The sequence below is a fragment of the Nocardia sp. NBC_01377 genome (genome assembly GCF_045040005.1).
GTDB classification, from domain to species: Bacteria; Actinomycetota; Actinomycetes; order Mycobacteriales; family Mycobacteriaceae; genus Nocardia; species Nocardia noduli.
This window is the reverse complement of record NZ_CP109566.1, coordinates 4434081-4491751: the sequence shown is the minus strand read 5'-3', so window position 1 is coordinate 4491751 and position 57671 is coordinate 4434081. Positions and strand designations below refer to the sequence as shown.

52 protein-coding genes (2 of these 52 cut by a window edge) are annotated in these 57671 nt (G+C 68.5%); 36 read left to right on the top strand and 16 right to left on the bottom strand.

Annotated features, from left to right (window positions below):
• The 3 genes in view from OG225_RS20780 to OG225_RS20770 are tightly spaced (at most 38 nt apart) and all read left to right on the top strand, a layout consistent with a single transcriptional unit that may run on beyond the window.
• Positions 1–4182, top strand: the 3' portion of a protein-coding gene (locus OG225_RS20780; protein WP_405176872.1) for an SDR family NAD(P)-dependent oxidoreductase. The gene continues 2214 nt to the left of window position 1, outside the view; the window shows 4182 of its 6396 coding nt (coding positions 2215–6396); its start codon lies off the left edge, out of view; it ends in the stop codon at positions 4180–4182.
• Positions 4183–4220: 38 nt separating this feature from the next.
• Complete coding sequence (locus tag OG225_RS20775; protein WP_405176871.1) at positions 4221–5243, top strand: NADP-dependent oxidoreductase; 1023 nt, start codon at positions 4221–4223, stop codon at positions 5241–5243.
• 1 nt (position 5244) lies between these two features.
• Positions 5245–6123 (top strand): SDR family NAD(P)-dependent oxidoreductase, encoded by an 879-nt coding sequence (locus OG225_RS20770; protein ID WP_405176870.1) that lies wholly within the window; start codon positions 5245–5247, stop codon positions 6121–6123.
• 71 nt (positions 6124–6194) lie between these two features.
• Here the strand turns inward: OG225_RS20770 and OG225_RS20765 are convergent, their stop codons facing one another.
• The 4 genes from OG225_RS20765 to OG225_RS20750 are packed head-to-tail and all read right to left on the bottom strand — an operon-like array spanning position 6195 to position 16034.
• A complete protein-coding gene (locus OG225_RS20765) occupies positions 6195–7457 on the bottom strand; it encodes an FAD-dependent oxidoreductase (RefSeq protein ID WP_405176869.1) in 1263 nt (420 codons plus the stop codon).
• The gene (locus OG225_RS20760; RefSeq protein ID WP_405176868.1) at positions 7454–12907 is read right to left on the bottom strand and encodes a type I polyketide synthase; all 5454 of its coding nucleotides are present in this window, start codon (positions 12905–12907) and stop codon (positions 7454–7456) included. The genes OG225_RS20765 and OG225_RS20760 overlap by 4 nt, the downstream gene beginning before the upstream one ends.
• Positions 12908–12940: 33 nt before the next feature.
• A complete protein-coding gene (locus OG225_RS20755; protein ID WP_405176867.1) occupies positions 12941–15103 on the bottom strand; it encodes an AMP-binding protein in 2163 nt (720 codons plus the stop codon).
• 25 nt (positions 15104–15128) lie between these two features.
• Complete coding sequence (locus OG225_RS20750; RefSeq protein WP_405176866.1) at positions 15129–16034, bottom strand: menaquinone biosynthetic enzyme MqnA/MqnD family protein; 906 nt, start codon at positions 16032–16034, stop codon at positions 15129–15131.
• A 370-nt stretch (positions 16035–16404) separates the two neighbouring features.
• Here OG225_RS20750 and OG225_RS20745 point away from each other — a divergent pair, with 370 nt between their 5' ends.
• From OG225_RS20745 to OG225_RS20735, 3 genes are all read left to right on the top strand, one after another.
• Positions 16405–17073, top strand: coding sequence for a class I SAM-dependent methyltransferase (locus OG225_RS20745; protein ID WP_405176865.1), 669 nt, complete (start codon positions 16405–16407; stop codon positions 17071–17073).
• A gap of 57 nt (positions 17074–17130) precedes the next feature.
• The gene (locus OG225_RS20740; protein WP_405176863.1) at positions 17131–17871 is read left to right on the top strand and encodes a YeiH family protein; all 741 of its coding nucleotides are present in this window, start codon (positions 17131–17133) and stop codon (positions 17869–17871) included.
• Between the two features lie 85 nt (positions 17872–17956).
• Positions 17957–18448: a hypothetical protein gene (locus OG225_RS20735; protein WP_405176862.1), complete on the top strand. Its 492-nt coding sequence runs from the start codon at positions 17957–17959 to the stop codon at positions 18446–18448.
• Between the two features lie 13 nt (positions 18449–18461).
• Here the strand turns inward: OG225_RS20735 and OG225_RS20730 are convergent, their stop codons facing one another.
• Positions 18462–19373, bottom strand: coding sequence for a RecB family exonuclease (locus OG225_RS20730; protein WP_405176861.1), 912 nt, complete (start codon positions 19371–19373; stop codon positions 18462–18464).
• A 113-nt stretch (positions 19374–19486) separates the two neighbouring features.
• Between OG225_RS20730 and OG225_RS20725 the strand changes: the two genes are divergently transcribed.
• Positions 19487–20320, top strand: coding sequence for a tRNA (adenine-N1)-methyltransferase (locus OG225_RS20725; RefSeq protein WP_216913913.1), 834 nt, complete (start codon positions 19487–19489; stop codon positions 20318–20320).
• A 45-nt stretch (positions 20321–20365) separates the two neighbouring features.
• Here OG225_RS20725 and OG225_RS20720 read toward each other — a convergent pair whose 3' ends face one another.
• On the bottom strand, positions 20366–20890 hold the full coding sequence (locus tag OG225_RS20720) for a hypothetical protein (RefSeq protein ID WP_405176860.1): 525 nt from the start codon (positions 20888–20890) through the stop codon (positions 20366–20368).
• A 179-nt stretch (positions 20891–21069) separates the two neighbouring features.
• Here OG225_RS20720 and arc point away from each other — a divergent pair, with 179 nt between their 5' ends.
• Positions 21070–22830 carry a proteasome ATPase gene (arc, locus tag OG225_RS20715; RefSeq protein ID WP_405176859.1) on the top strand — a complete coding sequence of 587 codons (1761 nt, stop codon included), beginning with the start codon at positions 21070–21072 and terminating at the stop codon, positions 22828–22830.
• A 96-nt stretch (positions 22831–22926) separates the two neighbouring features.
• Positions 22927–23505, top strand: coding sequence for a GNAT family N-acetyltransferase (locus OG225_RS20710; protein ID WP_405176858.1), 579 nt, complete (start codon positions 22927–22929; stop codon positions 23503–23505).
• A 16-nt stretch (positions 23506–23521) separates the two neighbouring features.
• Here the strand turns inward: OG225_RS20710 and OG225_RS20705 are convergent, their stop codons facing one another.
• Complete coding sequence (locus OG225_RS20705) at positions 23522–24256, bottom strand: PP2C family protein-serine/threonine phosphatase (RefSeq protein WP_405176857.1); 735 nt, start codon at positions 24254–24256, stop codon at positions 23522–23524.
• Between the two features lie 451 nt (positions 24257–24707).
• On the opposite strand from OG225_RS20705, the gene OG225_RS20700 reads away from it, so the two are divergent.
• The 5 genes from OG225_RS20700 (at position 24708) to OG225_RS20680 (ending at position 29014) form a co-directional block, all read left to right on the top strand.
• Positions 24708–25907 (top strand): molybdopterin-binding protein, encoded by a 1200-nt coding sequence (locus OG225_RS20700; protein WP_405176856.1) that lies wholly within the window; start codon positions 24708–24710, stop codon positions 25905–25907.
• A 62-nt stretch (positions 25908–25969) separates the two neighbouring features.
• Positions 25970–26368, top strand: a complete 399-nt coding sequence (locus OG225_RS20695; protein WP_216913905.1) for a molybdopterin-binding protein — start codon at positions 25970–25972, stop codon at positions 26366–26368.
• A 14-nt stretch (positions 26369–26382) separates the two neighbouring features.
• Positions 26383–27159, top strand: coding sequence for a molybdate ABC transporter substrate-binding protein (gene modA / locus OG225_RS20690; RefSeq protein ID WP_405176855.1), 777 nt, complete (start codon positions 26383–26385; stop codon positions 27157–27159).
• Complete coding sequence (gene modB / locus OG225_RS20685; RefSeq protein WP_405176854.1) at positions 27156–27968, top strand: molybdate ABC transporter permease subunit; 813 nt, start codon at positions 27156–27158, stop codon at positions 27966–27968. Before modA ends, modB begins: the two co-directional genes overlap by 4 nt.
• Entirely contained in the window at positions 27965–29014 is a 1050-nt protein-coding gene (locus OG225_RS20680) for an ABC transporter ATP-binding protein (protein WP_405176853.1), read from the top strand. The genes modB and OG225_RS20680 overlap by 4 nt, the downstream gene beginning before the upstream one ends.
• An 87-nt stretch (positions 29015–29101) precedes the next feature.
• Here OG225_RS20680 and OG225_RS20675 read toward each other — a convergent pair whose 3' ends face one another.
• Positions 29102–29821, bottom strand: coding sequence for a peptidylprolyl isomerase (locus OG225_RS20675; protein ID WP_405176852.1), 720 nt, complete (start codon positions 29819–29821; stop codon positions 29102–29104).
• A 505-nt stretch (positions 29822–30326) separates the two neighbouring features.
• Between OG225_RS20675 and OG225_RS20670 the strand changes: the two genes are divergently transcribed.
• Positions 30327–30944 carry a vancomycin high temperature exclusion protein gene (locus tag OG225_RS20670; protein WP_405176851.1) on the top strand — a complete coding sequence of 206 codons (618 nt, stop codon included), beginning with the start codon at positions 30327–30329 and terminating at the stop codon, positions 30942–30944.
• 23 nt (positions 30945–30967) lie between these two features.
• Here OG225_RS20670 and OG225_RS20665 read toward each other — a convergent pair whose 3' ends face one another.
• Positions 30968–32428 carry a PLP-dependent aminotransferase family protein gene (locus tag OG225_RS20665; RefSeq protein WP_405176850.1) on the bottom strand — a complete coding sequence of 487 codons (1461 nt, stop codon included), beginning with the start codon at positions 32426–32428 and terminating at the stop codon, positions 30968–30970.
• Positions 32429–32550: 122 nt separating this feature from the next.
• On the opposite strand from OG225_RS20665, the gene OG225_RS20660 reads away from it, so the two are divergent.
• The 10 genes from OG225_RS20660 (at position 32551) to OG225_RS20615 (ending at position 42241) form a co-directional block, all read left to right on the top strand.
• The gene (locus tag OG225_RS20660; protein WP_405176849.1) at positions 32551–33390 is read left to right on the top strand and encodes a nitrilase-related carbon-nitrogen hydrolase; all 840 of its coding nucleotides are present in this window, start codon (positions 32551–32553) and stop codon (positions 33388–33390) included.
• Positions 33387–34805 (top strand): dihydropyrimidinase, encoded by a 1419-nt coding sequence (gene hydA / locus OG225_RS20655; RefSeq protein WP_405176848.1) that lies wholly within the window; start codon positions 33387–33389, stop codon positions 34803–34805. The genes OG225_RS20660 and hydA overlap by 4 nt, the downstream gene beginning before the upstream one ends.
• Before the next feature lie 31 nt (positions 34806–34836).
• Positions 34837–35874: a TIGR03842 family LLM class F420-dependent oxidoreductase gene (locus OG225_RS20650; protein ID WP_216917590.1), complete on the top strand. Its 1038-nt coding sequence runs from the start codon at positions 34837–34839 to the stop codon at positions 35872–35874.
• Positions 35871–36767 (top strand): ABC transporter permease, encoded by an 897-nt coding sequence (locus tag OG225_RS20645; protein WP_405176847.1) that lies wholly within the window; start codon positions 35871–35873, stop codon positions 36765–36767. Before OG225_RS20650 ends, OG225_RS20645 begins: the two co-directional genes overlap by 4 nt.
• Before the next feature lie 94 nt (positions 36768–36861).
• Positions 36862–37782 carry an ABC transporter ATP-binding protein gene (locus OG225_RS20640; protein ID WP_405176846.1) on the top strand — a complete coding sequence of 307 codons (921 nt, stop codon included), beginning with the start codon at positions 36862–36864 and terminating at the stop codon, positions 37780–37782.
• Positions 37779–38567, top strand: coding sequence for an ABC transporter permease (locus OG225_RS20635; RefSeq protein ID WP_405176845.1), 789 nt, complete (start codon positions 37779–37781; stop codon positions 38565–38567). The genes OG225_RS20640 and OG225_RS20635 overlap by 4 nt, the downstream gene beginning before the upstream one ends.
• The gene (locus OG225_RS20630) at positions 38564–39706 is read left to right on the top strand and encodes an ABC transporter substrate-binding protein (protein ID WP_405176844.1); all 1143 of its coding nucleotides are present in this window, start codon (positions 38564–38566) and stop codon (positions 39704–39706) included. The genes OG225_RS20635 and OG225_RS20630 overlap by 4 nt, the downstream gene beginning before the upstream one ends.
• Positions 39707–41026: an aspartate aminotransferase family protein gene (locus tag OG225_RS20625; RefSeq protein ID WP_405176843.1), complete on the top strand. Its 1320-nt coding sequence runs from the start codon at positions 39707–39709 to the stop codon at positions 41024–41026. It abuts the gene before it with no gap.
• A gap of 44 nt (positions 41027–41070) precedes the next feature.
• The gene (locus OG225_RS20620; RefSeq protein WP_109527148.1) at positions 41071–41439 is read left to right on the top strand and encodes an arsenate reductase family protein; all 369 of its coding nucleotides are present in this window, start codon (positions 41071–41073) and stop codon (positions 41437–41439) included.
• A gap of 121 nt (positions 41440–41560) precedes the next feature.
• Positions 41561–42241, top strand: a complete 681-nt coding sequence (locus tag OG225_RS20615; RefSeq protein WP_405176842.1) for a TIGR00266 family protein — start codon at positions 41561–41563, stop codon at positions 42239–42241.
• A gap of 291 nt (positions 42242–42532) precedes the next feature.
• Here OG225_RS20615 and OG225_RS20610 read toward each other — a convergent pair whose 3' ends face one another.
• Positions 42533–43033: an NUDIX domain-containing protein gene (locus OG225_RS20610; RefSeq protein ID WP_405183313.1), complete on the bottom strand. Its 501-nt coding sequence runs from the start codon at positions 43031–43033 to the stop codon at positions 42533–42535.
• A 200-nt stretch (positions 43034–43233) separates the two neighbouring features.
• Here OG225_RS20610 and OG225_RS20605 point away from each other — a divergent pair, with 200 nt between their 5' ends.
• Positions 43234–43653, top strand: coding sequence for a group 1 truncated hemoglobin (locus OG225_RS20605; protein WP_216917584.1), 420 nt, complete (start codon positions 43234–43236; stop codon positions 43651–43653).
• 103 nt (positions 43654–43756) lie between these two features.
• Here OG225_RS20605 and yidC read toward each other — a convergent pair whose 3' ends face one another.
• The 5 genes from yidC to OG225_RS20580 form a co-directional block, all read right to left on the bottom strand.
• The gene (yidC, locus tag OG225_RS20600; protein WP_405176841.1) at positions 43757–44653 is read right to left on the bottom strand and encodes a membrane protein insertase YidC; all 897 of its coding nucleotides are present in this window, start codon (positions 44651–44653) and stop codon (positions 43757–43759) included.
• Positions 44654–44740: 87 nt separating this feature from the next.
• A complete protein-coding gene (locus OG225_RS20595) occupies positions 44741–45040 on the bottom strand; it encodes a DUF6412 domain-containing protein (RefSeq protein ID WP_405176840.1) in 300 nt (99 codons plus the stop codon).
• Between the two features lie 56 nt (positions 45041–45096).
• A complete protein-coding gene (locus OG225_RS20590) occupies positions 45097–45933 on the bottom strand; it encodes a helix-turn-helix domain-containing protein (RefSeq protein WP_405176839.1) in 837 nt (278 codons plus the stop codon).
• Positions 45934–46093: 160 nt separating this feature from the next.
• Positions 46094–46621 carry an NUDIX hydrolase gene (locus OG225_RS20585; RefSeq protein ID WP_405176838.1) on the bottom strand — a complete coding sequence of 176 codons (528 nt, stop codon included), beginning with the start codon at positions 46619–46621 and terminating at the stop codon, positions 46094–46096.
• A 33-nt stretch (positions 46622–46654) separates the two neighbouring features.
• Positions 46655–47353 (bottom strand): hypothetical protein, encoded by a 699-nt coding sequence (locus OG225_RS20580; RefSeq protein ID WP_405176837.1) that lies wholly within the window; start codon positions 47351–47353, stop codon positions 46655–46657.
• A gap of 258 nt (positions 47354–47611) precedes the next feature.
• Here OG225_RS20580 and dop point away from each other — a divergent pair, with 258 nt between their 5' ends.
• From dop to OG225_RS20550, 6 genes are all read left to right on the top strand, one after another.
• The gene (dop, locus tag OG225_RS20575) at positions 47612–49111 is read left to right on the top strand and encodes a depupylase/deamidase Dop (RefSeq protein ID WP_405176836.1); all 1500 of its coding nucleotides are present in this window, start codon (positions 47612–47614) and stop codon (positions 49109–49111) included.
• An 887-nt stretch (positions 49112–49998) separates the two neighbouring features.
• The gene (locus tag OG225_RS20570; RefSeq protein ID WP_109527300.1) at positions 49999–50193 is read left to right on the top strand and encodes a ubiquitin-like protein Pup; all 195 of its coding nucleotides are present in this window, start codon (positions 49999–50001) and stop codon (positions 50191–50193) included.
• A gap of 14 nt (positions 50194–50207) precedes the next feature.
• Positions 50208–51053, top strand: a complete 846-nt coding sequence (prcB, locus tag OG225_RS20565; RefSeq protein ID WP_109527407.1) for a proteasome subunit beta — start codon at positions 50208–50210, stop codon at positions 51051–51053.
• Entirely contained in the window at positions 51050–51844 is a 795-nt protein-coding gene (gene prcA, locus OG225_RS20560) for a proteasome subunit alpha (protein ID WP_405176835.1), read from the top strand. The genes prcB and prcA overlap by 4 nt, the downstream gene beginning before the upstream one ends.
• Before the next feature lie 261 nt (positions 51845–52105).
• Complete coding sequence (gene pafA / locus OG225_RS20555; RefSeq protein WP_405176834.1) at positions 52106–53464, top strand: Pup--protein ligase; 1359 nt, start codon at positions 52106–52108, stop codon at positions 53462–53464.
• Between the two features lie 88 nt (positions 53465–53552).
• Positions 53553–53930, top strand: a complete 378-nt coding sequence (locus OG225_RS20550; protein WP_405176833.1) for a nuclear transport factor 2 family protein — start codon at positions 53553–53555, stop codon at positions 53928–53930.
• A gap of 111 nt (positions 53931–54041) precedes the next feature.
• Here the strand turns inward: OG225_RS20550 and OG225_RS20545 are convergent, their stop codons facing one another.
• Positions 54042–54338 carry an MTH1187 family thiamine-binding protein gene (locus OG225_RS20545; protein ID WP_405176832.1) on the bottom strand — a complete coding sequence of 99 codons (297 nt, stop codon included), beginning with the start codon at positions 54336–54338 and terminating at the stop codon, positions 54042–54044.
• 93 nt (positions 54339–54431) lie between these two features.
• On the opposite strand from OG225_RS20545, the gene OG225_RS20540 reads away from it, so the two are divergent.
• The 4 genes from OG225_RS20540 to tatA form a co-directional block, all read left to right on the top strand.
• Entirely contained in the window at positions 54432–55427 is a 996-nt protein-coding gene (locus tag OG225_RS20540; RefSeq protein WP_405176831.1) for a helix-turn-helix transcriptional regulator, read from the top strand.
• A complete protein-coding gene (locus OG225_RS20535) occupies positions 55424–56404 on the top strand; it encodes a helix-turn-helix transcriptional regulator (protein ID WP_405176830.1) in 981 nt (326 codons plus the stop codon). Before OG225_RS20540 ends, OG225_RS20535 begins: the two co-directional genes overlap by 4 nt.
• Positions 56401–57444, top strand: coding sequence for a 2-dehydropantoate 2-reductase (locus OG225_RS20530; RefSeq protein ID WP_405183137.1), 1044 nt, complete (start codon positions 56401–56403; stop codon positions 57442–57444). Before OG225_RS20535 ends, OG225_RS20530 begins: the two co-directional genes overlap by 4 nt.
• Positions 57445–57507: 63 nt before the next feature.
• Positions 57508–57671, top strand: the 5' portion of a protein-coding gene (tatA, locus tag OG225_RS20525; RefSeq protein ID WP_109527308.1) for a Sec-independent protein translocase subunit TatA. The gene runs 91 nt beyond the window's last position; the window shows 164 of its 255 coding nt (coding positions 1–164); its start codon is at positions 57508–57510; its stop codon lies beyond the right edge, outside the window.

The following is a 57671-nucleotide window of genomic DNA, read 5'->3' as shown; positions in this document are numbered from 1 at the left end:
GCGTCGGTGAAACGCCTGCGGGTGAGCCACGCGTTCCATTCGCCGTTGATGGCGCCGATGCTCGACGAGTTCGCCGCCGTGTGCGCCGATCTCACCTATCACGCGCCGCAGATTCCGGTGGTGTCCAACCGCACCGGCGAACGTGCCACCGCGGCGGAGCTGTGCTCGCCCGAGTACTGGGTGGGCCATGTCAGCGGCCCGGTGCGCTTCGCCGATGGGCTGAGCTGGTTGCGTGGATCCGGTCGGGTGGGCGTTTTCCTCGAGGTCGGGCCGGGTGCGGCGCTGTCGTCGCTGGTTCTCGCCGACGACGACGGTTCGTCGAACGCGGTCGTCGTGCCGTTGCTGCGCCCCGCGCAGGATGAGGAGTTGTCGGTGTACACCGCGCTGGCCCGTGCCTATACGGCCGGCGTCGCGGTGGATTGGGCCGGATTGCCCGCGCTGGCGGGCGGACGCCGGATCTCGTTGCCTACCTACGCGTTCGAGCACCAGCGCTACTGGTTGCCGATAGAGGCCGGTGCCGGTGATGTGACCGCGTCGGGTCTGGACGCCGCGGCGCATCCGCTACTCGGGGCGGAGATCTCGGTCGCCGACAGTGGCCGCGTCGTGCTGACCGGCGTGCTGTCGACCCGGACGCACCCGTGGCTGGCCGATCACCGGATCGGCGGGCAGGTCGTGGTGGCGGGCGCGGTGTTCGTCGAGTTGTTGCTGCGGGCGGCCGACAGCGTCGGCTGTGACCGCGTCGACGACCTGATCGTCGTCGCCCCGCTGACGCTGACCGGCGCCGATGACGTGCGCGTCCAACTGATCATCGACGAACCGCAGGACGGCCGCTACCCGGTGACGGTGCACTCCGGCGCCGGTGCGGGCTGGCGGCGCCATGCCGAAGCGACCCTCAGCGCGGGCGGCGACCTCGGCGAGCGGGCCGCGACCGACACCGGTTCGGCGGCGTGGCCGCCCGAAGGCGCGGTGCCGGTCGAGACCGCCGACTTCTATCAGCGACTCGAGCGACTCGGCTATCAGTACGGCCCGTTGTTCCGGGGTGTCCGTCAGCTGTGGCGCCGTGGGGACGACGTGTTCGCCACCGTCACCGCGCCCGACGACCTCGACACCACCCGGTTCCACCTGCACCCCGCGCTGCTCGACGCCGCGTTGCACGGCATGGTCGACACCGAACCCGCTGCGCCCCTGCGGTTGCCGTTCAGTTGGGAGGGCGTGCGGTTGCACGCGGTGGGCGCGTCGGTGCTGCACGTCTCACTCACGGCGACGGCACCCGATCGTCTCCGGGTCACCGCCGACGACACCGCGGGCCGACCGGTGCTGTCGGTGGACGCCCTGCTGCTGCGCGAGTCGGCGGGATCCGACGAGCGGACCCGCTCGAGCGCGCATCCGCTCTACGCGGTGGAGTGGATTCCACTGCCCGCCGCCGCGCTGCCGAGTACGCCCGCGACGCCCGTGCCGAGCTTCGCCGACCTCGAGGGCGCGCGGAGCGCACCCGAGCACGCGGTCCTGGTCATCGCATCACACGGCACCGACGAGCCCTCGGACGTGCGCGCCGCCACGGCGTTGGTCATGGACCAGGTCCAACGGTTCCTCGCGACCGAACGCCTGACCGACACCACGCTGGTCGTGGTGACGCGCGGTGCGGTGGCGGTCGAGGTGACCGACACCGTCGATCTGCGCGGTGCGGCGATCTGGGGACTGTTGCGGTCGGCCCAGACCGAGAACCCGGATCGGCTGGTGCTGCTCGACCTCGGCCCGGACACCGTGCTCGATGACGCCGTCGCCGCGACCGTCGCGGCGGCCGAGCCACAGGTGGCCTGGCGCGGGGCGAGTGCGTCGGTGCCGAGGATGATCCGTCATGACGTGATCGACATGGCCGACGTGGCCGACCCGATCCGGGATCCGCACTGGCGGTTGACGATCGGGGAGAAGGGCACGCTGACCACGATCGGTCTGAGCCGCCTCGCCGATGATCCCGTTCCCGTGCTGGCCGCTGGGCAGGTGCGGGTGCGGATGCGGGCGGCGGGCATCAACTTCCGCGATGTGCTGATCAGCATCGGCATGTACCCGTATCCGGACGCCGTGTTGGGGGGCGAGGGCGCCGGTGTGGTCATCGACGTGGCGCCCGACGTCACCGACTTCGCGCCCGGCGATCGGGTGATGGGTCTGTTCGACGGTGTGGGGTCGACGGTGGTCACCGACTACCGCACGATCGTGCGGATCCCGGAGGGTTGGTCGTTCCATCAGGCCGCCTCGGTGCCGGTGGTGTACCTGACCGCGTACTACGGTCTGCTCGACCTGGCGAACCTGCGCGCGGGCCAATCCCTGCTGATCCACGCCGCGACCGGTGGCGTCGGCACCGCCGCTCGGCAATTGGCGAAGCACTGGGGTGTGCGGGTCTACGCGACCGCGAGTCCGGGCAAGCAGAACGTGCTGGTCGCGGACGGGTTGGCGCCGGAGCGGATCGCCAATTCGCGGACCCTGGACTTCGAGGAACAGTTCCGCGTCGCGACCGACGGGAACGGTGTCGACGTCGTCCTCGATTCGCTGGCGGGCGAATTCGTCGACGCGTCGCTGCGGCTGCTGCCGCGCGGCGGGCAGTTCGTCGAGATGGGCATGACCGATCGCCGCGATCCCGCTGCGATCGCCGCCGAGTACCCGGGTGTCGGCTACCACTCGTTCCTCATCACCGAGGTCGCGCCGGACCGCATCGCGCAGATGCTGGCCGAGATCGTGGCACTGTTCGACGCGGGCGCGCTCACCCCGCCGCCGGTCACCACCTGGGACGTGCGACAGGCAACGAGCGCGCTGCGGTTCGTGAGCCAGGCCCGCCAGGTCGGCAAGGTGGTACTCACCGTGCCGCCGCCGCTGGATCCCGGCCGCACGGTCATGATCACCGGCGGTGTCGGCACGATCGGCGCCGCGCTGGCACGACATGTCGTGGCCGAGTACGGAGTTCGACGGATCCTGCTGACCTCCCGGCGCGGTGCCGAGACACCCGGCGCGGCCGAACTCGTCGCCGAGCTGCGCGAAGGCGGCGCCGAAGCCACGGTCGCCGCGTGCGATGTCGCCGATCGGGCCGCGCTGGCGGCCCTGCTCGACGGCATCGATCCCGAGCATCCGCTCGGTGCTGTCATCCACTGCGCGGGCACCGTGAGCGACGCGGCGTTCGAGAAGTTGACCATCGACGATCTGGACCGGGTGCTGCCCGCGAAGGTCGACGCCGCGTGGAACCTGTACGAGCTGACCCGTGACCTCGATCTGTCGGCGCTGGTCCTGTTCTCCTCGGCGGCGGGCGTTCTCGGCAACGCGGGCCAGGCCAACTACGCGGCGGGCAACGCCTATCTGGACGGGCTCGCGGTGCGCGCCGCCCGTTCCGCGGTGCCTGCGACGTCGTTGGCGTGGGGGCTGTGGTCCCAGAGCAGCGGCGTGAGTGGGCATCTGGCGCAGCGAGATCTGGACCGGATGGCTCGCGGTGGGTTCACGCCACTGTCCACCGCGGAGGCGTTGGGGATGTTCGACGCGGCGCTGTCGTCGGGCATGGCGGCGTCGGTGCCGTTGCGCATCGATGTCGCGGCGGCGAGGGCGTCGGCCACGGCCGGGTCGCCGTTGCCCGCGATGTTGAGTACGATCGTTCGTATGCGTCGCGATGCGCAGTCGGCGCCGGTGCTGGAGAACACCGCGCTGCTGCTCCTGGGGCGCAGCGGCGCCGACCGGCGTCGGGTCGTGTCGGAACTCCTGGCACGACATGTGGCCACCGTGCTCGGTCGGGTGGCCGATGAAGCACTCGATCCACAACAGAGATTCGTAGACATGGGGTTCGACTCGTTGACCACGGTCGAGCTCCGTAACCACCTGAAGAAATCGATGGGTGTCATGTTGTCGACCACCGTGATGTTCGACTATCCGACACCGTATGCGCTCACCGAACACCTGTGTGGCCTGCTGGCATCCGATGCCGACCCGGTCGCGCCGCTGCTCGGCGAATTGACCGCCCTGCTCGACAGATTGGGCGGGGCCGATCCGTCGGACGCCGAACGCGATCGTGCCGTCGCCGGACTGCTCGACGCCGCGCAACGCCTGCGTGGCCCGCAACAACCCGACGTCGTCGGTGAACGGATCGATCTGGCCGACGACACCGCGATATTCGAGTTCATCGACAGCAACCCCGCGTCGGCATGATCCCGGCGCGCCGTCCACACTGAGCGAAGGAGCTTGCCTTGCCTGTTACCAGCCGTGAATGGCGTTTGATCGCCCGTCCCGCCGGAACCCCCACGCTCGCCGATGTCGAACTGGCCACGGTGACCCTGGCCGATCCCGCCCCCGGCCAGGCGCTGATCCGCAACGACTGGATGTCGGTCGACCCGTACATGCGCAGCCGGATGAACGCGGGCGACGGCTATCTGCCGCCGTTCGATCTCGATGTGCCGCTGACCGGTGCCGCCGTCGGTACGGTGATCGCCTCGGCCAACGACGCGCTGCCGGTCGGTGCGGTCGTCAGCCACTTCGACGGCTGGCGCGAGTACACCCTGGCAGCCTGGGCGCAGCCGGTCGACGTGACTTCCGTTGCGCCACAGGCGTATCTGGGCGTGCTCGGCACCACCGGGCTCACCGCCTACGTCGGCCTCACCGAGGTGGCGAAGGTGAGCGAGGGTGACGTCGTGTTCATCTCGGCGGCGGCGGGCGCTGTCGGTTCGGTGGCCGGTCAGCTGGCGCGCAAACTCGGGGCCAAGCTGGTGATCGGTTCGGCGGGCGGACCGGAGAAGACCCGAAAGCTGGTGGAGGAATTCGGGTTCGACGCAGCGATCGACTACCGCGCCGGCGATGTGGCGGCCCGGTTGGCCGCTGCCGCACCGGGCGGTATCGACGTCTACTTCGACAATGTCGGCGGCGAGCAGCTCGATGCCGCGCTCGGCGCGATCAAACCCCATGGCCGCGTGATCCTGTCCGGCTCGCTCGCCACCATCGACACCGACACCGACTCGCTGCCCCCCGGCCCGAAGAACCTGCCGTTGATCATCGGCAAGCGGGTATCGCTGTTCAGTATGAACGCCGCCGACTACTTCGCGGTCCTGCCCGACTACCTCGCGCAGGCGAAGGGCTGGCTGGCAGACGGCTCGTTGAAGGCCGAGGAGACGGTGTTCGACGGGATCGAGAACGCGTTCGAGGCGTACTCGGCGATGATCCGCGGCGAGAACGTCGGCAAGACCGTCGTGTCGCTGTCCGAGTCGAACGCGAGCTGAGATGACCGACCCGGCACCCGGATCGATGTCGGGGCGCACTGCCGTCATCACCGGTTCGACCAGCGGTATCGGCTATGCCGCCGCGGCGGCCTTGGGCGCCGCGGGCGCGACAGTGGTCGTGCACGGGCGTGATTCGCGACGGACAGCGGCCGCGGCGCAGCAGTTGGGCGCCGCGGGCGCGGGCCGTTTCGTTCCGGTCGCCGCGGACCTCGGCTCGTTGAGCGGGGTGCGTGCGTTCGCCGAACAGGTCGGGGCGGCCGCGCCCGGCGGTCTGCACGTGTTGCTCAATAACGCGGGCGGCGGGTTCGCCGGCCGTGAGCTCTCGCCGGACGGGGTGGAGCGGTCGTTCGCCCTCAACCACATCGCCGTCGCGGCGGTGACGCACCGGCTGCTCGCCGCACTGCGCGCCGGTGCCGAGTCGGCCGGGGTGCCGTCGCGAGTGATCGTGACGTCGTCGTTCATGGAGAAACGCGGCAACCCGAACCTGGACGACTGGTCCTACGAGCGGAAGTTCCGCCAGGTCGCGGCGTACTGCGACGCGAAACTGGCAGCCCTCGCCTACAGCTACGCGCTCGCGCGGCGCTGGGAGGGCTCCGGGGTCACCGTGAACGCGGCCGATCCGGGCGCGGTGGCCACCGGGTTCGGTGTGGCGGCGGGCGGAGTGTTCCGGGTGATCCAAACCGTGGGGCGCCCGTTCATGACCACTGCGCACGGCGGGGCGGCCCCGCTCGTCCGGTTGGCCGCCGATCCGGAGTCGGCACACGCCACCGGCGGTTACTACGACAGGAACGGGCTCGCCCGTTCGTCGTCGGCATCGCGGGATCCCGAGTTCGGCGCCCGCGTCGTCGAGCGCACCGCCGGGGTTGTCGGCGTGGACTGATCTGCCGGGTGCGCAAACGAGAAACGGGGCCTGTCACCAGGCCCCGTTTCTCGTCTCCGTGGAATCCGTTCTCAGTGGGAATCTATCGTGGGCAGGTAGGCGCCCTGGTGGACGAGATGTTTCTGGACCGCGCCGACGGCGAGCGCCGTGGTGCGATCGGCGTAGACCGCGGCGGCGATGCCCGCGGCCTGTCCGGTGGCGAACGCGGTGCCCATCACCCGCAGTGACGCCCCGGCGAGGCGGTCGGCGTCGACGACGCGGCCCGCGGCGAACAGGTTGACGGTGTCGATGCTCTGGAGCACGCCGAACGGAATGTCGTAGAAGCCGTCGTCGTCGATGAACTCCCACTGCGGGAGAACCCCGGCGCCTGGGTGATATTCGATCGGCCAGGCGCCCAGGGCGATGACGTCCTCGGACCGGGCTCCGCCGCGGACCTCGTCCACCGTCAGCTGATAGGTGCCGACGACGTGGCGCGACTCCCTGGTGCCGATCTCGGGGCCGGTGCTCACGATGTAGGCGCGCTCCCACCCCGGGATGGCGCGCAGCGCGGTGAGATAGTCGCGCGCCTGGATCCGCGCGTGGGTCTGCGCGCGGGTCGACTGCCTCACGTCGCGGGCGTCGTATCCCTCGTCAACGACGTAGGTGATGACGTCACCCGACACCGGCAGGCGCGCGACGAGTCCGCGTTCGGCCAACAGCGGAGCGCCACCGGACTTGGCGGCCCGGATGGCCGCCGACAGCGTGTCGCGGGCGATGTCGGCATCCGCCGCGATACCACCGAAGCGGACGCCGAGCGTGCCGTTCTGGACGAGTCCGTCGTTGCCGTAGCGCACCGTGGCGCCGCCGAACGTCGCCAGATCGGCCTCGCCGGTCGCATCGACGAACGCGGCCGCGCTGATCTGTCGAACACCCTGATGGTTCGCGACGCGAATCGACATGATCTGGCCCGCATCACGATCGGCGGCGACGAGCTGACTGTCGAGATGGACCTCGACGCCCGCCTCGGCACAGATCCGGTCGAGGACCACCTTCACCGCTTCCGGATCGAAAACGACGGCGACCGAGGTGAATCGGGTCGGCGGGGTCACCGCGTCCATGGCCCGCAGGCCCGCCAACACCTCGTCGGCGATGCCGAACACCACCTGCCGCGGCGGGTCCGCCCTGGTGTAGATCCCGCAGTAGGTGAGCACATTGCGCAGCGTGGCCGCCCCGCCGAGGCACGGACCACGTTCCACCAGCAGCGTTCTCGCACCCGCCCGGCCGGCGCCGACGGCGGCGGCCACCCCGGCGGATCCGCCACCGACCACGACGACGTCGTATTCGTGATCGTTCACGCCACGGTCCTGTCGTTGTCGCCGCGAGCCATCCGGATCAGTTCGGCCGCCGACATCGACGCGATCGCGGCGGTGCCCGGGTCGGCCACCTCGGCGAAGCGGTCGGGGGCGGTCGGTTCGTGGCTCGCCGGTTGGTCGGCCAGCCGCAACACCGAATCGAGCAGTCCGACCTCGCGCAGTCGCTGGATCGGTATCCGGGCCAGCATCGCTCGCACGGTGTCGTCGGACAGTGCCGTGGTGGAAGGGGTCTCGGCCGCGAGCCGTTCGTCGAGGTGGGCTGCCACGTCATCCGGTGTCGGATGGTCGAAGACCAGGGTGGCGGGCAGGCGCAAGCCCGTCGCCGCGCCCAACCTGGTGCGCAACTCCATCCCGGTGAGCGAGTCGAAACCGAGTTCCTTGAACGAGCGATCGGTGTCGACGGTCGAGTCCGCGGCGTGGCCGAGGACGGTCGCGATGGTGTCGCGCACCAGATCACGCACGTATTCGCGGCGGCTGTCGGAATCCATCGTCGCGAATCGGGCGGACAGGGCCGCCGGATCGGCGTCGGCGGAGTCGTGTCGCCGGGTGGCGCCCGCGCCGATGTCGGTGCGCCGACGCGGGCGGATCAGGTCGCGCAACGGCGGTGGCGCACCGGCCCGATCGAGTGCGGCGGCGTCGAGTGCGACCGCGGCCAGGAAGGTCTCCTCGCGCTCGCACGCCGCGTCGAACAGGCGCAGCCCCTCGGTGTCGGACAGCGCGACGATGCCGGTGCGCGCCATACGGGCGTGATCGGTCGCGTCGAGGTGGCCGGTGATGCCGGTCCGACGGGCCCACAGCCCCCAGGCCAGTACCGTCGCGGGCAGCCCTTCGGCGCGGCGTCGACCGGCGAGGGCGTCCAGGTAGGCGTTCGCGGCGGCGTAGTTGCCCTGACCGGCCGCGCCGAGGACGCTCGCGACCGACGAGAACAGCACGAACGCGGCCGGATTCAGCTCGCGGGTCGCGTTGTGCAGGTTCCACGCTCCGTCCACCTTGGGACGCAGTACCCGCTCGAACTGTTCGGGTGTCAGCTTGTCGATCAGGCCGTCGTCGACCACACCGGCCGCGTGCACCACCGCGAGGAGGGGGTGCTCGGCCGGGATCGTCGCGATGGCCGTCGCCAGGGCGGCACCGTCGGTGACGTCGCAGGCGGCCGTGGTGACCTGTACCCCGCGGGCCGTCAGTTCGGCGGTGTCGATGGCGCCGCGGCTCAGCAGCAGCAGATGCCGGACCCCGTGCTCGGCCGCGAGGTGTCGTGCCACCAGCCCGCCGAGGCCGCCGCTCGCACCGGTGATGAGCACGGTGCCCTCGGAGTTCCATACCGGCGCGCCCCGCTCGGGCTCGGTCGCGCGTCGCCGCGCGGGAACCAGTCGTGGAGCGAGGAATCGGTCGGCGCGGACCGCGATCTGGGGTTCGCCGTAGGGCAGGGTGGCCGGTTCGCTGTCCAGCACGTCGACCAGGACGAACCGGCCGGGATGCTCGGTCTGCGCCGAGCGCACCAGGCCCCAGACGGCGGCGCCGCCCGGATCGCCCACGCTCTGCGTACCGACGGCGACGGCGCCGCGGGTACGGATGGTCAGGACGGCGGATTCCTCCTCGACCAGCCATGATCGCAGCCGGTCCAGCGTCGCGGCCAGCGCGAGGCGGACCCCGGCCGGCGTCGGATCGGTCGCGGGCACATCGAACCAGGTCGGCGCCGCGCCGGTGATATCGGCGGCGCGGCCCTGCCCCGCGCCCGCGGTACCGGGCAGTTCGACCCAGGAGAGCCCGAACAGCGAGTCGACGGTGCCCCCGGTCGCCGACCGTCCGGCGGCCGCCCTGAGCATGTCCGGGTCGACGGTCCGCAGCACCAGCGCGGCCGCGGTCAGTACCGGCCGATCGGCGGTGTCGAGGATTTCTACGGTCGAATGGTCGTCGACGATGCCGAGCCGGGCCCGCAGCGGACCGGGTTCCGGCACGCGATGTAGTCGAATACCGCGCCAGGAGAAGGGAAGCCGTGTTCGCTCGGCGTCCACCGAGGCGAGCGGGTGCAGCGCGGCATCCAGGATCGCCGGATGGACGCGGTATCCGCCGCCGTCCACCTCGGGGGCGAGCACGACGTCGGCGAACAGGTCCTCGCCGCGGGTGAAGAGCGCGGTGGCGCGGAAGGCAGGCCCGTAGTGGAAACCGGCCGCCGCGAGTTCCCGGTACCGCGCGTCGACGTCGATCGGCTCCGCGCCCGTGGGCGGCCAATCGCGCACCGCCGTCGGACCGGTCGCGTCGTGTGCCGGGCCGTCGGCGCCGAGGGTGGCCTCCACATGGCGCGTCCACGCCTGGGCCGCGTCGTCGCCGAGGCGGGAGTGGATGGTCAGCGATCGGGTGCCGTCGGGCTCGGGCGCGCCGACCACGGCCTGCAACGACAGCGTCGCGTGCGCGGGCACGATCAGCGGCGCCACCACCGTGAGTTCGTCGACGGAGCCGAGCTCGTCCCGGCCACACCAGCTCGCGGCGAACAATGCCATGTCGACGAAGGCGGTCGCGGGCAGCAGCGCGGCGCCGTGGACGACGTGGTCGTCGATCCACGGGCAGGTATCGCGCGAGAGCGACCCGGAGAACAGCACCGCGTCGTCGGCCAGCGCCATCGCGCGGTCGAGCAACCGGTGCCCGGTCGCGGTGGCGCCGGGCAGCTCGTCGGAGTCCGCGTCGAGCCAGTACCGGCGACGTTGGAACGCGTGCGTCGGCAGCGGCACCGGATCGGTGCCCGCGGGCTCGGGATACCAGTCGACCGGTGTTCCGGCGGCGAACACGGTCGCGAGGCCCGCGATCACCGCGTCGGTCTCGTCGCGTCGTCCGGGCAGCAGCGGCGCCGTGGTCACTCCGGTCTCCCCGGCGAACGCCTCCCTGGCCAGTGCCGTCAGGGTGGTTCCCGGGCCGATCTCGAGGAACATGCGCACATCGCGCTCGGCGTGCAGGCCGGTGATCCCGTCGAAGAAACGCACCGGCCTGCGGACCTGCGCGGCCCAGTACTCGGGCGTGCACAGCACCGCCGGATCCGCGATCGCACCGGTCACGTCGGACACGAGGGGAATCCGGGGCGGGTGGTATTCGAGACGGCGGCAGACCTCGGTGAACTCGGCCAGCATCGGATCCATCAGTGGTGAATGGAACGCGTGCGCCACCCGGAGCCGTTTCGTGCGACGTCCCAATGTCTCCAAGGTGGCGGCGATCTCGTCCACCGCCGCATCGGTGCCCGAGAGCACCACGGAGGCCGTGCCGTTGATCGCCGCCACCGACACCGCGTGTTCGCGGCCGACCAGCAGCGGCGCGACCTTGTGCTCTCCGGCCGCCACCGCGAGCATCGCGCCACGGCCCGGCAGGCTGTCCATCATGCGCCCGCGCGCGAACACCAGCTGTGCCGCGTCGGCCAGGCTCCACACGCCTGCCAGATAGGCGGCGGTCAGTTCGCCGATGGAATGCCCGATCAGGAAATCGGGTCGCAGACCGAAGGATTCGGCCAACCGGTAGAGCGCCACCTCCACCGTGAACAGCGCGGCCTGGGTGTAGCCGGTGCGGTCGAGGCGCTGCGCGGCCTCGGTGCCGGGCTCGGCGAAGATCACTTCGGCCAGCCCGATGCCGTCGAGGTGCCGATCGAATTCGGCGCATATTTCATCGAAAGCCGCAGCGTAGGTAGGACTTGTCGCATAGAGCGTGCGAGTCATGCCGTTGCGCTGGGCACCCTGGCCGGGGAACATCACCGCGATCCGACCTTCGTGGGCGACGCCGCGCACGACACTGGGGGATTCGCCGCCGACCGCCAAGGTGTCCAGACCGGCGAGCAACTCGCCGCGGTCGCGTCCGAAGATCACGGCGCGGTGCCCGAATATCGACCGGGTGGCGGTGAGCGCGCGACCGGTCGGGGTGGGGGCGAGGTCGGTTCGCGCGCGGACCCACTGCGCGAGCCGTCCCGCCTGGCCGGCGAGGGCCGCGTCGGATTTGGCCGACACGACCCACGTAGCGAGCGGCGAGGCTTGCTCCCGTGCGGCCGGTGTCGAATCCGATTGTGCCGGTTCGGTTTCCGGGGCCTGCTCGACGATGACGTGGGCGTTGGTCCCGCTGATCCCGAACGACGAGACCCCGCCGCGCCGTGGCCTGCCGGTCCGCGGCCACGCCCGGTCCTCGGTGATGGGCGCTACGGCGCCGTTCGCCCAGTCGACGTGCGGTGTCGGGGCGTCGACGTGCAGCGTGGCCGGCACTGTCGCGTGCCGGATCGCCATGATGGTCTTGATCACGCTCGCGACGCCCGCTGCCGCCTGGGTGTGTCCGAGGTTCGATTTCACAGATCCCAGCCACAACGGCTCGGCGTCGCGTTCCCCGCCGAACACGTCGAGCAGGGCGCGGACCTCGATGGGATCGCCGAGGGTGGTACCGGTGCCGTGTCCGTCGAGCATGTCGATGTCGCCGGGCTGTACACCCGCGGCGCTCAGCGCCTGCCGGATCACGCGCTGCTGGGCAGCCCCGTTCGGCACCGTGAGTCCGGTGGAGGCGCCGTCGGAATTCACCGCGGATCCGCGCAGCACCGCCCATACCCGATGACCGTTGCGGATCGCGTCGGAGAGGCGTTCCAGGACGAGCAGGCCGACACCTTCGGAGAATCCGGTGCCGTCCGCGCCTGCCGCGTACGCCTTACAGCGACCGTCACGGGCGAGCCCGCGCTGGCGACTGAACTCTACGAAGCTCGACGGGGTCGACATCACGGTCACCCCGCCCGCCAGTGCCAGTCCGCACTCGCCGCCGCGCAGCGCCCCGATCGCCTGGTGCATCGCCACCAGCGAGGACGAGCACGCCGTATCCACTGTCACGGTGGGCCCGGTGAACCCGTAGACGTAGGACAGCCGACCCGACAGCACACCGCTCGCGCTACCGGTGCCGAGCTGGGCTTCCAGTTCGCCGGGCACGGTGCGCAGCCTGCTGGCGTAGTCGTGGTACATCGCGCCGACGAACACACCGGATTCGCTGCCGTGCAGCTGCGCCGGGTCGAGGCCCGCGTGTTCGAACGCTTCCCACGACACCTCCAGCAGCAGCCGTTGCTGCGGATCCATCGCCAGTGCCTCGCGTGGTGCGATGCCGAAGAAGTCGGCGTCGAAATCGAGGGCGTCGTCGAGGAATCCGCCGGTGCGGGCATAGACGGTGCCGGGATGATCGGGATCGTCGTCGAACAGCGAATCCAGTCGCCAGCCGCGGTCGTCGGGGAATTCCGACACCACATCGGCACCGGAGTTCACCAAGTCCCACAGGTCGTCCGGCGATTGGATGCCACCGGGATAGCGGCAGCCGATGCCGACGACGGCGATCGGTTCGCTGCGTGCGGCTTCCAACCGGTGCAGGTCGTCCCTGGTCCGCAGCAGTGCGCCCGCGGTGCGCCGCAGATAGTGCCGCAGCGTTGTCTCGTCGGTCATCGACAGGTACCTCTCAGGCCGGGATCGGGGTACTCAGACCGATCCGAGTTCAGCGTCGAGCAGGGTGAACAATTCGGAATCGGATGTTTCGGCTACGGGGTCCGGTCGGGTCATCGTGGTCATCGCGGCTTCGTTCGTCGCGAGACGATTGAGCGAACTACGGAGCCGGATGCGAAGTTCGGTGCGCAGCGCGTCACTCGGCGGGTCCTGCCGGACCACCCGCTCGAACTCGGTCAGGTGCTCGAGGGCGGGGGAGCGGCGGACTTCGGCGGCCAGTTGGGTTTGCAGGTGCTTCACCAGGGCGCCGACCGTCGCGTGATCGAAGACCACGGTGGTCGGCAGGCGACGACCCAGCGCGACGCCGAGCCCACGGCTCAGCTCGACCGCCGCGAGTGAACTCAACCCGAGGTCGTCGAAGCGGTCCTGTGCCGTGAGCGTGGCGGGCGCGGCGTGCACGGTGCGGGCGATGCTCGCGGTCACCAGGTCGAAGACCGCGCGGCGCTGCTCGTCGGGCGGAAGGGAAGCCAGGGTCCGCAATCCGTCCGCGCGTTGCTCCGACGCGGTGCCTGCTGTTCGCGCGGGCCCGTCGGCTGCCGCTTCGCTGAAACGGCGTTCGTCGCCCTCGGCGAGCATGGCGCGGATATCGACCTTGTCGATCTTGCCCATCGCGTTGCGGGGGATCTTATCGGCGTGCACCACGCGGGTCGGCAGTTTGTACCGGGCCAGCTCGGTCCGGGCGAAGCGGCGCAGTTCGGCCAAGCTCGGCTCGACCCCTTTCCGGCACAGCACGATCGCGACGACACTCTCACCCTCGTGCGGGTCGGGCACACCGACCACCGCCACATCGATGACGCCGGGAAAGTGGCCGAGCACCTGCTCGACTTCGGCGGAGTACACGTTGTCCCCGCCCACGATGATCATGTCCTTGAGCCGGTCGACGAGGTAGAGGCAGCCGTCGTCGTCGAGATAACCCACGTCACCGGTGTGGAACCAGCCATCCGCGTCGAACGAGGCGGCGGTGGCGGCGTCGTTGTTGCGGTAGCCCCCCGCCACGGTCGGACCGCGCAGGCACACCTCGCCGCGGGCGCCCGGCTCGTCGAGCACGACTCGGCTCGTCGTGTCGATCACCCGGATCTCGGTGTAGGGCAACGGCAGTCCTGCCGAAGCGGGCGCCGTCGCGGCCTGCTGGGCGGGCAGACAGGTCGCGAACAAGGTCTCGGTCAGGCCGTATGCCTGTTGCAGGGTGACGCCGCGGTCGAGGTAGCGGCCGATGAGTTCGGCGTGTGCCGGGGCTCCCGCGGTGACAGCGGTGCGCAGCGCCGACAGGTCGGCGTCGGCGAATTCGGGTACCGCCGCCGCCGCCGCGAACATCGCGGGTACCGCGAACACCGTGTTGACCCGGTAGTCGACGAGGTCCGCCAGCAGATGCGCAGGCTCGAAGTCCCGGCGCAGCACCACCGTCCCGCCGCGCAGCAGGGTGCGCAGGGTGAAGCAGCCGAACGGCGCGGTATGGAACAGCGGTGCCACGACCAAGGTGATGTCCCCTGGCATCGCGGGTGCGACCATGTCCAGGTTCACGCCGTTCCACCAGAGGTTGCCGTGGGTGAGTTCCACGCCCTTGGGGCGGCCGGTGGTGCCCGAGGTGTAGGTGAGCATCGCGACCCGGTCCGCGTCGCAGCGCAGCGGGGTCGACCGGACGTCGGCGAACTCCTCGGAGGGCGTGTGGTCGGCGAAGGCGGGGGAGGCGGTCGGACCGTCGAGAACCGGATCGCCGGGCGCCCACAGCAGTCGCACCCGGTCGTCATCGGTCTCGGCCAGTGCTTCGGCCACGATCTGTCGATGTCCGGGCTCCACGATCAGCGAATGCGGGGCGCAGTCCTCGAGAATCAGCGCGACCTCCGGCGATGTCAGTCGCGAGTTCACCGGCACGAAAACCGCGCCGATCCGCGCCGCGGCCAGGAAGGTGGTCAGAAAGGCGAGGCTGTTGCCGCCGAGATAGCCGATCCGATCGCCTTCCACCGCACCGCTGTCCGACAGCGTGGCGGCCAATCGCCTGGACTGTGCCGCGACCGCGGCATAGCTGTAGGTAGCGCCCTCGTACACCATCGCGACCTGTTCGCCACGATTCCTGGCCAGCTCGTCGACGCGCGCGGCCGGACTCAGATCGCTGCTGAACGGTGACCCGTGAAATGGCATCACTAACTCCTTTGTCGGTCTCGGCTCAGGCCGAATCGAGCAGGGTCGCGAAAACATCCACCGGAAAGCCCGCCGCGGGGCCACCCACCCGCGTCGCGAACTCGGCGATGCCCGCGAGGTGTCGTGGGCCGAGTCCGAAATCGAGTGCGTCGGTGTAGTACCGGCGCAGGGTCGCGGCGTCGAACTCCTCCCAGCGAGCCAGGCGTTGGCAGAGCTCGTCCATCTCCGACATGGCGATGTCGCGGGCGGCGAGCAGGTCGGCGTGGACGCGGCGGACGGTTTCGGGTTCCCGCTCGGCGAAGTCGCGCCGGGCCGCGATCACCGCGAACACGAAGGGCAGTCCGGTCCAGTCCCGCCACATCTGCCCGAGATCGTGCACCAGAAGTCCCGCGGCGGGAGCGTCGAACAGCGCGGCGCGCAACGCCATGTCACCTATCAGCACCGCGGCGGGCGCCTGCGCCAGCATTGTTTCCAGGTTCGGCGGACTCACGAAATACTCGGGATGGACCCCGATGTGTTCCGAGAGGAGTAGTTTCGTCAGCCGCACCGATGTCCTGCTGGTGGAGGTGAGCGCGACTCGTTGCCCGTCGAGCTGATCGAGCGGAATCTTGCTCACGATCAGACAGGACATGACCGGGCCGTCGCAGCCGATCGCGATATCGGGCAATATCACGAGTTGGTCGGAGTGGCTCAGGAACTCCATCAGGCTGATGGGGCCCATGTCGAGATCGTCGGCGACCAGTGCGTCGCTGAGGTTCTCGGGCGTGTCGCGGACCAGATCCAGATCGATGAGATTACCTGTGCGAGCGAGCCCCCACAGGATCGGCAGCCAGTTCAGGAATTCGATGTGCCCGACTCGTGGCCGTCGCTGACCGGGGGATCCACCGCGGGAGGACCGGTTTGTCGAGCCGGCACCGGAGATTGCGCGCATGACCTCACTGTCGCGTGATCGGTGAGGTGTGCAAACCCCTAGGCGTCCCCTAATGGGCTTGTTACCGGCCCTGACTGGACCAACCCGACCGGCCGGATGGTCCACATTGACATTCCGTCGGAGAATCCGTATCGGCGTTCCGTCGACAAGCCTCGGCTCTCGGTGATTCGGCTTGTGCGCGTGATCTATTCACGGTGAACGCAACCGGTGTCAGTACGGGTACGGCGTCGGTACTGTGCGGGCTCTCGGTGAGGAACGCTGTCCTGTTCGTGTGTACTTTTCAGGGTTGGTTTGCGGGGATGGTTGCGGAGTTCGGATGTAGTTTTCGGGCTCTGATGACTTCGGGCGCAGCGGCCGGGAGGATGCAGGGATGCTGCTATCTCGACTCGACCGGTTCAATCAGCGACATCCCTGGAGCCACAACGACCACTACGGACCTTGGGTCGTCGAGCAGGTAGCAGCCTCCCGAGCCCGTCACGTCCTCGACGTCGGGTGCGGTGCGGGCAATCTCGTCGCCCGGCTGCGCGAAGAGGTCACTACCATGACCGCGCTGGAGCCCGACCCCGCGATGGTCAGCATCGCGAAGCAGCGCTTCGTCGGCGATCCCGCCGTGACCGTCGTTCACACCGACTTCGCAGGCCGCGATCCGGGGCGGCGCTGGGATGCTGTAGTCCTCGTCGCTGTCCTGCATCACCTCCCGCTGGTGCCGACCTTGCGCGAACTGCGCGAGTGCCTGGCCCCGGGCGGGCGGCTGGTGGTGGTGGGATGCTACCGCGCGGCCGGCCTTATCGACCTCCTCGCCGATCTACCTTCCATCGCCGCCAACCCGGTCATGGGATTGATCAAGCATCCGGCCCGCGCGAGCGAGCCACCGCCGCACATGGCAGCACCGACCGCTGATCCGGACGAGACCTCGGCCGACATCCGGGCCGCTGCTGAAGTTGTCCTGCCTGGTGCCCGCATTCGGCGTCACTTGTTCTGGCGATACACCTTGGTCTACGACGCTCCCGGCACCCGTGGCGTCGATTCCGCAAACTAGCGCCGAACTACACGCGTGGCCTACGTTCACGACTCTCTTTCGCGTCATCGAATATCCGTGTACGCGATCGCCATCGGACTGATCGGCAATGTGATCCTGACGAAACTGGCTCTGCGGGAGCGGCTTTCCGCGGGATTTCGCACGGAATTCTTCATCAAGACCGGCGTGGTGCTGCTCGGAGCTTCGATCAACCTGAAGATCCTGGTGACGGCGGCGGGACCGTCCATCGTGCAGGCGCTGCTGCTGATCACGATCGTCTTCGGGTTCACCTGGTGGTTCGGCGGGGTGCTGGGACTGGACGACAAATTGCGCGCGTTGCTGTCCTCGGCGGTATCGATCTGCGGTGTCAGCGCGGCGATCGCGGGGGAGGAGGCGTTGCAGATCGCCACGATCGTGAAGACCACGCAGAATGCCCTGATCGGCGTCGTCGCGATCGCGCTCACCGCGTATTTCACGTTGCGCGTCGAACGGGTGGCGGGCGGCGCGCGCCCCTCACCGCGTGAATTCTGGGATCGGTTCCCGAAATTCGTGCTGGCCTTCATCGCGGCGTCGATGATCGGCACGCTGTATCTGCGATCGGTGGACAAGAAGACCGGCGCGGCACATATCGCGATCGTCAACGATCTGCGCACCTGGTTCCTGATCTCGGCCTTCGTCTCCATCGGCCTGGAATTCTCGCCGAAGGTACTGCGGGACGCGGGCTGGCGTCCGATCGCGGTCTTCGGTTCGGCCGCCGTGGTCAATCTCGCTGTCGGTCTCGGTCTTTCGGTGCTGCTCTTCCACAACTTCACCGTCTGACCCGTGCCGCGACGGGAACGACTCGTGGACGCCGTCGGGCGGTCATTCTCCGTCGGCGCGGCCGGGCAGCGATAGGGTTCTGAGCGTGTCGCACGCCATCACCGCGCTGCTCGTACCGGGACGATTCGACGCGGACGCGGTTGTGGAATGGGATCTGGTGCCGGTACCGCTGCGCGAGAACCTGACCCTGTTCCACCTGACGCACTACTACACGGCGTACCGGCAAGCCGAACGGGGGATCACCGAATATTTCGACCTCCCCTCCGACGCGCCCGGCATCTTTCCCCGCGAAGCGGTCACGGCCACGATCGCGGCGCGACTGTGTGATCGACCCGATCCCGCGTTCGCCGTGGTGTTCACGGACTATTTCGCGGGAAACGGAAGTCAGTGGGCGGTCGTCGCCGTCGACGGTGGACCGGCGCGCTCGGTGCGCACCATCAACGAGGCCCTGCGCGCGCTCGGCGTGCTCGCGGTGCCCGGCTCCGACGAATTCGACACCGTCGGGTTGGCGGCCCACCGATCCACCCCGGAATACCTCGAGCGGTACATCGACCTCTGTGACGAATTCGGGGTGTGATCGGGCCGCGCCTTCAGTCCGAAACCGCTTCCGCCAGCGTCTCGTCCGGTGATTCGGTCGCCCCGTCGGACGGCCAACCGGGATACGGCGGCGGCGTGCCGCCGTATTCGGGGCACAGCGGTTTGTAATCGCAGTACGAGCACAGCCAGCTGGTGCTCGGCGGGAAATCGCCGGTGCGCCCGGCTTCGGTGATGGCCGCCCACAGCGCGGAGAGGGTGCGTTCGAAACGCCGCAGTTCCTCCACCTCCGGCGCGTAGGTGAGTACCTGTTCGTCGGCCAGATAGATGAGTCGCAGCTGGGCGGGCAGGATCGCGCGGGTGCGCAGCACGACCAGGGCGTAGAACTTGAGCTGGAACAGGGCCTTGGTCTCACTGGTCGGTCCAGGCGCGCGACCGGTCTTGTAGTCGACGACCCTGAGCTCACCCGTCGGCGCCACATCGATGCGGTCGATGAAACCGCGCAGCAGCACCCCGTCGTCGAGTTCCGCCTCGACCCCGGCCTCCCGCGATTCCGGATCGAATCCGGTCGGATCCTCCAGCCGGTAGTAGCTCTCGACCAGGGCCCGCACCTCGGCGAGGAATCCGTCGACACCGGAGTCGGCGAACAGTTCGGCGATCTCGGGGCGGTCGGCCAGTACCCGCTCCCAGGCCGGGCCGACGAGGGTGTCGGCGCGCTGGGGCGCCCGGTCCGCGGCGGGCAGTCCGAACAGGTCCTCCAGCACGGCGTGCACGACCGTCCCGCGCACGGCGTGACGGGTGGGCGGTTCCGGAATCCGATCGATCGCGCGCAGTCGGTACTTCAGCGGGCACTGTTTGAAATCCATTGCCCGCGAGGGCGACAGCGCGGGGCGTCGCCGGACCCGGGCAGGCTCGGACGCCGTGGACATCTCGTCGTCGGCAGGGGGCGTGGACACGGGCGCTGGCATACCTGGCAGGCTATCCGGCGGTACCGACACCGCGGCGCGAACGGCGGTCGCTGCGTGAGCACGCAGGCCGCGCTCGCGCCGACAGCACCTTCACGCCAGCGAAACGGAGATTCATGACGGCCAGACGGACCGGGCCATTCACCATCGGTGACCGGGTGCAGCTGACCGATGCCAAGGGGCGCCTCTACACGGTCGTCTTGGAGCCGGGTAAGGAATTCCACACCCACCGCGGCGGCATCAAGCACGACAACCTGATCGGCGCCGACGAGGGCACCGTGGTGAACTCCACGAACGGCACACCGTATCTGGCGCTGCGTCCGCTGCTGATCGACTACGTGCTGTCCATGCCGCGCGGGGCCGCCGTGATATACCCGAAGGACGCCGCGCAGATCGTGCACGAGGGCGACGTTTTTCCCGGCGCGCGGGTGATGGAGGCCGGTGCGGGCTCCGGCGCGCTGACATGTTCGCTGTTGCGCGCGGTCGGTCCCGAAGGCGAGGTGATCTCCTATGAAATCCGCGACGACCACGCCGAGCACGCCGTGCGCAACGTGGAGACCTTCTTCGGCGAACGTCCGGCTAACTGGTCGCTCACGGTCGGCGACGTCGCCGACTACGACGGCGAACCGGTCGATCGGGCGGTGCTGGACATGCTCGCGCCGTGGGACGCGCTGCCCGCGGTCGCCAAGGCGCTGGTGCCGGGAGGTGTCCTGATCGTCTATGTGGCGACAGTCACACAGTTGTCGCGGATCGTGGAGGCATTGCGCGAACAGGAATGCTGGACCGAACCGCGTTCCTGGGAGTCGATCGTGCGCGGTTGGCACGTGGTCGGCCTCGCGGTACGCCCCGAACACCGTATGCAGGGCCATACGGCCTTCCTGGTGAGCGCGCGCCGCCTCGCCGAGGGAACGGTGACCCCCAAGCCCCAACGTCGCCCCTCGAAGGGCTGAGCCCCGGGCCCGTGCGTGCCTTCGGGCGCGCACGGGCCGATGCGACTACGGCGTACAGGGCGCTTGGGCGAACCCGAGCAGTACGCAGGTGCTCGCGTCGGAGAGCTTCCACTTGCCGCCGACCTGCTGCCAGGTCAGGGGCATGGGCGGAGCGTCGCCGTTCGGCGAGCTGATGACGACCTGCGCGGTGGCGGTGTCGCCGGCGACCTTCACGTCGCTGACCACGAACTTCAGCGTTCCGTAGCCCGCGAGAGCCTTGGTCATGGTCTCGATGTTGGTGGCCCGCTTCTCGCCGTCGACGACGATCGCGACCTTGTCCTGGGTGGTCTTGGCCGGGTCGGACAGAATCGCCAGCGTGGTCTGCAACTCCTCGGCCGACGGCGTCGCGCCCGCGGCCTGCCCCGATCCGGTGGTTGCCGAGGCCGCGGTTGTGGTACTTGCAGTGGCAGTGGTGCCGGCGGCGGAACCGGAATCGTCGTCGGATCCGCATCCGGTGAGACCGACTGTCACGGCGATGGCCGCCGCGGCCGTCGCTACGCAGAAGCGCAGAGTTCTGGCGGGAAGGAGCATGGTGAGCAACCTTTCGGCTCGTAGGGCGACAACTCTCGCCCCAATCGGGTTAGGGCAGGCTAACATGGACCTCCGGCCGCCGATCGCAGTGCAGATGTGATCACGAAGAAACCATGTCGGAAAGCGAGAATTGACCACGCCCGGTAGCGTTGATAGACCGGGACTGGGAGGAGCAGCACATGAGCCCCATCGAGAATTCGGATTCGGCGGCCTGGAGAGAGCTCGAGGCGGTACGCGCCGAGGCGGCTGCACTCCGAAGGCAACTCGCCGATTCGCCGGATCAGGCGCGGGAGTTGGAAGCCCGCATCGATTCGCTGACCATTCGCAACACGAAGCTGATGGACACCCTCAAGGAAGCGCGCCAGCAGCTGGTCGCGTTGCGCGAGGAGGTCGATCGGCTGGGTCAGCCACCGAGTGGATACGGCATTCTGATCGGCGTGTACGACGATCAGACGGTCGACGTGTTCACTTCGGGACGCAAGATGCGGTTGACCTGCTCGCCGAATATCGACACCGCCGTACTCGAGTACGGCCAGACCGTTCGCCTCAACGAGGCGCTCACGGTGGTCGAGGCGGGCGTCTTCGACGCGATCGGCGAGATCGGCACCCTGCGGGAGATCCTCGATGACGGCCGTCGCGCCCTCGTGGTCGGTCATGCCGACGAGGAACGCGTGGTGTGGCTGTCGGGCCCGCTGTCCAAGATCGCCGAATACGACGACGTGGACGACCCCGATTCGCCGATCCGCAAACTCCGTCCCGGAGACTCCTTGCTCGTCGACACCAAGGCGGGTTTCGCGTTCGAGCGCGTCCCCAAGGCCGAGGTCGAGGATCTGGTCCTGGAAGAGGTTCCCGACGTCGATTACCACGACATCGGTGGCCTGACCCGGCAGATCGAGCAGATTCGCGACGCCGTCGAACTGCCCTTCCTGCACAAGGATCTGTTCCGCGAGTACGCGCTGCGCCCGCCCAAGGGGGTGCTGCTCTACGGTCCGCCCGGATGCGGTAAGACGCTGATCGCCAAAGCGGTGGCCAATTCGCTGGCCAAGAAGATCGCCGAGGCGCGCGGTGAGGATGCCAAGGAAGCCAAGTCGTTCTTCCTGAACATCAAGGGCCCCGAGCTGCTGAACAAGTTCGTCGGCGAGACCGAACGCCATATCCGGATCATCTTCCAGCGTGCGCGCGAGAAGGCGTCCGAGGGTACCCCGGTGATCGTGTTCTTCGACGAGATGGATTCGATCTTCCGCACCCGTGGTTCCGGTGTCTCCTCCGATGTGGAGACCACCGTTGTGCCGCAGCTGCTTTCGGAGATCGACGGCGTCGAGGGCCTGGAGAACGTCATCGTCATCGGCGCCTCCAACCGCGAGGACATGATCGACCCCGCGATCCTGCGGCCGGGCCGTCTGGACGTGAAGATCAAGATCGAGCGGCCCGACGCCGAATCGGCGCAGGACATCTTCTCGAAGTACATCACCGAGACGCTGCCGCTGCACGCGGACGACGTGGCCGAATTCGGCGGCGACAAGGGCGCCTGCATCCGCGCGATGATCGAGCGGGTCGTCGACCGGATGTACGCCGAGAGCGAGGACAACCGCTTCCTGGAGGTCACCTACGCCAACGGTGACAAGGAGGTCCTGTACTTCAAGGACTTCAACTCCGGCGCCATGATCCAGAACATCGTGGACCGCTCCAAGAAGTACGCCATCAAGTCGGTGCTCGACAACGGCAATCCGGGTCTGCGCATCCAGCATCTCTACGATTCGATCGTGGACGAGTTCTCCGAGAACGAGGACTTGCCCAACACCACGAATCCGGACGACTGGGCTCGCATCTCCGGCAAGAAGGGCGAGCGGATCGTCTACATCCGCACGCTGGTCACCGGCAAGAACGCCTCGGCCAGCCGCTCGATCGACACCGAGTCGAATACGGGTCAATACCTGTAAGGTCCGGTCGATTTCGAGAAGCCGCGTCTCCCTCGGGGGCGCGGCTTCTTCCTTTCCTGCCCGAGCCGACGGCACTGCCGGGCAGAATGGATGATCGTGCCACTGACGACAACGGATCTACTCGACGCCGAATACTTCACCGACACAGCGCAACCGAGCTTCGTCGTGGACGAACTCACTCTGCGGCCGTGGTCGGCCGACGACGCGCCCGCGGTGTTCGAGGCGTTCGAGGACAGCGGGATTCAGCGCTGGCACGCCCGGATCGCCGTCTCGATGGCGGAGGTGCGTGCCTGGCTGGAGGCGTGGGCGAAGGCGTGGAACGAAGCGGCCCACGCCAATTGGGCGGTCATCGATACCGACACCGGCACCCTTGTCGGCCGTGCTTCGCTGCGGGACATCCGGCTGACCGACGGCCAAGCCGCTGCCGCCTATTGGACGGTGCCCGCCGCGCGCGGTCGTGGTGTGGCCCCGCGCGCCGTCGCGGCCCTCACCGACTGGGCGTTGAACCAGCGAGGCTTCCACCGCATCGAACTGGAGCACTCGGTGCGGAACACGCAGTCGTGCCGGGTGGCGGCCAAACTCGGGTTCGCGTTGGAGGGCACGAGGCGCAGCGCCGGTCTGCACGCGGACGGGTGGCACGATATGCACCTGCACGCCCGGATCAGGGGCGATTGATCGGGTCGGCAGGGGCTCAGTGCCGGTCGATCACGAAGGCCGAGGCGTTGTCCCTGCCGCCGCCGTTCAGCGCCGAATCCACCATCGCCTCCGCGGTCGTGCTCGGCGATTCGCCGGTGGCGAGCAGCAGTTTGATCGTGGCGATATCGAGGCGTTTGTGCACCCCGTCGGTGCTGAGGAGGATTCGCCCGTTGCTGGAGCCGGTGGTTGCGCGGCCGATCTGGTCCTCGCGCACGGTGCGCACGGTGGTGGTGATGATGTGATTCGTGCGCGGCGCGGCGTACTGGCCGCGCATCCGGAGGTATTCCGCGAGGGTGTGATCGGTGGTGATCTGATGCAGCATCCGGCCGTTCCAGCGGTAGGCGCGGCAATCCCCGACCCAGGCGATATCGGCCGAACAGTCGGGTTTGTCGGCCGTCGGGAGTACCGCGACGACCAGCGCGCTGTCAGCTTTGGGTTCGGGGAATTCGCGCAGCAGACGCCGTTGCGCGGCCAGAATGCCCGCTGCCGCGCCGTCGCGCGCGCTCTCCTTCGCCGCGACCGTCGCGGCGGCCCGCGCGGCCCTGGCCGCGAGCAGGTGATCTCCGACACCGTCGGCGACGACGAAGGCGACTCGACCGGTGACCGGATCGGTCCACGAGGCCACGGCGTCGGCGTTGATCGACCGCAGCCCGCGCCTGCTGACCGAATCACCCGCGATTCCGGCGAGCCGAACCAACTCGCGGCGGGATGTCGTCATTGCGCTACTCACGGCCTGACCTCCTGGGATCGGTCGCCGGCGACCTGTCGGCCGTCCGAATACCAGTTCACCTCATCAAACCGTGGCATACGCCAGAGATGACTGTGGGCTTGCTGAGAACTGGGCGTAGCCGAAGTATCCTACGACCCCGCCCATAGCGGAAGGGGGCTCTCGACGGCTGCGCCATGTTTCCGGGATACCCCGAGAGCCGAGCCGCACACCGAGCACGCCGCCGACGATCGCGCACAGCGTGTCGCCATCCCCCCCGTCTCCGCCGGACTCGGCGCGCGGAACGCACCGACGCGGTGGCGGCGGGGTGAGCGTTTGGTGACTGTCGGGCAACTGAGGCGACCATCGCACGTCATGTCCGACGATGAGGATCTATTCGCCCCGCGTTGTCGATGTTCGAGCGGACGGGACGACCGCGGGCACCGGGCGGGCGGAGATCGAATCGGAGGCTGTCGTGAGCGTGGAGAGTGTGCGGATGCTGCCGATCGGCGTCGACGGTGTCGCCGAGGTCCTCCGGTCCGAACTGATCGCCGTTCCGGCCCGTTTCGCGCTGCTCGCGGACGCGTCCGGCGCGACGCTCGCCGAAGATCTGATCGCGGGTACCGCGCTGCCCCGGGTCGACACCGCGGCGATGGACGGCTACGCGGTGAGCGGCCCAGGTCCCTGGTGGACGTTGCGCGCCGACGCCAGGCTGGCCGGTCACGGTCGAGGACGTCCGCTGTCGTCGGGTGTCGCGGTGCGGATCGCGACCGGCGCGGCGGCCCCGACCGGGACCACGGCGGTGATGCGTGACGAATTCGCCGAGACGGCGCGGGTATCCGGCCGCCTGATGGTGCGCAGGGTGCCCGGCGCGCCCCTGAAGGACGATATGCGCCGCTGCGGTGAGCAGTGGGACGGCGGGGAAGTGCTCGTCGGCTACGGCACCCGGGTGTGCCCGGCGGTGGTGTCGGCCGCGGCGAGCGCGGAGGCCCCCACGGCCGCGGTCCGCGGGCCGGTGCGCGCCGATGTGCTGATCACCGGCGACGAGATCCGCGCGCGCGGCCCGCTCGCCGAAGGCCAGACCCGCGACGCGCTCGCGCCGGTACTGCCGCAACTGCTGCGTGCCTGCGATATCGGGTGCGGTCCGGTCCGGCATCTGCCGGACCGCGCGGAAGACCTGCTCACCTGGTTCACCCAGGAACGCGATGCCGAGATGGTGGTGGTCACCGGCGCGACCGGACACGGCGCGGCCGATCATCTGCGCGATGTGCTCACCGAGATCGGCGCGCGCGTGCTCCTCGACGGGGTGGCGATGCGGCCCGGCGGCTCGCAGATCGTCGCGGTACTGCCCGACGGCCGGGTACTGCTCGCGCTGCCGGGTAATCCGTTCGCCGCGGTGGCCGCGCTGCTGGTCAGTGCCCCCGCGATCGTGGACGCGCTGACCGCGCGCACTTCGCGACAGCGACTGTGGGGCCGGATCAGCGACCGGTCGGGATCACACGAGACGCTCACCGCGGTGGTGCCGGTGCGCCAGTTGCCCGGCGGCGTGTGGCAGAGCGCGGGTGCGGCGCGCACACCGCACCTGGCCGACCTGATCGGCTGCCAAGCGCTCGCGCTGCTCGGGCCCAACAGCGGACGCGGTAGCGTCGCCGAACTCCTGCCGTTGCCGCAGTGACTTTCTGATCTACGGATCTTCTCGCTTCGCAATTCCGTGTCTGCGGCAATATGCTGTGGACCGTGTCGAATCTACGGATCAGTGAGGTGGCCGCCCTGCTCGGTGTCAGCGATGACACGGTGCGCCGGTGGATCGATCAGGGCCGGTTGACCGCGATCCAGCTCGACAGCGGACGCAAGGGTGTCAGCGGCCGTGAGCTCGCCCAATTCCTGCGAGCCAATGCCGAAGCTCCCGAGCCGGGGGTGACGGTCGCGGCGTCCGCGCGCAATCGGATGCGCGGCATCGTCACCAGGATCGTCAAGGACACCGTGATGGCGCAGGTGGAGATGCAGGCCGGACCGTTCCGGCTGGTGTCGCTGGTGAGCAGGGAATCGGTCGACGAGCTCGGTCTGGAAGTCGGCAGTATCGCTGTCGCCTCGGTGAAGTCCACCCACGTCGTGGTGGAGATTCCGGAAAGTTGACGAGAATGAATTTCATGCGCACAGTGGTCGCCGCGGTCGCGGCGGTACTCGCGGTGGTGACCGCGGCGGGCTGCGGTTCCGACGACAAGACCGAATCCGCGGACGCGGCGTCGGTGTCGGGCACCGTGACGGTATTCGCGGCGGCATCGCTGACCGAGACCTTCACCGAACTCGGCAAGCAGTTCGAGGCCGCGCACCCGGGGGTGAAGGTCGTCTACAGCTTCGGCGCCAGTTCGGCGCTCGCCGAGCAGATCAGCCAGGGTGCTCCGGCGGACGTGTTCGCCTCCGCCGCGCCCAAGAACATGCAGCAGGTGCGGGACAAGGGCGAAGTCACGGTCGCACCGGTCACCTTCGTGCGCAACAGACTCGAGATCGCGGTGCCGAAGGGCAATCCGGGCGCCATCACCGAACTGGCCGATTTCGGCAAGACCGAGCCCAAGATCGCGTTGTGCGCCGAGCAGGTGCCGTGCGGCGCGGCGGCGAAGACCGTATTCGAGACCGCGGGCGTCACCCCCCAGCCCGATACCCGTGAACAGGACGTCAAGGCGGTGCTCACCAAGGTGACGCTCGGTGAGGTCGACGCGGCGCTGGTCTACCGCACCGATGTGAAGGCCGCGGGGGACAAGGTCCAGGGTATCGAATTCCCCGAATCGGCCAAGGCCGTCAACGACTATCCGGTCGCACCGCTCGCGCACGCCCCGAACGCGACGGCCGCGGCGGCGTTCGTCGAATTCGTCACCGGCGCCCAGGCGAAGTCGGTGTTCACGGCGGCGGGATTCGACACTCCGTGAGAACGTCCTCGCGGCGGCGGGCGGTACTGGGGCGGCCTCCGGTCGCGCTGATACTGCCCGCCGTCTGCGGGCTGGCATTCCTGGTCGTCCCGCTGATCGGGCTGCTGCTACGGGCACCGTGGTCGACCCTGCCGGAGCGGTTGGCGAGCGCCGAAGTCGGTCAGGCGCTGCGGCTTTCACTGGTGTGCGCGACCTCGGCGACCCTGATCTGCCTCGTGCTCGGGATTCCGCTCGCGTGGCTGCTCGCCCGCGCGGATCTCCCCGGCCGTTCGCTGCTGCGCGCTCTCGTCACCGTCCCGCTCGTGCTGCCACCGGTCGTCGGCGGTGTCGCGTTGCTGCTGGTCCTGGGACGGCGCGGCCTGATCGGGCGCTACATGTACGAATGGTTCGGGGTGTCACTGCCTTTCACGACCGCCGGGGTGATCGTCGCCGAGGCGTTCGTGGCGATGCCGTTCCTGGTGATCTCGGTCGAGGGCGCCCTGCGCGCGGCCGATCAACGATTCGAGGAGGCGGCGGCGACCCTCGGCGCGAGCCGCTGGTACACCTTCCGCCGGGTTACACTGCCCTCCATCCTGCCGGGCGTCGTCGCGGGGGGTGTGCTGTGCTGGGCCCGCGCGCTGGGCGAATTCGGCGCGACCATCACCTTCGCGGGTAATTTCCCCGGTCGCACGACGACGATGCCGTTGGCGGTCTATCTCGCGCTGGAGAGCGATCCGGAGGCCGCGATCGTGCTGAGTCTGGTGCTGCTCGCGGTATCGGTGCTCGTACTCGTCGCGCTGCGGGAACGCTGGATCCGGGGCCCGGTATGACCCTGAGCGCCGAAATCCGGGTCGACCGAGGGCATTTCGCGCTCGACCTGCCGCTCACCGTGGCACCGGGGGAGGTGATCGCGTTGCTCGGGCCCAACGGGGCCGGTAAGACCACCGCGTTGCGCGCGCTGTCCGGACTCGTCGCGCTCACCGGAGGGCATCTGCGCGTCGGCGAGAATACCTGGGACGCACCGCCTTCGGTGTTCGTGCCCGCCGAGCGGCGGGAGATCGGCGTGGTGTTCCAGGACTACCTGCTGTTCGCCCATCTGTCCGCGCTGGACAATGTCGCCTTCGGCCTGCGGGCGTGCGGACGTCGCAAGGCCCGGGCGCGCGAACAGGCCGCCGCCTGGCTGGCCCGCGTCGGACTCGCTGACCACATGCACCGCAAACCACGCGCGCTGTCGGGCGGACAGGCCCAGCGTGTCGCGTTGGCGAGGGCGCTGGTCACCGAACCGCGCCTGCTGCTGCTCGACGAACCGCTCGCCGCGCTCGACGCGGGCACCCGGCTGCACGTGCGCTCCGACCTGTCCCGTCACCTGCGCGACTTTCCCGGATACACGGTGCTCGTCACCCACGACCCGCTCGACGCGATGGTGCTCGCCGACCGATTGGTCATCCTGGAGAACGGCGCGATCGTGCAGCAGGGCGCGCCCGCCGAGGTCGCCGCCGCGCCGCGCTCGGATTACGTCGCGGATCTGATGGGACTCAACCTCTATCGCGGCACCGCGCGCGGCACCCTGGTGGCCCTCGACACCGGCGGCGAATTCACCATCGCCGAACCCGGCAACGGACCGGTGTACGTCGCGTTCGCCCCGAACGCCGTCGGACTGCATCCGGAGCGTCCGGTGGGCAGCCCGCGCAACAGTTGGCCCGTCGTCATCGCCGGTATCGAGCAGCACGCCCACACCATCCGGGTGCGTTTCGAGGGCAGTCCGCCCGTACTCGCCGACATCACCCCCGCCACCGTCGCCCAACTGGGGTTGCGTCCGGGACAGCGGCTGTGGGCGGCCGTGAAGGCCACCGAGATGCGGTCGTATCCGGCGTGAACCCGGAGTTCCGGCGTGGGAGCCCTCGCGGGACCGGATGATGCGCGGCATCGCGTCGACAGCCGTCCCGACCCGCCTACCGGAAGCTCAGCCGCGGGCGACGCGCACCGAGTTCAGCACCACGTCGTCGGTGGGGGCTCCGTCGCCGGAACCGTCGCGAACGCCCGCCGCGGCGATTCCGGTGAGCACGCCGAGTCCGTCGACCACGCGGCCGAACGGGGTGTAGTTCGGCGGCAGCCGACTGTCCCGGTAGACGAGGAAGAACTGGCTCCCGTTGGTGCCGGGACCGGCGTTGGCCATCGCGAGTGTGCCCGCCGGATACGTCGCGCCCGCCAGATTCTCGTCGGGGAACCGGTAGCCGGGTCCACCGGTGCCCAGCGCCGACGGATCACCGCACTGGAGGACGAAAATGCCCTGGGTGGTCAACCGGTGACAGCGGGTGTGGTCGAAATACTGCTGGTCGGACAGGAAGACGAACGAATTCACCGTGCGCGGCGCCCGAGCCGCGTCGAGGGCCACCGTCACGGTTCCGCAGTTGGTCTCCAGCGACGCGGTGTACCCGGCGGCGGGATCGATCGTCTGCCAGGGCTCGAAGGGCCACTGCTTCCCGTTCGGCGCGTCGGCGGACGCGGGCGCGCATCCCGCCGGACTCCGGTGCGCCTGCCACGGCTGCGCGGCCACGCCGCCCGCCGCGTGCAGCGTCAGCGCCGCGCCCGCGATCAGCAGGCCGAGCCCGGGCAGCATCCGCCGCATCGGATTGCCGCGACGCTTCTCGACGCCCGCGCGCGCCCGCGTTCCGATGCTCACAGTGGATCTCCTTCATCAGGGGTATACGCACCGGACGATGCTGGCCCGCATCCTGCCATCTACCCCACCCTCGCCGTCAGCGAACCACCCGGTTCGCCCTCGGATGCGAGCAGGCGGCGTCGAATTGTTCCTGTCGCGGGCAGTGGTGTCTCGTGTGCACCTCGGTTCCGATGACACGGTTCGCCCTCGGGGGCGGTGCGGGTCCTCGGTCCGGTGTGAGCGGCCGGATCCGACGACGGGTTCGCTGCGGTGCTGTCGGCGAGCGGCATGGAACGCACTCGGCACCGGGAACGACCGGATATCGCGGCCGCGCCGGGAACACGCACCCGATCCGGCGGACTGCGCCGCGACCTCGTCCTCTAGGGCGGCGCGGTCCTGGTCACCCTGTTCGTCGGCTCGAAATGCGCACGGGCGGTCGAATCCGATCACCCGGCGCGCGGTCACGGGTCGGGGCGCTAGGTAGGTTGGCCTCGGGACCGCAGGACGTCCACGGGAGGAGCAGAGGGTGACGGGTGGGGGCAGGACGCGGCCGTGGCGGCGGGCGATCAGGGTGGGGGTCGCGCTCGCGGCAGGGATCGTCGTGGTTGTGGCCGGGGCGAACGGCACGCTGTGGGCACTGTCGTCGGGGCATCGCCACGACGTGGCATCGGCTCCCGCGGCGCCGGTGGTGATCGTCCCGGGTGCGAAGGTCGGGCCGGACGGTTCACCGCTGGCGTACCTGCGCGGGCGTCTGGATGTCGCCATCGAACTGGCGCGGGCCGGGAAGGTGCGCGAGATCCTGCTCTCCGGCGACGCGGGTGGCACATCGGGCGACGAGATCGCCTCGATGCGGCGCTACCTCCTCGACAACGGCATCGATCCCGCTCTGATCCGATCCGACGGAGAGGGACTGTCGACCTGGGAGACCTGCGAACGCGCCCGCGACCGATTCGGAATCGAACGCGCGATCATCGTCAGCCAGTACCGGCACCTGCCGCGCGCGGTCGCGCTGTGCCGCGCGGCGGGCATCGATGCCGACGGTGTCGTCGCCTATTGTGAGTGTCGGCGAACAACCGAGGTGCGCAACAACTTTCGTGAGTGGCTGGCGGCGCCGAAAGCTGTCGCGCGGTTACTGCCGCGATAGACGGCGCGAACCTCGGGAGGATCTCACGCCCGACGGATGCGGCGATAGGTGGGCGCGGCGGACGCGGCGGCGGCGAGTTCGGTGGCGAGCCAGGGGAGGTCGGCATCGGTGACGGGGGAGACGGTGAGCCGGACGTGGTCGGATCGAGGCGTGTCGGCCGCTTCGAACGGGCCGCCTGGCGCGACCTTGATTCCCGCGGCGGCCAGCGAGATCATCGCCGCGTTCTCGTCGGCGACAGGGAGCCACAGGTTGATACCGTCCGCGCGGGCCACCGTGACGCCGTGGACGGCGAGTTCACGCCGTAATTCGGTCGACCGTCTCCGGTACTCGGCGCGCGCGGCGGTGACGGTGTCGGCGGCGGCGGGATCGTCGAGCATGGTGAGCAGGACACGCTGGAGCAGGCGGCTGGTCCAGCCCGCCCCGAGCATGCGCCGTTCGATGACCGGATCGAGCAGTTCGGCGGGGCCGCCCGCGACGGCGAGGCGCAGATCCGCGCCGTGGGATTTGGAGTAGGAGCGCACGTGGACGGTGCACCGTGGCAGTCGGGCGCCGAGGGAACGCAGTGGGGCGGAGGCGATTCCGGCGGAATGGTCGTCCTCGACGATCAGGGTGTCGGTGGCGCGGAGGATATCGGTGAGTTCGCGCACGCGGCGCGCGGCGAGCGAGACCCCGGTGGGATTCTGGGCCCGGGGTTGCAGGATCAGCGCACCGATACCGAAATCGGCGACCGCGCGGGATAATTCGGCGGGTATCAATCCCGAGTCGTCGAGGTGGACCGCGATCGGTTTCGCCCCGAGGCGGGCCAACAGATCGAGGAACGGCGGGAAACACGGATCCTCGACGGCCACCGCGTCCCCGAGCCGGATGTGGAGGGTGAGCAGCCGGTCGATGGCGTCGAGCGCACCGTCGAAGACGGCCAGGCGTTCCGCGCGGAACGGCCAGTCGGGGCGGACTCTGGCGGCGAGTTCCGGCAGGACCGCGTCGCCGAGATATTCCGCGGCGAGGTCACCCGCGTCGACGGCGGTGATGGTGCGCAATGCCGTCGCCAGGTCGGGCAGTAGCCCGGGATCGGGGGTGCCGCGCGACAGATCGATACGGAACGCGCTGTCGGTCGGCGGGTGCAGTCGCTGATAGCGGCCGACCGCGGGACGGCCCGAGGGAAGTTCCCCGACGAAGGTGCCCGCGCGTCCCCTGGCGACGATCGCGCCGGTCGCCGCGAGCGCGCGCCACGCTTGGTTGACCGTGGCCGGTGACACCCGGAGTTCGCGCGCCACCTCGCGCACCGTCGGCAGCCGCGATCCGGGAGCCAGTGCGCCGGAACGGATTCGACGGCTGAGGACGGCCGCGATCCCCGCGGGCGTGCGATCGTCGAGATCGGCGGTGAACTCCGACGGTGACATCACGGCGGGGCTCGGCGGCGGCACGGTCGAACCGGGCGGAACGCGGTCGTCCGCGTCATCGGTACCCGCCCGTTCGATGGTCACCCCGCCATTCTGCGACCCGCCACCGGGCACGAACCACGGTCATCCCCAAGATTTACGGCCAAGAAACTGTTTCCGCGCAGATGTAACACATCGGACGTGGTTCAGGGTGCACGATAACAATCATGGCAACCGTTCGATCCGCGCTCGTCCAGACGACCTGGACCGGCGACAAAGAGTCGATGATCACCGCGCACGAGGACTACGCGCGGCAGGCCGCCGCGCGGGGAGCGCGGGTGATCTGCTTCCAGGAGTTGTTCTACGGGCCGTATTTCTGCCAGTTGCAGGACGCCAAGTTCTACGACTACGCGGAATCGGTACCGGGACCGACGACGGAACGTTTCGCGGCATTGGCGCGCGAACTCGGCATGGTGATGATCCTGCCGGTCTACGAGCAGGAACAGCCGGGACTGCTGTACAACACCGCGGCGGTGATCGACGCGGACGGCAGCTACCTCGGCAAATACCGAAAACATCATATTCCGCACGTGAACGGTTTCTGGGAGAAATTCTATTTCCGTCCCGGCAATCTCGGCTGGCCGGTCTTCGATACCGCGGTCGGCCGGGTCGGGGTCTATATCTGCTACGACCGGCACTTCCCGGAGGGCTGGCGCGCACTGGGCCTGGCGGGAGCCGAGATCGTATTCAATCCGTCGGCCACCTCGCGCGGCCTGTCCGCCTACCTGTGGAAATTGGAACAGCCCGCGTCCGCGGTCGCCAACGAATATTTCATCGGCGCGATAAACCGGGTCGGCATAGAATCCGAATACGGTGACGACGATTTCTACGGCACCAGCTACTTCGTGGACCCCGAGGGCAAATTCGTCGGTGACGTCGCCTCCGACACCGCCCCGGAACTGCTGATCCGCGATCTGGACCTGGATCTGATCAAGGTCGTCCGCGACCGGTGGGCGTTCTACCGGGATCGCAGACCGGACGCCTACGGACCGTTGGTGACGCCATGACCACCTTCATCCACGGCGGCACGGTGGTCTCGGCCACCGGATCGCAATTGCTCGACGTACTGATCGACGGCGAGACCATCGTGGCGGTGCTGCAACCGGGATCGCGCGCCCTGGGCGCCGATCTCGCCGCGTCCGCCGAGACCGTCATCGACGCGACCGGGAAATACGTCATCCCCGGCGGCGTCGACGGGCACACCCATATGCAGATGCCCTTCGGCGGCACCGAGGCGTCGGACACCTTCGAAACCGGCACGCGGGCCGCGGCGTGGGGCGGCACCACCACGATCATCGATTTCGCGGTGCAGAAACCGGGCGAGCGGATCCAGGACACCCTGGGCCAGTGGCATCAGAAGGCGGCCGGACAGTGCGCCGTCGACTACGGCTTCCATCAGATCATCGGTGATGTCGACAACGAATCCCTCAAGGGGATGAGCGAATTGGTGGCCGAGGGCGTCACCAGTTTCAAACTGTTCATGGCCTATCCCGGCGTCTTCTATTCCGACGACGGCCAGATCCTGCGCGCGATGCAATCCGCCGGGGATCTGGGCGCGTTGCTGATGATGCACGCGGAGAACGGCATCGCCATCGACGTCCTGGTCGAACAGGCCGTGGCGCGCGGTGACACCAGCCCCTACTTCCACGGCGTCACACGCCCGTGGCAGATGGAGGAGGAGGCCACCCACCGCGCCATCATGCTGGCGCAGGTGACCGGCGCGCCGCTGTACGTGGTGCACGTGTCGGCCAAGCAGGCACTGGAGCAGATCGCCACCGCGCGCGGCAACGGGCAGAACGTCTTCGGCGAGACCTGTCCGCAGTACCTGTACCTCTCGCTCGAAGAGCATTTGGGCGCACCGGGTTTCGATGGCGCCAAGTGGGTGTGTTCGACACCGCTGCGATCCGGGGCCGAGGGGCACCAGGACGAACTGTGGCGTTATATCCGCACCGGTGACGTCACCGCGGTCAGCACCGACCACTGCCCCTTCTGCATGAAGGATCAGAAGGAGATGGGGCGCGAGGACTTCAGCAAGATCCCCAACGGCATCGGCGGTGTCGAACACCGGATGGACCTGATGTTCCAGGGCGTCAAGAACGGATTGATCTCGCTGGAGCGGTGGGTGGAAGTCTGCTGTACCACGCCCGCGCGCATGTTCGGTATGTATCCGCGCAAGGGCGTCATCAGTCCCGGCGCCGACGCCGACATCGTGATCTACGACCCCGCCGGGCACACCAGCATCGGGTACGGCAAGACCCATCACATGAACATGGACTATTCGGCCTACGAGGGTTTCGAGATCGACGGCCACGTCGATACCGTCCTCTCGCGCGGACGCGTGATCATCGCCGGCGGACGGTACCTCGGCACCACCGGGCACGGCCGATTCGTCAAACGCGACCTCTCGCAGAACCTGATCTGACGCCGAATCGAACCCGAATGGAGAGTGCCGCATGGATATCGGCGTAGTGCTGCAGTGCAACCCTCCGGCCTCGCGCGTGATCGAACTCGCGAGACAGGCCGAGACGCACGGGTTCTCGCACGTGTGGACCTTCGACTCGCATCTGCTGTGGCAGGAGCCCTACGTCATCTACAGCCAGATCCTCGCCTCGACCCGCAAGGTCATGGTCGGTCCGATGGTCACCAACCCGGCGACCAGGGACTGGACCGTGACGGCCTCCACCTTCGCGACGCTCAACGACATGTTCGGCAACCGCACCGTCTGCGGGATCGGCCGGGGCGATTCGGCCGTGCGCACCCTGGGCGGCAAACCGACGACCCTGGCCACCATGCGGGCATCGATCGAGGTCATCCGCGAACTCGCCAACGGCCGCAGCGCACAGGTCGACGACACGATCGTGCGCTTTCCCTGGGCGGCCGATTCGCGCCTCGAGGTGTGGGTGGCGGGCTACGGCCCGCGCGCGCTCGACCTGACCGGCGAGGTCGGCGACGGGTTCATCCTGCAATTGGCCGATCCCGATATCGCCGCGTGGACCATCGCCAGGGTGCGGGCGGCGGCCGAACGCGCCGGTCGCGATCCGGGCGCGGTGAAGTTCTGCGTCGCCGCGCCCGCCTATGTCACCGACGGATCGGCGACGGGGCTGGCGCACGCGCGCGAGCAGTGCCGCTGGTTCGGCGGGATGGTCGGCAATCACGTCGCCGATATCGTCGCGCGCTACGGCACCGGTGGTGACGTTCCGGCGGCGCTGACCGAGTACATCGCGGGCAGGCACGGTTACGACTACAACGAGCACGGTCGCGCGGGCAATACCCACGCCGATTTCGTGCCCGACGAGATCATCGACCGGTTCTGCCTGCTCGGCACCCCGGACGAGCAGCTGGTCCGGCTGCGCGAACTGGAGAAACTCGGCGTCGACCAGTTCGCGGTCTATCTCCAGCACGACGCCAAGACCGCCACGCTGGAGGCGTACGGCGAATCGGTGCTGCCCCGGCTGGCCCACCCCGTCACCGCGACCGAGGGCGCCGGATGAATTCCACCGGCGGCGCGCGGACGCGGGCGACGCGCGCCGGCTACGCGCTCGCCGCGCTGCTGCTGGTCATCGGAATCTGGGAGGCGGTCAAGGCACTGGTTCCCGCGCAGGGCGTGAGTCTGGGCGACCAGCGGATCCTGCCGCGCACCACCGACGCCGCGCTGCCCCACGTGTGGACGGTGTTCACGGTGCTCGGTGAACGCGACGGCAAGGGCACCGTGGGCGCGACACTCCTGCGCACGGCGGGTTTCACCTTCGGCCTGGCACTGCTCGCCCTGTTCATCGGCACCGTGGTCGGGGTGGCGCTCGCGGTGCTGATGCAGCGCTTCGCCTTCGTCGAACGCGGACTGCTGCCGTATATCGTTGTCTCGCAAACTGTTCCGCTGATCGCGTTGGCGCCGCTGGTCGCGGGCTGGGGTGGCCGGGTCGTCATCGCGGGCGAGCCGTGGCGGCCGTGGATGAGTATCGCGGTGATCGCTTCCTACCTCGCCTTCTTCCCCGTGGCGGTCGGCATGTTGCGCGGGCTGCAAGCACCGCCGAAGGCCTCGGTCGAACTGTTGCACAGCTTTTCGGCGAGCTGGTGGAACACATTGATACGACTGCGTTTTCCCGCTTCGGTGCCGCATTTCCTGTCGGCCCTGCGCCTGGCCGCCGCGGCGTCGGTGATCGGCGCGGTCGTCGCCGAGATCTCCACTGGAACGGCGGGCGGGATCGGTCGTCAGATCATCGTGTTCTCCCAGCAGGCGACCGGCGATTCGTCACGGCTCTACGCGGCGGTGCTGGCCGCCGCGCTGCTCGGCATCGCCGTCACCGGCGTGGTCGCGCTGGCCGAATTCGTCCTGCGCCGCTACAGCCATCCCGCCGGAGCGCAGAGGTCGAAGGGGAGAACGTGAGCTTTCCTCGCCCCTCCCTCGGCGCGCCGCTGTTTCGGCGCCTATCGGTATCGGGCGGTCCCGTTCGGGACTGCCGCTTGTCAGGAGGTATCCGTTGACGGCGAAGCAACATCCCGTCACCACGGCGTTCGACACGACGGCGAGTGAAGGCGGGGAATCCTCGGGTGCCGTGCGGGCGGAAGGGACCGCCGAAGCGGCAGTGCCCGCCGAATCCGTCGCCGCGGTCGATCTCGTCCACGTCGGCAAGATCTTCGCGGCGGGCGCCGTGACCGCGCTGTCCGATATCTCCCTCACCATCGCCGCGGGCGAATTCGTCTCGCTCATCGGCCCTTCCGGCTGCGGCAAATCGACCCTGCTGCGCATCGTCGCGGATCTGGAACAGCCGTCGAGCGGATCGGTGACCGTCCGCGGGAAATCCGCCGAGCGGGCCAGGAAGGACCAGGACTACGGGATCGCGTTCCAGCAGGCGGGACTGCTGGACTGGCGCACCGTGCAGGCCAACGTGGAACTGCCGATGGAACTGCACCGGGTGCCCAAAGCCGAAAGACGCGCGCGCAGTGCGGAATTGCTGGAGATGGCGGGACTCACCGATTTCGCGAAGCGCTATCCCGCCGAGCTCTCCGGCGGTATGCAGCAGCGCGTCGCCATCGCGCGAGCGCTGGCCCGCACACCGTCGCTGCTGCTGATGGACGAGCCGTTCGGCGCGCTCGACGAGATGACGCGGGAACGGATGCAGGCCGAACTGCTTCGGATCGCGGGGGAGACGGGCGCGGCCGTGCTCTTCGTGACCCACTCGATCCCCGAGGCGGTATTCCTCTCCGATCGGGTGGTGGTGATGTCGGCGCGCCCGGGGCGCGTCACCGATATCGTGGCGACCGGTGGCCAGGGCCGCGATCCCGATCCCGACCGGGACGTGCGTTCCAGCACGGTGTTCTTCGACGCCGTCGCCGCCGTACGCGCGGCACTGCGCGGTGGCCACGGCGACGGCCCGATCGCGGGACGGGATCTGCGGTGACCGCCGCGTCGTCACGGTCCGCGCTGACATCGATACTGCCGCCGGTGGTCTTCGGCGTCGGTGGACTGGCGCTGTGGCAGGTGCTGACGGTGGCCGCCGGTGTCCCGTCGTTCCTGCTACCCGCGCCGACCGATATCGCCGAGCAATTCGTCGAGAATTTCGATCGCATCCTCGACGCGGCAGTCGCCACCGGCACCAACGCCCTGATCGGCCTGCTGATCGGCGCGGTGCTCGGCATCGCCGCCGCGATGGTCGCGGTGCGGTTCCACATCGTCGACGGCCTGCTCTCGCCGCTGGCGGGCGCGGCCGCCGCCGTGCCGATCGTGGCCATGGCTCCGCTGCTGAACTCGATGTATTCGACCACCACCGACACTCCGCGCCGCATGGTCGTCACCGTCGTCGTGTTCTTCCCGATGTTCGTGAGCACCGCCAAGGGGCTGCGTCAGGTGCCGAAGGTGCAGCAGGATCTGCTGCACTCCTACGCCGCGAGCGGCTGGCAGGTGACCCGCACCGTACGCCTGCCCGCCGCACTGCCCTACCTGTTCACCGGCCTGCGCATCGCGGCTCCCGGCGCGGTCATCGCCGCGGTGATCGCCGAATACTTCGGCGGATTGCAGAACGGGCTCGGCAGCCGGATCACCTCGGCCGCCGCCAACACCGCCTATCCGCGCGCGTGGGCCTACGTCGTCGGCGCCATGCTCGTCGGCCTGGTCTTCCTCCTCGCCGTCCTACTTCTCGAATTTCTCACCCGTCGCCCGCGCACGACCCCATGGAGATCGACATGAACCGAACCCCCCGCAGATTACGTGCCTGTCTGGCGCTGGTAGCGGTGACCGCGGCCGCGCTGACCGGCTGTAGTACCACCGACGATTCCTCGGCGACCACCCCGGACGGACTCACCAAGGTCCGCCTGCAATTGCAGTGGTTCAAACAGGGACAGTTCGCCGGGTATCTGGCCGCGGTGGATCAGGGCTTCTACAAGGAGCAGGGGCTTTCGGTCGAAATCCTCGACGGCGGCACCGATATCGTGCCGCAGACGGTGTTGGCGCAGGGTCAGGCGGACTACGCGATCGCCTGGGTGCCCAAGGCGCTGGCCTCGCGCGAAGCGGGCGCGGGCATCACCGAGGTGGCGCAGGTCTTCCAGCGTTCGGGCACCAAACAGGTCTCGTTCAAATCCGACAATATCGCCGGTCCGGCCGCGCTGCGTGGCAAGACGGTCGGAAACTGGGGCTACGGCAACGAATTCGAGCTGTTCGCCGGAATGACCAGGGCAGGTATCGATCCGGCGAAGGACGTCACCCTCGTCCAACAGCAGTTCGACATGAACGCGTTCCTCGCCAAGGATATCGCCGCCGCCCAGGCCATGTCCTACAACGAATACGCCCAGCTGCTCGAGACGAAGAATCCGGCCACCGGAAAGCTCTACACCCCCGACGATTTCACCACGATCGACTGGAACGCCGAGGGCGTCGCCATGTTGCAGGACGCGATCTGGGCCAATTCGGAGAAATTGAAGGATCCGAAGTACCAGGATCAGACGGTGCGATTCATCGCGGCGTCGCTGAAGGGCTGGGCATTCTGCCGCGACAATGTCGACACCTGCCGCGATATCACCGTCGCCGCCGGATCGACACTGGGCGCGAGCCATCAACAGTGGCAGATCAACGAGGTCAACAAGCTGATCTGGCCGTCGACCGCGGGAATCGGGCTGATCGACCAGGCGGCGTGGGATCGCACCGTGAAAATCGCCGAGGAGACGAAGAACCAGGACGGCGCGACCGTGCTGACGAAAGATCCGGACGCGGAGGCGTTCACCAACGAGTACGTCACCAAGGCGCTCGACATCCTGAAATCCGGCGGCACCGACGTCACCGGAACCGCGTTCGCGCCGATCCAGGTGACACTGACCGAAGGGGGGAAATAGATGACCGCTGACGACCACGTCTTCTATCCGTGGAGTGTTCAGGGCGGCCCGAATCCGGTGGCGATCACCGGGGCCTCGGGTTCCTGGTTCTGGGACGAGAACGGTAAGCGCTACCTCGATTTCTCCTCGCAACTGGTCAATGTCAATATCGGCCACCAGCATCCGGATCTGATCGAGGCGATCGTCGCGCAGGCTCGCGAACTGACGACCATCTCGCCCACCGTCGGCAATCGCGCCCGCAGCGAATTGGCCCGGCTGATCGTGGAACGCGCACCCGGCGACCTGAACCGGGTGCTGTTCACCACCGGCGGCGCCGAAGCCGTCGAGCACGCGGTGCGGTTGGCGCGCAGTTTCACCGGCCGCACCAAGATGCTCGCGGCCTACCGCTCCTACCACGGCGGCACCGGGGTGGCGATCGGGCTGACCGGGGAACCGCGCCGCTGGGGCGCGGAACCCACGAATGTGGACGTGGTTCGATTCTTCGGGCCCTATCCGTACCGGTCACCGTGGGATACGACGACCAAGGAGGAGGAGACCGCCGCGGCGCTGAAACATCTGCGGCAGGTCATCGAACTGGAGGGCCCGGCCAATATCGCCGGACTCATCCTGGAAACCGTGGTCGGCACCAACGGTGTGCTCGTCCCCCCGCCCGGCTATCTGGCCGGGGTGCGAGCGCTGTGCGACGAATTCGGCATCGTCTACATCGCGGACGAGGTGATGGTCGGATTCGGCCGGGTCGGGGAGTGGTTCGCGGTGGACGCGTTCGGTGTCGCACCCGATCTCATCACCTTCGCCAAGGGCGTGAACTCCGGGTATGTGCCGCTGGGTGGCGTCGTGATCGCCGAGCGCATCGCCCAGCGTTACGACCAGACGCTGTACCCGGGCGGTCTCACCTACGCCGGTCATCCACTGGCCTGCGCGGCCGGGGTGGCGTCCATCGCCATCTTCGAACGCGAGGGCATTCTCGATCACGTGCGTTCGGTGGGCGCCGACGTCCTCGGCAAGGGACTACGGGAGCTGGCCGCGCGTCATCCCAGTGTCGGCGAGGTCCGCGGTCTCGGCTTCTTCTGGGCGCTCGAGCTGGTCCGTGACCCGCGCACCCGCGAACCCCTGATCCCGTTCGCGGCCGCGGGCGCCGCGGCCGAGCCCATGGCCGTGATCACCGCCGCGGCGAAGGAACGCGGACTGTGGCCGTTCAACGCGGGCAATCGGTTCCAGATCGCGCCGCCGCTGACGACCTCCGCCGAGGAGATCCGCACCGGACTCGATATCGTCGACGCCGTGCTCGGGGTCGCCGACGACTACGTCCGGACGAGGTGACGGCGGGATTCGGCGGCCCTCTCGCGCACCTCTAGGCTGGTGACATGACAGCTGGGCAGACCGAGATCTGGCACAACCCGCGGTGCACCAAGAGCCGTAACGCCACGGCACGCCTCGACGAGGTCGGTGTCGAGTACACGGTGCGCAAATACCTCGACGATCCGCCCACCGCCGACGAACTGCGCGCGGTACTGGATCGCCTCGGCGCCGAACCCTGGGACATCACCCGCACCGGCGAACAGATCGCGAAGGATCTCGACATGTCGAGCTGGGGCCGGACGCCCGCCGACCGGAACCGCTGGATCGAGGCGCTGGCCGCCAACCCCAAACTGATCCAGCGCCCGATCGTCCTGACCGCCGACGGCGCGGCCGTGGTCGCGCGCACCGACGAGGCCCTGCGTTCCCTGGGCTGAGAGTGATCGGGCCGCGCACGCGGTCACCGCGACTTATCGGAAAGGGCACTCCCGCCCGGATTCTCGAGGATCCCCCGGTCGGGAGTGCTCGGCGCTGCGCTTTGATCTAGTGTCGCGAGTCATGAAGGTACAACTGCGCCACAACCCCGCGTCGACGATCGCGCGGTGCTTTCTCGCGGGCGGCGAGCCGATGCGGGTCGAAAGCGGCGCCATGGTCGCCCATTCGGCGGGAGTCGCGTTGCAGGCCAAGGCGGAGGGCGGCATCATCGCCGGTCTGAAGCGGTCGGTGCTGGCGGGCGAATCATTCTTCGTCTCGACGTTCACCGCCCCGCAGCAGGGCGGCTGGGTGGATGTGGCTCCCGCGCTGCCCGGTGACATGCTGAACCTTCAGATCGTCCCGGACCGCCCCTTCTTCATCAGCCGCGGTGGCTGGATCGCCAATTCGCATGGCGTACAGGTGGAAAGCAAATGGGGCGGATTCTCGAATCTGTTCGGAGGTGAGGGCGGTTTCGGTCTACGCGCGCACGGCGAAGGCGACATCGTGGTCGGAGTTTTCGGCGCCATCGATGTCATCGATCTACAGCCGGGGGAACCGATCACCATCGATACCGGACACGTGGTCGCCTACGATCTGGCGATGAATTTCACGATCCGGCGAGCGGTTTCGGGCCGTTCGATCCAGTCGCTGAAATCGGGCGAGGGTTTCGTCTTCGATTTCGTCGGGCCCGGCCGGGTATTGCTGCAAACCCGCAATCCCGGCGCGTTCGCGGTGTGGGCGAGTTCGGTGGCGTCCAACGGCTGATCGGCCGGTCGACGGGGATCTCTCCGTCGCGGATGCCGCGCGGTGCGCGGGGCATTGCCCGATGGTCACCGGGTGTTCATCTGCCGGGCACCGGGGTCGTCGATGCTGTGGGCTCCAATCGACATCGAAATTGAGGATTTGTTCTGATGGAACTTCTCGAAGTGCTCGTAATGATTCTTCAGACCGGATCCGCCGCTGTCTCGCAGAGTGCCGCGTAGTCGAACGAAGAAGTGGCGACAACCCATCGGAATTATCCGGTGGGTTGTTTGTTTTCCGGCTCCGGCAGGCCGATCAGTCGATGAGGTCGTCGATCAGGAGCCGCGTATCGGGCACGAACGGCCACTCCGGATCGTCGAGGTGCGCGCGCAACTCCGCGTCGGTCCACCACCAGCCGTCCGCGATCTCCTCCGGCTGGTGCCGGATGGGCCCGTCCCAGCGGAGTTCGTACGCGAACAGGTGGCAGCGCATCGGCCTGCCCGCCCACAGGCCGTCCCACGAGGTCTTCGCCAGGGGCACGAGCCCGTCCGTCACGATGATGCCGAGTTCTTCGCCGAGTTCACGCATCGCTGTCCGGACCGGATCCTCGCCGGGACCGACGACGCCGCCCGCCAGACAATCGTGCATCCCGGCGAAGACCATCTTGGTATCGGTACGTCGATGCACGTAGATCCGCTGTCCGTCACCCGAACGCACCAGCACCCCGGCGCTCGCGTGCCACAGCCCGTCCCGATAGACCGTGGCCCGGTCCTCGTCCCCGACGACCCGGCCCGCACCGTCGTAGACCGCGATCATTTCCGAACTCTGCTCCGCCCGCTGTGGCACGTGCCCGAGGGTAGCGCGCGTCAGCGGGGGAGCCCGGCCCGGACGGCTGCCGGGCGGTAACCGGTCTTCCGTCGGGCGGTGAGCGCACGGAAACGCGACCGGTACAAGTGGCAACGCGCGCGCGATCGGCAGATCACGGAGGGGCAATCGCCGACTGGTGTCGTGGAGCGATGAGTATTTCATCCTGGTTCAAGCAGAAATCATCCGTCGCCACCGTCGCACCGATCTTCGAGCAGATCGGCGGCTACGAGGCGCTCGAGGTCGTGGTCGCGGATTTCTATGTTCGCGTGCTGGCCGACGAACAGTTGGCCGGTTTCTTCACCGGCACGAATATGGGCAGGCTGAAGGGTAAGCAGGTGGAGTTCTTCGCCGCCGCGCTGGGCGGGCCGGACCCTTACACCGGCGCGCCCATGAAACAGGTGCACCAGGGACGCGGAATCACCATCGAGCATTTCGGTCTGGTCGCCGGTCACCTGACCGATGCGTTGGCCGCGGCGGGAGTTCCACCGGAAACGGTCACCGAGATCATCGCCGCGATCGCACCCCTGGCGGACGACATCACCTCCGGAACCGCCACCGGGCCCCGATGACATCGGTCCCGACCGGCGGCACGCCATCGGAAACCGCGTCGCGACGACGCGGTCGTCTCGATATCCGGTGGCGCCTGCGACTCCCGGTGCGGATCCGATGACGTCAACCACGACCCGGTGACCGACGTCGCGCGGGTTTCGCGCCCGGTTTCGGCGCGGCGGCCCTGCGCTTCTCGGCCGCGCGCTGTTCGAGCGCCGCGGTTTCGGCGTCGAGCCTGCGATAGACGATGTGCTGCTGGGCCAGAGTCCAGGCGTTGTTCGACACCCAGTACAGCAGGATCGCGAGGGGCAGTACCGCGCCGCCGAGCACGGCCGCCGCGGGAAACACCCACAGCATGACGGTGTTCATGAACGGCACCTGCCGTGCGGTCCGATCCTGGCGGGCGATCGATGCCCGCGCGGTGACGTGCGTCGCGACCGCGGCGATCACCATCAGGACGACGGCGACGCCGATCACCGCCACGGTGGGCGTACCGGTGAGGGTCGCCGACAGTGGCGCTCCGAATATCTTGGCCTGCAAGAACGATCGCACATCGGAGGCGTCGAGGAAGTAGTTGGGGGTGAGCGCGTTCTGCTCGGGGGTCATCGGCGCCGAGGTGGTCGCGAACGGCAGGTGACCGACCGTTCGCGTGCGGTCGAAGGAGCGCAGCACGTGGAACAAGCCGAGGAAGACCAGCCCTTGACCGAGCGCGGGCAGGCATCCGACGAACAGGCCGACGCCGTGTTCGGCGTGCAATTTCCTGATCTCGACGCTCTGCCGTTGCTTGTCGCCGTCGAATTTCCGTTGGATCGCCCGTACTTCGGGTTGCAGGCGTTTCACGGCGGCTTGATTGCGAGCCTGGCGCAGGAACGGCAGGTACAGCACCGCACGGAAGGTCGCGACGAGGAAGACGACGGCGAGGATCCATGCCAGGGCGTCGGCGGGACCGAGGACAGCGGCGAAAGCGTTGTGCCACAACCGGAGCACGGCGGACACGGGGTAATAGACGATATCGAGCACGAGGGGACACCTGACTGGTGGCCGTGCGTCGGGCGCACGGAACGGGCATGGACGGCCGAATGCCGACGACGCCCGCTCGGGCCGTCGTCAGCGCATGGTCGCGCCCGGTGCTCGTGGCCGGGGACGGCCCGCCGTGTCCGGATTGCTCTGCCGCAGATAGGTGCCGCGCCTGCGACGCTGTGCCGAGGGCGGTGGGCCCGATGCCGTGGCGGCGAGCGCGCGCAGCCGAACGGCGTGCGGCGACACCATCGCGAAGATCGCGGTCGCGGCGACCACACCGAGGATGGCCAGCGCCCCCGATTCGCCCGCCGGTGCGGCGAGCAGCGCGAGCCCGGGCACGACGAACGCGACCACCGCGTACGCCGTCAGCCGAGCCCACGAGAACATGCCACGAGAGTACGTGGTCCCGACTGCGGGGACCGGATGCTCCGGGGCGGGACCTCTCAGGTCGCGCTGCCCGCCGTCCACGATCCGTCGCCGAGATCCCAGAGGCCGTCGCGTTCCAGCGCGGCCGGGAACAGTCCGAAGGTCCGGCGGCAGGTGCGGGTCAGGTGCGCGCTGTTGTCGAAACCGGCCGCGTCCGCCGCCGCCGCGAGATCGTCACCGGAACGCACCCGGATGATGGCGACGCGCAGCCGCAGCCAGAGGATGTACGGACGGAGCGGGATCCCGACCTGGGCGGCGAACAGATGCGACAACCGCGTCGGCGAAAGGCCGACGCGCCGTGCCACATCCGCGCCGCGGATCGACCGGTCGTGGACGAGGGAGGGCAGTACGCGCAGCGCCTCGGTCACCGCGTGATGCGGTGCGCCCGGCGGCGTCTGGTGATCGCAGCGCAGATCCGTGACGATCGCGGTGACCTGGTCGAGCAGCGCCGACCGCACCGGATCGACCGAGGGAATACGGACGCCCCCGGTCCAGCCCCTGGTGTGGGCGCGGCGGTCGGCGGCGGCGCCCGCCACCGTCTCCGGATCCAGGTACAGCGCGGCGCCGTGCGCCGCGCCCGCGTCGATCCGGTGGGGCGCGTCGGCGGGCACGATGACGACGGTGCCGTGATGGTGCACGCCGCTGGCGTCCATCACCGTCAGCGGCGTGTCCGCGGCCAGGACCTGTACGGCGTGATGCGCGTGCAGATCGGTTTCGCCGATCGTGCCGCCGAAGGCGAGAATTCCGGGACGCAGCAAGGCCGTAGCCCGGTATGAGGTGTCGTCGGGCGGGTGTGCGCCGCCCAGGCTTCGGGGTGTCGCGGACACCCCATCGGTGACCAGAGCCTTCTCCATCGGACGCTCCCGGCAGGTGACGCGAATCCAGGTGCGGATTCCCTGTCAATCTATCCGGGCGACACCGCCGCGGTGCTGGTTTCGGCCACCTGATCCGGAATTCGCCGACGATCTTCCATCAGGTGGCCGAATCGGGGTGACCGGGCGAGGAAGCGCCGAGCTACCGGCGATGCAGTTCGATCGCCAATGCCACCAGTTCGGACATGTAATCGCCGTTCGTCGCGGCCAACCGGACGGCCTCGGCGGGCGCGAACGCGCGGACCTCCTGTATCTGTTCGGCGTCGCCGGGATTCGTCGGCGCGGAATCGACGACGACATCGGCCGTGCACCAGAGGAACGCCTTGCGCGGATGCGGCTGCCACGCCCGATAGGGCGCCGGATGATCGCTGACACCGTGATGCGCCCCGATCCACCGGACCGGACCGACGGTGCGCGCGCCCGCCTCCTCGAGCAATTCGCGGCGCACGCATTCCTCGATCGTCTCGTTCGCCTCGCGCGTCCCGCCCGGCACCAGCCAGATATCGCGATCGTCGCGGCACAGCACGATCCGCGCGCCGACGAAACAGACGACGTGGATATTGGTGACGAGTTCGTCCGGCGGCAGTTCGGTCGAGAAACGGACGTCGAGCCCACCCCATTCCCAGCGAGCCGGAGTGTGCAGCAACGGAAACCGTTCGGCGAGCGTCACATCCACAGGGTAGCCGGATCGCGACGGCCGGGATCAGGGCAACGTGAACAGCAACCGGTGCGGATCCGATCCGGTGGACTCGACCCGGAACGCGTTGCGGAACAACTCCTGATTGCGTTCGTTGCGGCGCGCCACCGTCCCCATTTCGGGATACACGCGGCATTCGGCGGCGCAACGCAGCCAATCGCGGCACAGCGCGGCCTGCTCGAATCGCGGGAAATCGAACGCGGGCCCCATGCTCCAGCACATGCTGAGCATGCCCAGTTGCGCGTCGGCGGGCCAGGTTTCGAAAGCGGCGAACGGCGTGATCACCGCCCCGTCGCGGTGGCGCGTCAGCCGACCCCGCATCAGCGTCTCCCATTCGTCGAGACGTTCGAACACCAAACGGTCGATCGCCCCGTTGGTCAGACGCAGATCGGTCACCCGCTCGAAATGGCGGCAACCGCCACGCACCAGATCGGTGCGACGTTTCACCGTGTCCCACGCCGCGTCGATATCGGTGTCGGAGGCGTACGGGCCGCGCATGCCCCGGCGCCACGGTAGCCGCCGGGACGCGGCCAGCGCCGCGACCCGCTCACCCGGGGTGGGAGAGCCGAACTCGCGCGCCGACTCGTCGAGCGCGACGCCGACGGCGGTGCGCACGCACCCCCGGACATCCAGGTACATCCAGGGCACCCGGCCCTCCAGTGGCACATTGAACGGCAGCCAGATCTCGCGGACCGCGGCTTTCATCGGGTTCTCTCCGTATTCCGTTGCGTGACAGACGAATCCGGGAATCACTTCCGGTCCGACACACCTCGACCGGGCAGGCCCCGCGCCCCGCGGCGAGCGGCGCCACCCCAGAATCGCCGGGCCGACCGGGAAGAACACGCGTAGCCGACTACTCGGGTTCGCGGGCTCGCGCCACGCGGATCCCGCGCGGGCGGACCCGCGATGAGCGAAATACCACCCTCGGTATGACATCGGCATCTGTCGCCTAGGCTCGATGGCATGCAGCGCATCATCGGCATCGAGGTCGAATACGGTATCTCGACACCCACCGAGCCGTCGGCCAACCCGATCCTCACCTCCACCCAGGCGGTGCTCGCGTACGCCGCGGCCGAAGGCGTGCCGAGGGCCAAGCGGACCCGGTGGGACTACGAGGTGGAATCACCGCTGCGAGACGCGCGCGGATTCGACCTGAGCCGGATGAACGGGCCCGCGCCGGTCATCGACGCGGACGAGGTCGGCGCGGCCAACATGATCCTCACCAACGGCGCGCGCCTCTACGTCGACCACGCGCACCCGGAATTCTCCGCACCCGAGGTCACCGACCCGCTCGACGCCGTCATCTGGGACAAGGCCGGTGAGCGGGTGATGGAAGCCGCCGCACGCCACGCCTCCAGCGTGCCCGGCGCGCCCCGCCTGCAGCTGTACAAGAACAACGTCGACGGCAAGGGCGCCTCCTACGGCACCCACGAGAACTACCTCATGAGCCGCGACACCCCGTTCAACCAGATCATCGTCGGGCTCACCCCGTTCTTCGTCTCCCGCCAGGTGATCACCGGCTCCGGCCGCGTCGGAATCGGGCAATCCGGCGACACCGCCGGCTTCCAGCTCTCCCAGCGCTCGGACTACATCGAGGTCGAGGTCGGACTGGAGACCACCCTCAAACGCGGCATCATCAACACACGTGACGAACCCCACGCCGACGCCGACAAATACCGCAGACTGCACGTCATCATCGGCGACGCCAACCTGGCCGAGATGTCGACGTACCTGAAAGTCGGCACCACCGCGCTCGTGCTCGACCTGATCGAGGCAGGCGAGGACCTGTCCGACCTGCAACTGGCCCGCCCGGTCACCGCCGTGCACCAGATCAGTCATGATCCGACCCTGCGCACCGCCGTCGCGCTCGCCGACGGCCGCGAACTCACCGGCCTCGCGCTGCAACGCCTCTACCACGAGCGGGTCGCGAAATTCATGGACCGCGAAGGCAACGACGACCCCCGCGCCCGCGACATCCTCGACAACTGGGCCATGATCCTGGACCTGCTCGAACGCGACCCGATGGAGACCGCGAACCTGCTCGACTGGACCGCGAAACTGCGCCTGCTCGAAGGCATGCGCAACCGCGAAGGCCTCGGCTGGGCCGCACCCAAACTGCACCTGATGGATCTGCAGTACTCCGACGTGCGCCTCGACAAAGGTCTCTACAACCGCCTGGTAGCGCGCGGATCGATGAAACGACTGGTCACCGAACAGCAGGTCCTCGACGCGATGACCAAGCCCCCCACCGACACCCGCGCCTACTTCCGCGGCGAATGCCTGCGCCGCTTCGGCGCCGACATCGCCGCCGCGAGCTGGGACTCGGTCATCTTCGACCTCGGCGGCGACTCCCTGGTCCGTATCCCCACCCTCGAACCCCGCCGCGGCACCAAATCCCACGTCGGCAAACTCCTCGACGGCGTCGAAACCGCAGCCGAACTGGTCGAACAACTCACGCAGTGATATTGGCGGCCGGGGCCGCGGGTTCGCGGCCCTTCTTGTCTCGCGTCCGAGCGGTCGATACTCGCGACTTCGTCGCATGGTCTCGACCGCTCGGACGCGAGACGGCCGCGAACGGGCGCTCGTAAGGCTCGCGCCGTGCGGTGGTGGGGTTGGTGGGGATGTCGCTGGTGGGGATGTACGGGGGAGTGGTCGGGCTTGGTGGTCCGGTGTATTTGGTGTGGTGGTCGATCAGGGGGTCGAGTCGCGCGGCTCGAGCAGGTGTGGCGTTTGCTGGTGGGGGAGTGGTCGGGCTTGGTGGCCCCGTGTAACTGATGTGGTGGTCGATCAGGGGGTGGTCGAGGCGCGCGGCACGAGCGGGTGTGACGTTGCTGGTCGGGTGTCCGGGGGAGTGGTTGGGCTTGGTGGCCCGGTGCATTTGGTGTGGCGATCGATGCGGGGGTGGTCGAGGCGCGCCGCTCGGGGCTGGTGGGGATGTCGCTGGTGAGGTCGGTTGGGAGGGGGTGAGGGGTGTTGCCCGGGGGCATTGCCGATGGGTGCCCGCGAACGACGGTTCGCGGCCTCGCTGTGAGGAACAGTTGCGAGGGATCCCTCTCGAACATCCCGAACCCTGCCTCCCCGAACCAACCCCGCCCGGAGCGAGTTTTACGAGCGACCGGTTCGCGGCCGTCTCGCGTCCGAGCGGTCGAAGCGCATGCGCCGAAGGCGCGAGTCTCGACCGCTCGGACGCGAGACAGAGGGGCCGCGAACCACGCGGCCCCGGCCGCAAATCAACACAGCCCGGGTTCGGCTGGGTAGGGTTGTTCGTACGAGCACGAACATTGCTCATGATCGGCGCCGTGCTCATACTTGGGCTCCGGTCATGATGAGGACAGAGGAGGTCGGCTGCGATGGCACAAGAGCAGACCAAGCGCGCCGGGGGCGGCGACGAGGACGAGGGGCCCGAGGGCGCCGAAGCGGCCGGTCAGGAGCGCCGCGAGAAATTGGCGGAAGAGACCGACGACCTGCTCGACGAGATCGATGACGTGCTGGAGGAGAACGCCGAGGACTTCGTCCGCGCGTACGTGCAGAAGGGCGGCCAGTGACAGCAGGTGATCCGATGCGTCTCCAACCGGGGCACGCACTCTCGTCCTTCACCGAACACCTGCGCAGTTACGCACCGGATCTGTTGCCGGGCAACAGATTCGCCGCGATCGACGGCGCCACCGGTTCCTCCGGTGGCGCCGCCAAGGATGTGGCCCCGCACGGGACCACCATCGTCGCGGTCAGCTTCCGCGGCGGTGTGCTGATCGCGGGCGATCGCCGGGCCACTCAGGGAAACCTGCTGGCCAGCAGGGATATGGAGAAGGTGTACATCACCGACACCTATTCGGCGGCCGGTATCGCGGGCACCGCGGGCATGGCCGTCGAGATGGTGCGGTTGTTCGCCGTGGAGTTGGAGCACTACGAGAAGATCGAAGGGATCTCGCTCACCTTCGACGGCAAGGCCAACAAGCTGTCGAAGATGGTGCGCGACAACCTTCCCGCGGCCCTGCAGGGTCTGGCGGTGGTGCCGGTGCTGGTCGGTTACGACCAGCACACCACCGATCCGGATCGGGTCGGGCGCATCATCTCCTACGACGTCGTCGGTGGGCGCAGCGAGGAGCGATTCGGCTACGCCGCGGTCGGCTCGGGTTCGATGTTCGCCAAGACGTCGTTGAAGAAGTTGTACGCCAAGGGAATCGACGAGACGCGCGCGTTGCGCATCGCCGTCGAGGCATTGTTCGACGCCGCCGACGACGACACCGCCACCGGCGGGCCCGATCTGGTGCGTCGCATCTATCCCACCGCGGTCCTCATCACCGAGGAAGGCGCCGAAGAGGTGGCCGGAACGCGGCTGGAGGAGATCGCGCGCGAGATCGTCGCCGCACGTGAGGCCGCGCAAGAAGGGAGTGCCCCAGCATGACACTGCCGTACTACGCGTCGGCCGAGCAGATCATGCGCGACAAGACCGAACTCGCGCGCAAGGGGATCGGTCGTGGTCGCAGTGTCATCGTGATGGCGTACGACAAGGGTGTGCTGTTCCTCGCGGAGAATCCGTCCGCGACGCTGCACAAGGTGAGTGAGCTGTACGACCGCGTCGGGTTCGCGGCCGTCGGCAAGTACAACGAATTCGAGAGCTTGCGTCGTGGCGGCATCCTCCAGGCCGATCTGCGGGGATACCAGTACGACCGGCGCGATGTCTCCGGCCGTGCGCTCGCCAACGCCTACGCCCAGACTCTCGGGTCGATCTTCACCGATCAGCTCAAACCCTACGAGGTCGAGATCTGCATCGCCGAGGTCGGCTATCCGGAGCAGGAGCAGCAGTCGGTGCTCTACCGGATCACCTTCGACGGGTCGATCGTCGACGAACGCGAATACGTGGTGATGGGCGGCACGACCGAGCCGATCCTCACCGCGTTGAAGGGTTCCTACCGGTCCGGCCTGGATCTGAGTTCCGCCATCGACATCGCGGTCAAGGCGTTGCAGGCCGGGATTCCGGAGGGCGCCGACAAGGACAAGCGTTCGCTCGGGGTCGCCGCGCTCGAGGTGGCGACGTTGGAGCAGTCGCGACAGCGCCGTGCCTTCCGGCGCATCCCCAACGCCCAGCTGGAACAGCTGCTCGGCGAAGGAAGCACCCCGGCGGCGTCACCCTCCGACGCGGAGGGATCCGCGCCGGAATCGGCCGGGGACGACACCCCGAAGCAGCCCGAGTAGGGCGAGCCGCACAACCCGCTCGGGCCCGCGCCCGGAATACCGTTCGACGGTCGTTCCGGACGCGGGCCCGAGTTTCTTCCGGTGCCGTGACACTTTTTCCGGTGCTGTGACGCGCCCGACCGCGGGGTGAATTCGCACCGGAAATCCGCCGGTCCGGGTCTATGGAAACGGACAAACCGACCCAAATCGTTGTGAAGACGTATGCATTCGTGTTGTCCGCAGCCCCACGCAACTGCTGGATATGGCTGTAATGTCGATGGTGTGCAGCGACGAATTATGGGGATCGAGACCGAGTTCGGTGTGACATGCACCTTTCACGGTCACCGTCGGCTGTCCCCCGACGAGGTAGCCCGGTACCTGTTCCGCCGGGTGGTGTCCTGGGGCCGTAGCTCTAACGTGTTCCTTCGCAACGGTGCTCGGCTGTACCTCGACGTCGGCTCGCATCCGGAGTACGCGACGGCGGAGTGCGACAACCTGCATCAGCTGGTCACCCACGATCGTGCGGGTGAACGGGTGCTGGAGGAATTGCTGATCGACGCCGAACAGCGATTGGCCGAGGAAGGTATCGGTGGCGATATCTACCTGTTCAAGAACAACACCGACTCCGCGGGAAACTCCTACGGCTGTCACGAGAATTTCCTCGTGGTGCGCGCGGGGGAGTTCTCCAGGATCTCGGATGTGCTCCTGCCGTTCCTGGTGACCCGCCAATTGATCTGCGGTGCGGGCAAAGTGCTGCAGACTCCGAAAGCGGCTACTTTCTGCCTGTCGCAACGGGCCGAGCACATCTGGGAGGGCGTCTCCTCGGCGACCACCCGCTCGCGGCCGATCATCAACACCCGTGACGAGCCGCACGCGGACGCGGAGAAATACCGCCGCCTGCACGTGATCGTCGGTGATTCGAATATGGCCGAGCCGAGCACCATGCTCAAGGTCGGCACGGCGGCACTGGTCCTGGAGATGATCGAGGCCGGGGTTTCCTTCCGCGATTTCGCCCTGGACAACCCGATCCGCGCCATCCGCGAGGTCAGCCACGATCTGACCGGCAAACGCCCCGTGCGGCTGGCGGGCGGACGCCAGGCCAGCGCACTCGACATCCAGCGCGAGTACTACGCCCGCGCCGTCGAACACCTGCGCAACCGCGACCGGGATCCGCAGATCGACCAGGTCGTCGACCTGTGGGGACGCACCCTCGACGCGGTCGAGGCACAGGATTTCGCCAAGGTCGACACCGAGATCGACTGGGTGATCAAGCGCAAGCTGTTCCAGCGTTACCAGGATCGCTACAGCATGGAGCTGTCCGATCCCAAGATCGCCCAGCTGGATCTGGCCTACCACGACATCAAGCGCGGTCGCGGTGTGTTCGATCTGTTGCAGCGCAAGGGTCTGGCCAAGCGGATCACCGAGGACGAGGCCGTCGACGCCGCCGTCGATACCCCGCCGCAGACCACGCGCGCCAAGCTCCGCGGTGATTTCATCACCGCCGCGCAGGAGGCCGGCCGCGATTTCACCGTCGACTGGGTGCACCTGAAGTTGAACGATCAGGCGCAACGCACGGTGCTCTGCAAAGATCCGTTCCGGTCGGTCGACGAGCGCGTCGACCGGCTGATCGCCTCGATGTAGTACGAGAATTATCGGACCGCCCGCCCGCGCCCTCACGAGAGGGGCGCGGCGGGCGGTTTCTCGTGTGCGTGCTGGTTAGCGTGGAAATATGACCGATGACGAACTCCTGAACGAACTGCTCGAGGTCGAGCGTCGTGGCTGGGACGCGCTGTGTTCGAGCACCGGCGCCGAGTTCTACGGCGCGATCATGACCGAGGACGCGGTGATGGTGCTGGCCAACGGCATGATCATGGACCGCGACACGGTGGTCTCGGCGCTGCGTGACGCACCGCCGTGGCGCGATTACGAGATCGAGGATCCGCGCGCGGTCGGTGTCGGCGCGGACGGCTGGGTTCTGGTCTACATCGGCGTCGCCTACCGCGACGGTGACGAACCCGCGTTCCGCGGTGTGATGTCGACGACCTATGTCCGGCGCGAGGGGCGATGGCGGCTCGCCTGCTATCAGCAGACCGTCATTCGGAACTGAGGCAGCGGTCGGTGTCGACTCGGATACCCGGTGACCCCTCGGCGAACCCGCGACCCCGCCTACCCGCGTGCGTCGATGACCGGACCACCCCGTTCGCGGCCGGGAGGCGATCTACTCCTCGGCCAGGTAGCGCTCCACGGTGTCGACCTTCGAGGTCATCGCGTCGCTGACGCCGGGCCTGATATCGGCCTTGAGTACCAGGCTGCATCGCGGCGCTGCGGCCAGCACGGCATCGGAGGCCGCCTTCACCACCGCCATCACCTCGTCCCATTCGCCTTCGAGGGTGGTGAACATCGCATCGGTGCGATTGGGCAGGCCGCTTGCCCTGACCGCCCGCACCGCCTCGGCCACCGCACGTCCGACGTCGACTCCGGTCCCGAGCGGTGTCACGGAAAAGGCGACGATCATTGGCTGCTCCTCGATGGCGGGGGGATTCGCCCGCGCGTAGCGAATCGCGCGCCGCCGCGCACGGACCGCAGAGCGCAGATTACCCTCTATCGAGTGGCGATATCCAAGGTCGAGCGGCTGATGAATCTGGTCATCGCGCTGCTGTCGACCCGGCAGTTCTTGACCGCGGAGCGGATCCGGGACAGCGTCGCGGGGTACGAGGAGTCCGCGAGCGACGAGGCGTTCAGCCGGATGTTCGAACGGGACAAGAACGAGCTACGCGACCTGGGCATTCCGCTGGAAGTCGGTCAAGTGAGCCGGTACTCGACGGTGGAGGGCTACCGGATCAACCGGGACGCCTACGAACTGCCGGATATCGGGCTGTCCGACGAGGAGGCGGCGGCGGTCGCCGTCGCGGTCCAGATGTGGGAATCCCCCGAACTGGCGGCCGCGGCCGAGGGCGCGCTGCTCAAGTTGCGTGCCGCGGGCGTGCACGTCGAAACCGACGCGGCGGTGGCCTCGGTGCCCGCCGTCCCGGCGCGGACCCGTGGTTCGGAACCGGTACTCGGCAAACTCCTGGCGGCCATCGACGAAGGCCGGGCCGTACGCTTCGAACACCGCGGCGCCGTCAACGCGCCGTACCTCATGCGCGATGTGGAGCCGTGGGGCGTGGTGACCCACCACGGCCGCTGGTACCTGGTCGGGCACGATCGCGACCGTGACGCCGTGCGCAGTTTCCGGCTCTCGCGCATCGGCGACGACATCACCGCCCACGGTCCGGTCAACACGGTGCACAAGCCCGAAGGTCTCGATCTGCGGTCCATCGTCGACCGCGTCACCAGCGGCGCTCCGGTGAGCGGGGCGGCGACGGTCTGGGTCGCCGAGGGGCGCGGACGTGAGATCCGCAGACTCGGCCGGGTCCTCGGGGAACGCAGTGTCGCGGGCAGGGCGGGCGTCGAGGTCGAGATTCCGATCCGGTCCCGCGACTGGCTGGCGCGGCTGATCACCGGCCTCGGACCGGACGCTGTCGTCATCGCGCCCGAGGAACTGCGTGCCGATGTCGTGGCCAGGCTGCGGTCGGTGCTCGAACGCACGGAGGTGGTGTTGTGAGCAACACCCGACTGTCCGTGCGACTGTCGCGGCTGCTCAACATGATCCCGTATTTCATCGCCAATCCGGGTATCAGCGCCGCCGAGGCCGCCGCCGATCTGGGCGTGACCACCAAACAGCTCATGAGCGATCTCAATCAGCTGTGGATGTGCGGGCTGCCCGGTTACGGTCCCGGCGATCTGATCGACCTGTCCTTCTCCGAGGAGAGCATCGAGGTCACCTTCTCCGCCGGGATCGACCGGCCGCTGCGGCTTACCTCCACCGAGGCGACGGCCCTGCTCGTCGCGCTGCGCTCGATCGTGGAGATGCCGGGCATGGTCGATCCCACCGCGGCCCACGCGGCCATCGCCAAGATCGAATCGGCGATCGTCGGCGGCGGCGCGCAGATCTCCGAGCCGCGCGATTCCCGGATGCCGCCCGCGGAGGCCCCCGCAGTGGCGGAGGTGCGTTCCGCGCTGGCACGCCAGCGGGCGCTGCGCCTGGTCTACTACTCGGCGAGCCGGGACGTGGTCTCCGAGCGGATCGTCGATCCGATCCGGATCGTGCTGGTCGACAACAACAGCTATCTGCAGGCGTGGTGCAGGCAGGCCGAGGGGGTCCGGCTGTTCCGGTTCGACCGGATCGAGGCGGCGACCGAACTCGACGAACCCGCGCGACCGCCCAGTCATGCCACCGAGGCCGCCGCGGCGCTCGACCTGTTTCAGGACGATCCGGCGGTTCCGCTGGCCCGTCTGCGGATCCACCCCGATTACGGATGGGTCCTCGATCAGTACCCGATGAATCGGCTGGCGGTCCATCCCGACGGCAGCCTCGACGTCACCATGCGTTTCGCCACCCTGGACTGGATGGCGCGGCTGCTGCTCGGCTTCGGCGCGGGAGTGACCGTGCTCGGTCCGCCCGAACTGGTCGCCGCGGTGCGGGAACGTTCCGATGCCGCGCTCGCGGTCTACGCGGAGGCAGGGTTCGAGATCCGATGAATGTCGTGGTGCTCGGGGCGGGCAGCATCGGGATCTACGTCGGCGGGAAATTGGCCGCGGCCGGGGCGAAGGTGACCTTCGTCGGCAGACCGGGAATGCTCGACGAGATCACCGCGTCCGGACTGCGTCTCACCGACCTCGACGGCGGTGATGTGACCGTCGAGCCCTCGGAGTTCGGAACCTCGACCACCCCCGAGGACGCCGGATCGGCGGATCTGGTGCTGGTCACGGTCAAATCGGCGGCGACGGCGAGCGCGGTACGCGATCTCACCGGCGTCCTGCGTCCGGGCACCCCGGTGCTGAGTCTTCAGAACGGTATCGGCAACGACACCGTGATCAGGGAGATCCTGCCCACCTGCGTCGTGCTGGCGGGCATGGTGATGTTCAATGTCGTGCATCACCCCGGCGGCCGGTTCCACCGGGGCACCGAAGGCGGGATCGCGGCGCAGGACGATCCGGCGCTGGCGTCGGCCGCCGCGGTCTTCGACCGCGCCGGACTGGGGTTACGCCGCTATCGGGATCTGCTCCCGGTGCAGTGGGCCAAACTGCTGCTGAACCTCAACAACCCGATCAACGCGCTGTCCGGGCGACCGTTGCGCGAGGAACTCGCCGACCGCAACTACCGCCGCTGCCTGTCGCTGACCCAGTCCGAGGCGCTGGCCGCGATGAACAGGGCGCGAATTCATCCGGCGCGTCTGACGCCGTTGCCACCGCGGGTGATGACGCGCCTGCTGACCGTGCCCGACGCGGTCTTCGGCCGGGTCGCGGGCCGCGTACTCGCCATCGATCCGATGGCGCGCTCGTCGATGGCCGACGACCTCGCACTCGGGCGCAAGACCGAAATCTCTTGGCTCTGTGGTGAAATCGTCGGACTCGGCGAGATGGTCGGTCTGCCGACACCGGTCAATCAACGGCTCATCGAACTGATCGTCGCGGCCGAACAGGGCGATCGCCGCACCTGGACGGGGGCCGAACTGCTGGAGCAACTGCGAGCCGCCGCCGACAGCGCGCGGGGCGAACCTCGGGCGAACAGGGACTGACCCGCCCGTCGCGACATCGATGGTCCGGTAGCATCGGGACTACCACTTTTTTGGGAGGTACAGATGTCAGGCACGTTCAGCTGGACGCACCTGCTGATCATCGCGTTGCTGTTCGTGGTGCTCTTCGGCGCCAAGCGGCTGCCGGATGCGGCTCGCGGCCTCGGCCGGTCTCTGCGCATCTTCAAGAGCGAAGTCAGCCAGATGCAGAAGGAGGAGACTCCTTCGAC

Excerpts from the sequence above, each read along its gene's own strand:
- OG225_RS20770 (WP_405176870.1), top strand. The coding sequence starts at position 5,245 with ATGACCGACCCGGCACCCGGATCGATGTCGGGGCGCACTGCCGTCATC.
- OG225_RS20760 (WP_405176868.1), bottom strand. The coding sequence starts at position 12,907 with ATGACCGACGAGACAACGCTGCGGCACTATCTGCGGCGCACCGCGGGC.
- OG225_RS20755 (WP_405176867.1), bottom strand. The coding sequence starts at position 15,103 with ATGCCATTTCACGGGTCACCGTTCAGCAGCGATCTGAGTCCGGCCGCG.
- OG225_RS20750 (WP_405176866.1), bottom strand. The coding sequence starts at position 16,034 with ATGCGCGCAATCTCCGGTGCCGGCTCGACAAACCGGTCCTCCCGCGGT.
- OG225_RS20745 (WP_405176865.1), top strand. The coding sequence starts at position 16,405 with ATGCTGCTATCTCGACTCGACCGGTTCAATCAGCGACATCCCTGGAGC.
- OG225_RS20730 (WP_405176861.1), bottom strand. The coding sequence starts at position 19,373 with ATGCCAGCGCCCGTGTCCACGCCCCCTGCCGACGACGAGATGTCCACG.
- OG225_RS20725 (WP_216913913.1), top strand. The coding sequence starts at position 19,487 with ATGACGGCCAGACGGACCGGGCCATTCACCATCGGTGACCGGGTGCAG.
- OG225_RS20720 (WP_405176860.1), bottom strand. The coding sequence starts at position 20,890 with ATGCTCCTTCCCGCCAGAACTCTGCGCTTCTGCGTAGCGACGGCCGCG.
- arc (WP_405176859.1), top strand. The coding sequence starts at position 21,070 with ATGAGCCCCATCGAGAATTCGGATTCGGCGGCCTGGAGAGAGCTCGAG.
- modA (WP_405176855.1), top strand. The coding sequence starts at position 26,383 with ATGCGCACAGTGGTCGCCGCGGTCGCGGCGGTACTCGCGGTGGTGACC.
- OG225_RS20680 (WP_405176853.1), top strand. The coding sequence starts at position 27,965 with ATGACCCTGAGCGCCGAAATCCGGGTCGACCGAGGGCATTTCGCGCTC.
- OG225_RS20660 (WP_405176849.1), top strand. The coding sequence starts at position 32,551 with ATGGCAACCGTTCGATCCGCGCTCGTCCAGACGACCTGGACCGGCGAC.
- hydA (WP_405176848.1), top strand. The coding sequence starts at position 33,387 with ATGACCACCTTCATCCACGGCGGCACGGTGGTCTCGGCCACCGGATCG.
- OG225_RS20650 (WP_216917590.1), top strand. The coding sequence starts at position 34,837 with ATGGATATCGGCGTAGTGCTGCAGTGCAACCCTCCGGCCTCGCGCGTG.
- OG225_RS20645 (WP_405176847.1), top strand. The coding sequence starts at position 35,871 with ATGAATTCCACCGGCGGCGCGCGGACGCGGGCGACGCGCGCCGGCTAC.
- OG225_RS20630 (WP_405176844.1), top strand. The coding sequence starts at position 38,564 with ATGAACCGAACCCCCCGCAGATTACGTGCCTGTCTGGCGCTGGTAGCG.
- OG225_RS20625 (WP_405176843.1), top strand. The coding sequence starts at position 39,707 with ATGACCGCTGACGACCACGTCTTCTATCCGTGGAGTGTTCAGGGCGGC.
- OG225_RS20620 (WP_109527148.1), top strand. The coding sequence starts at position 41,071 with ATGACAGCTGGGCAGACCGAGATCTGGCACAACCCGCGGTGCACCAAG.
- OG225_RS20615 (WP_405176842.1), top strand. The coding sequence starts at position 41,561 with ATGAAGGTACAACTGCGCCACAACCCCGCGTCGACGATCGCGCGGTGC.
- OG225_RS20610 (WP_405183313.1), bottom strand. The coding sequence starts at position 43,033 with ATGATCGCGGTCTACGACGGTGCGGGCCGGGTCGTCGGGGACGAGGAC.
- OG225_RS20605 (WP_216917584.1), top strand. The coding sequence starts at position 43,234 with ATGAGTATTTCATCCTGGTTCAAGCAGAAATCATCCGTCGCCACCGTC.
- OG225_RS20595 (WP_405176840.1), bottom strand. The coding sequence starts at position 45,040 with ATGTTCTCGTGGGCTCGGCTGACGGCGTACGCGGTGGTCGCGTTCGTC.
- OG225_RS20590 (WP_405176839.1), bottom strand. The coding sequence starts at position 45,933 with ATGGAGAAGGCTCTGGTCACCGATGGGGTGTCCGCGACACCCCGAAGC.
- OG225_RS20580 (WP_405176837.1), bottom strand. The coding sequence starts at position 47,353 with ATGAAAGCCGCGGTCCGCGAGATCTGGCTGCCGTTCAATGTGCCACTG.
- dop (WP_405176836.1), top strand. The coding sequence starts at position 47,612 with ATGCAGCGCATCATCGGCATCGAGGTCGAATACGGTATCTCGACACCC.
- OG225_RS20570 (WP_109527300.1), top strand. The coding sequence starts at position 49,999 with ATGGCACAAGAGCAGACCAAGCGCGCCGGGGGCGGCGACGAGGACGAG.
- prcB (WP_109527407.1), top strand. The coding sequence starts at position 50,208 with ATGCGTCTCCAACCGGGGCACGCACTCTCGTCCTTCACCGAACACCTG.
- prcA (WP_405176835.1), top strand. The coding sequence starts at position 51,050 with ATGACACTGCCGTACTACGCGTCGGCCGAGCAGATCATGCGCGACAAG.
- OG225_RS20550 (WP_405176833.1), top strand. The coding sequence starts at position 53,553 with ATGACCGATGACGAACTCCTGAACGAACTGCTCGAGGTCGAGCGTCGT.
- OG225_RS20545 (WP_405176832.1), bottom strand. The coding sequence starts at position 54,338 with ATGATCGTCGCCTTTTCCGTGACACCGCTCGGGACCGGAGTCGACGTC.
- OG225_RS20530 (WP_405183137.1), top strand. The coding sequence starts at position 56,401 with ATGAATGTCGTGGTGCTCGGGGCGGGCAGCATCGGGATCTACGTCGGC.